58 protein-coding genes (2 of these 58 cut by a window edge) are annotated in these 54464 nt (G+C 63.8%); 28 read left to right on the forward strand and 30 right to left on the reverse strand.

Annotated elements, in window-relative coordinates:
- Positions 1-604, forward strand: a protein-coding gene (locus KMZ29_RS21075) for an IS630 family transposase (protein ID WP_369810016.1); it begins 336 nt to the left of the window's first position. Within the gene, positions 2-604 belong to an annotated coding region; the region does not span the whole gene.
- A 631-nt stretch (positions 605-1235) separates the two neighbouring features.
- On the opposite strand, the gene KMZ29_RS21080 is transcribed toward KMZ29_RS21075, so the two are convergent.
- From KMZ29_RS21080 to KMZ29_RS21110, 7 genes are all read right to left on the reverse strand, one after another.
- Positions 1236-1961, reverse strand: a complete 726-nt coding sequence (locus tag KMZ29_RS21080) for a hypothetical protein (protein WP_215621024.1) — start codon at positions 1959-1961, stop codon at positions 1236-1238.
- A 183-nt stretch (positions 1962-2144) separates the two neighbouring features.
- On the reverse strand, positions 2145-2912 hold the full coding sequence (locus tag KMZ29_RS21085; protein ID WP_215621025.1) for a TSUP family transporter: 768 nt from the start codon (positions 2910-2912) through the stop codon (positions 2145-2147).
- A 7-nt stretch (positions 2913-2919) separates the two neighbouring features.
- A complete protein-coding gene (locus KMZ29_RS21090; RefSeq protein ID WP_215621026.1) occupies positions 2920-4176 on the reverse strand; it encodes a CCA tRNA nucleotidyltransferase in 1257 nt (418 codons plus the stop codon).
- Positions 4173-4436, reverse strand: a complete 264-nt coding sequence (locus KMZ29_RS21095) for a DUF6111 family protein (RefSeq protein WP_215621027.1) — start codon at positions 4434-4436, stop codon at positions 4173-4175. The genes KMZ29_RS21090 and KMZ29_RS21095 overlap by 4 nt, the downstream gene beginning before the upstream one ends.
- Positions 4433-5092 (reverse strand): CoA pyrophosphatase, encoded by a 660-nt coding sequence (locus tag KMZ29_RS21100; protein ID WP_369810147.1) that lies wholly within the window; start codon positions 5090-5092, stop codon positions 4433-4435. The genes KMZ29_RS21095 and KMZ29_RS21100 overlap by 4 nt, the downstream gene beginning before the upstream one ends.
- Positions 5093-5100: 8 nt before the next feature.
- Positions 5101-5712: a DUF1285 domain-containing protein gene (locus KMZ29_RS21105; RefSeq protein ID WP_215621029.1), complete on the reverse strand. Its 612-nt coding sequence runs from the start codon at positions 5710-5712 to the stop codon at positions 5101-5103.
- A 91-nt stretch (positions 5713-5803) separates the two neighbouring features.
- Entirely contained in the window at positions 5804-5941 is a 138-nt protein-coding gene (locus KMZ29_RS21110; protein WP_215621030.1) for a hypothetical protein, read from the reverse strand.
- Positions 5942-6015: 74 nt separating this feature from the next.
- Here KMZ29_RS21110 and KMZ29_RS21115 point away from each other — a divergent pair, with 74 nt between their 5' ends.
- The 6 genes from KMZ29_RS21115 to KMZ29_RS21140 all read left to right on the forward strand — a co-directional run bounded on the left by KMZ29_RS21115 (position 6016) and on the right by KMZ29_RS21140 (position 16030).
- Complete coding sequence (locus KMZ29_RS21115) at positions 6016-7020, forward strand: AAA family ATPase (protein WP_215621031.1); 1005 nt, start codon at positions 6016-6018, stop codon at positions 7018-7020.
- Entirely contained in the window at positions 7020-7964 is a 945-nt protein-coding gene (locus KMZ29_RS21120; protein ID WP_215621032.1) for a DUF58 domain-containing protein, read from the forward strand. The genes KMZ29_RS21115 and KMZ29_RS21120 overlap by 1 nt, the downstream gene beginning before the upstream one ends.
- Positions 7964-10765 (forward strand): DUF4159 domain-containing protein, encoded by a 2802-nt coding sequence (locus KMZ29_RS21125; protein ID WP_215624356.1) that lies wholly within the window; start codon positions 7964-7966, stop codon positions 10763-10765. The genes KMZ29_RS21120 and KMZ29_RS21125 overlap by 1 nt, the downstream gene beginning before the upstream one ends.
- A 10-nt stretch (positions 10766-10775) precedes the next feature.
- Positions 10776-12839 carry a hypothetical protein gene (locus KMZ29_RS21130; protein WP_215621033.1) on the forward strand — a complete coding sequence of 688 codons (2064 nt, stop codon included), beginning with the start codon at positions 10776-10778 and terminating at the stop codon, positions 12837-12839.
- A 266-nt stretch (positions 12840-13105) separates the two neighbouring features.
- Positions 13106-13513, forward strand: a complete 408-nt coding sequence (locus KMZ29_RS21135) for a DUF2946 family protein (RefSeq protein WP_215621034.1) — start codon at positions 13106-13108, stop codon at positions 13511-13513.
- A 132-nt stretch (positions 13514-13645) separates the two neighbouring features.
- Complete coding sequence (locus tag KMZ29_RS21140; protein WP_215621035.1) at positions 13646-16030, forward strand: TonB-dependent receptor; 2385 nt, start codon at positions 13646-13648, stop codon at positions 16028-16030.
- A 166-nt stretch (positions 16031-16196) separates the two neighbouring features.
- Here the strand turns inward: KMZ29_RS21140 and KMZ29_RS21145 are convergent, their stop codons facing one another.
- The 3 genes from KMZ29_RS21145 to KMZ29_RS21155 form a co-directional block, all read right to left on the reverse strand.
- The gene (locus KMZ29_RS21145) at positions 16197-16709 is read right to left on the reverse strand and encodes a GNAT family N-acetyltransferase (RefSeq protein ID WP_215621036.1); all 513 of its coding nucleotides are present in this window, start codon (positions 16707-16709) and stop codon (positions 16197-16199) included.
- Positions 16710-16779: 70 nt separating this feature from the next.
- On the reverse strand, positions 16780-17715 hold the full coding sequence (locus KMZ29_RS21150) for a glycosyltransferase family 2 protein (protein ID WP_215621037.1): 936 nt from the start codon (positions 17713-17715) through the stop codon (positions 16780-16782).
- 62 nt (positions 17716-17777) lie between these two features.
- Positions 17778-18263, reverse strand: a complete 486-nt coding sequence (locus KMZ29_RS21155; RefSeq protein ID WP_215621038.1) for an NUDIX domain-containing protein — start codon at positions 18261-18263, stop codon at positions 17778-17780.
- A 149-nt stretch (positions 18264-18412) separates the two neighbouring features.
- On the opposite strand from KMZ29_RS21155, the gene KMZ29_RS21160 reads away from it, so the two are divergent.
- Positions 18413-19303, forward strand: a complete 891-nt coding sequence (locus tag KMZ29_RS21160; RefSeq protein WP_215621039.1) for a metallophosphoesterase family protein — start codon at positions 18413-18415, stop codon at positions 19301-19303.
- A gap of 85 nt (positions 19304-19388) precedes the next feature.
- Here the strand turns inward: KMZ29_RS21160 and KMZ29_RS21165 are convergent, their stop codons facing one another.
- From KMZ29_RS21165 to KMZ29_RS21175, 3 genes are all read right to left on the reverse strand, one after another.
- Positions 19389-19949, reverse strand: coding sequence for a hypothetical protein (locus KMZ29_RS21165; RefSeq protein ID WP_215621040.1), 561 nt, complete (start codon positions 19947-19949; stop codon positions 19389-19391).
- A gap of 238 nt (positions 19950-20187) precedes the next feature.
- Positions 20188-20397 carry a DUF4170 domain-containing protein gene (locus KMZ29_RS21170; RefSeq protein ID WP_215615167.1) on the reverse strand — a complete coding sequence of 70 codons (210 nt, stop codon included), beginning with the start codon at positions 20395-20397 and terminating at the stop codon, positions 20188-20190.
- Positions 20398-20418: 21 nt separating this feature from the next.
- Positions 20419-22056, reverse strand: a complete 1638-nt coding sequence (locus KMZ29_RS21175) for an isocitrate lyase (RefSeq protein ID WP_215621041.1) — start codon at positions 22054-22056, stop codon at positions 20419-20421.
- A gap of 210 nt (positions 22057-22266) precedes the next feature.
- Here KMZ29_RS21175 and KMZ29_RS21180 point away from each other — a divergent pair, with 210 nt between their 5' ends.
- From KMZ29_RS21180 to KMZ29_RS21195, 4 genes are all read left to right on the forward strand, one after another.
- Positions 22267-23712 carry a helix-turn-helix domain-containing protein gene (locus KMZ29_RS21180; protein WP_215621042.1) on the forward strand — a complete coding sequence of 482 codons (1446 nt, stop codon included), beginning with the start codon at positions 22267-22269 and terminating at the stop codon, positions 23710-23712.
- Positions 23713-24260: 548 nt separating this feature from the next.
- On the forward strand, positions 24261-24863 hold the full coding sequence (locus KMZ29_RS21185; RefSeq protein ID WP_215621043.1) for a sll1863 family stress response protein: 603 nt from the start codon (positions 24261-24263) through the stop codon (positions 24861-24863).
- Positions 24864-25055: 192 nt separating this feature from the next.
- Entirely contained in the window at positions 25056-25331 is a 276-nt protein-coding gene (locus tag KMZ29_RS21190) for a hypothetical protein (protein ID WP_215621044.1), read from the forward strand.
- 125 nt (positions 25332-25456) lie between these two features.
- On the forward strand, positions 25457-26464 hold the full coding sequence (locus KMZ29_RS21195; protein WP_215621045.1) for a dienelactone hydrolase family protein: 1008 nt from the start codon (positions 25457-25459) through the stop codon (positions 26462-26464).
- A gap of 20 nt (positions 26465-26484) precedes the next feature.
- On the opposite strand, the gene KMZ29_RS21200 is transcribed toward KMZ29_RS21195, so the two are convergent.
- Positions 26485-26721, reverse strand: a complete 237-nt coding sequence (locus tag KMZ29_RS21200; protein ID WP_215621046.1) for a type II toxin-antitoxin system Phd/YefM family antitoxin — start codon at positions 26719-26721, stop codon at positions 26485-26487.
- A 27-nt stretch (positions 26722-26748) separates the two neighbouring features.
- Complete coding sequence (locus tag KMZ29_RS21205; RefSeq protein ID WP_369810040.1) at positions 26749-27141, reverse strand: hypothetical protein; 393 nt, start codon at positions 27139-27141, stop codon at positions 26749-26751.
- Between the two features lie 359 nt (positions 27142-27500).
- Between KMZ29_RS21205 and KMZ29_RS21210 the strand changes: the two genes are divergently transcribed.
- Positions 27501-27947, forward strand: a complete 447-nt coding sequence (locus tag KMZ29_RS21210) for a hypothetical protein (protein ID WP_249779747.1) — start codon at positions 27501-27503, stop codon at positions 27945-27947.
- 82 nt (positions 27948-28029) lie between these two features.
- Here the strand turns inward: KMZ29_RS21210 and KMZ29_RS21215 are convergent, their stop codons facing one another.
- A complete protein-coding gene (locus KMZ29_RS21215) occupies positions 28030-28272 on the reverse strand; it encodes a hypothetical protein (RefSeq protein ID WP_215621048.1) in 243 nt (80 codons plus the stop codon).
- 268 nt (positions 28273-28540) lie between these two features.
- Here KMZ29_RS21215 and KMZ29_RS21220 point away from each other — a divergent pair, with 268 nt between their 5' ends.
- Both KMZ29_RS21220 and KMZ29_RS21225 read left to right on the forward strand, forming a co-directional pair.
- Positions 28541-28780 carry a hypothetical protein gene (locus tag KMZ29_RS21220; RefSeq protein WP_215621049.1) on the forward strand — a complete coding sequence of 80 codons (240 nt, stop codon included), beginning with the start codon at positions 28541-28543 and terminating at the stop codon, positions 28778-28780.
- 151 nt (positions 28781-28931) lie between these two features.
- The gene (locus KMZ29_RS21225) at positions 28932-29273 is read left to right on the forward strand and encodes a copper-binding protein (protein ID WP_249779748.1); all 342 of its coding nucleotides are present in this window, start codon (positions 28932-28934) and stop codon (positions 29271-29273) included.
- An 89-nt stretch (positions 29274-29362) separates the two neighbouring features.
- Here the strand turns inward: KMZ29_RS21225 and KMZ29_RS21230 are convergent, their stop codons facing one another.
- Positions 29363-29542, reverse strand: coding sequence for a hypothetical protein (locus tag KMZ29_RS21230; RefSeq protein ID WP_215621050.1), 180 nt, complete (start codon positions 29540-29542; stop codon positions 29363-29365).
- A gap of 185 nt (positions 29543-29727) precedes the next feature.
- Entirely contained in the window at positions 29728-29898 is a 171-nt protein-coding gene (locus KMZ29_RS21235) for a hypothetical protein (RefSeq protein ID WP_215621051.1), read from the reverse strand.
- A gap of 94 nt (positions 29899-29992) precedes the next feature.
- Here KMZ29_RS21235 and KMZ29_RS21240 point away from each other — a divergent pair, with 94 nt between their 5' ends.
- From KMZ29_RS21240 to KMZ29_RS21255, 4 genes are all read left to right on the forward strand, one after another.
- Entirely contained in the window at positions 29993-30880 is an 888-nt protein-coding gene (locus KMZ29_RS21240; RefSeq protein ID WP_215621052.1) for a response regulator transcription factor, read from the forward strand.
- Positions 30881-31075: 195 nt separating this feature from the next.
- Positions 31076-31321 carry a hypothetical protein gene (locus tag KMZ29_RS21245; protein ID WP_249779749.1) on the forward strand — a complete coding sequence of 82 codons (246 nt, stop codon included), beginning with the start codon at positions 31076-31078 and terminating at the stop codon, positions 31319-31321.
- Positions 31318-31977, forward strand: coding sequence for a hypothetical protein (locus KMZ29_RS21250; RefSeq protein ID WP_215621053.1), 660 nt, complete (start codon positions 31318-31320; stop codon positions 31975-31977). The genes KMZ29_RS21245 and KMZ29_RS21250 overlap by 4 nt, the downstream gene beginning before the upstream one ends.
- A 37-nt stretch (positions 31978-32014) precedes the next feature.
- Entirely contained in the window at positions 32015-32509 is a 495-nt protein-coding gene (locus KMZ29_RS21255) for a tetratricopeptide repeat protein (RefSeq protein WP_215621054.1), read from the forward strand.
- Between the two features lie 66 nt (positions 32510-32575).
- Here KMZ29_RS21255 and KMZ29_RS21260 read toward each other — a convergent pair whose 3' ends face one another.
- A complete protein-coding gene (locus tag KMZ29_RS21260) occupies positions 32576-32851 on the reverse strand; it encodes a hypothetical protein (protein WP_369810041.1) in 276 nt (91 codons plus the stop codon).
- A gap of 187 nt (positions 32852-33038) precedes the next feature.
- Between KMZ29_RS21260 and KMZ29_RS21265 the strand changes: the two genes are divergently transcribed.
- The gene (locus KMZ29_RS21265) at positions 33039-33215 is read left to right on the forward strand and encodes a hypothetical protein (protein ID WP_215621055.1); all 177 of its coding nucleotides are present in this window, start codon (positions 33039-33041) and stop codon (positions 33213-33215) included.
- A gap of 70 nt (positions 33216-33285) precedes the next feature.
- On the opposite strand, the gene KMZ29_RS21270 is transcribed toward KMZ29_RS21265, so the two are convergent.
- From KMZ29_RS21270 to KMZ29_RS21280, 3 genes are read right to left on the reverse strand one after another with little or no spacing between them, the layout of a single operon-like run.
- Positions 33286-35529 (reverse strand): xanthine dehydrogenase family protein molybdopterin-binding subunit, encoded by a 2244-nt coding sequence (locus tag KMZ29_RS21270; protein WP_215621056.1) that lies wholly within the window; start codon positions 35527-35529, stop codon positions 33286-33288.
- Positions 35526-36023, reverse strand: a complete 498-nt coding sequence (locus tag KMZ29_RS21275) for a (2Fe-2S)-binding protein (protein ID WP_215621057.1) — start codon at positions 36021-36023, stop codon at positions 35526-35528. The genes KMZ29_RS21270 and KMZ29_RS21275 overlap by 4 nt, the downstream gene beginning before the upstream one ends.
- Positions 36024-36027: 4 nt before the next feature.
- Positions 36028-36888 (reverse strand): FAD binding domain-containing protein, encoded by an 861-nt coding sequence (locus tag KMZ29_RS21280; protein ID WP_215624361.1) that lies wholly within the window; start codon positions 36886-36888, stop codon positions 36028-36030.
- Positions 36889-37134: 246 nt separating this feature from the next.
- On the opposite strand from KMZ29_RS21280, the gene KMZ29_RS21285 reads away from it, so the two are divergent.
- Positions 37135-37800, forward strand: coding sequence for an HAD family hydrolase (locus tag KMZ29_RS21285; RefSeq protein WP_215621058.1), 666 nt, complete (start codon positions 37135-37137; stop codon positions 37798-37800).
- Positions 37801-37926: 126 nt separating this feature from the next.
- Here the strand turns inward: KMZ29_RS21285 and KMZ29_RS21290 are convergent, their stop codons facing one another.
- From KMZ29_RS21290 to acsA, 5 genes are read right to left on the reverse strand one after another with little or no spacing between them, the layout of a single operon-like run.
- Entirely contained in the window at positions 37927-38187 is a 261-nt protein-coding gene (locus tag KMZ29_RS21290; RefSeq protein ID WP_215621059.1) for an acyl carrier protein, read from the reverse strand.
- Positions 38184-39383: a dihydrolipoamide acetyltransferase family protein gene (locus tag KMZ29_RS21295; protein ID WP_215621060.1), complete on the reverse strand. Its 1200-nt coding sequence runs from the start codon at positions 39381-39383 to the stop codon at positions 38184-38186. The genes KMZ29_RS21290 and KMZ29_RS21295 overlap by 4 nt, the downstream gene beginning before the upstream one ends.
- An 18-nt stretch (positions 39384-39401) precedes the next feature.
- Entirely contained in the window at positions 39402-40409 is a 1008-nt protein-coding gene (locus KMZ29_RS21300) for an alpha-ketoacid dehydrogenase subunit beta (RefSeq protein WP_249779750.1), read from the reverse strand.
- Between the two features lie 6 nt (positions 40410-40415).
- Positions 40416-41408 carry a pyruvate dehydrogenase (acetyl-transferring) E1 component subunit alpha gene (gene pdhA / locus KMZ29_RS21305; protein WP_215621061.1) on the reverse strand — a complete coding sequence of 331 codons (993 nt, stop codon included), beginning with the start codon at positions 41406-41408 and terminating at the stop codon, positions 40416-40418.
- The gene (gene acsA / locus KMZ29_RS21310) at positions 41405-43162 is read right to left on the reverse strand and encodes an acetate--CoA ligase (RefSeq protein WP_215621062.1); all 1758 of its coding nucleotides are present in this window, start codon (positions 43160-43162) and stop codon (positions 41405-41407) included. The genes pdhA and acsA overlap by 4 nt, the downstream gene beginning before the upstream one ends.
- Before the next feature lie 153 nt (positions 43163-43315).
- On the opposite strand from acsA, the gene KMZ29_RS21315 reads away from it, so the two are divergent.
- The 7 genes from KMZ29_RS21315 to KMZ29_RS21350 all read left to right on the forward strand — a co-directional run bounded on the left by KMZ29_RS21315 (position 43316) and on the right by KMZ29_RS21350 (position 51249).
- Positions 43316-43609 carry a hypothetical protein gene (locus KMZ29_RS21315; protein WP_215603221.1) on the forward strand — a complete coding sequence of 98 codons (294 nt, stop codon included), beginning with the start codon at positions 43316-43318 and terminating at the stop codon, positions 43607-43609.
- 186 nt (positions 43610-43795) lie between these two features.
- Positions 43796-44329: a hypothetical protein gene (locus tag KMZ29_RS21320; RefSeq protein WP_215621063.1), complete on the forward strand. Its 534-nt coding sequence runs from the start codon at positions 43796-43798 to the stop codon at positions 44327-44329.
- A gap of 138 nt (positions 44330-44467) precedes the next feature.
- Positions 44468-45031, forward strand: coding sequence for a hypothetical protein (locus KMZ29_RS21325; protein WP_215621064.1), 564 nt, complete (start codon positions 44468-44470; stop codon positions 45029-45031).
- Between the two features lie 166 nt (positions 45032-45197).
- The gene (locus tag KMZ29_RS21330) at positions 45198-46976 is read left to right on the forward strand and encodes a caspase family protein (protein ID WP_215621065.1); all 1779 of its coding nucleotides are present in this window, start codon (positions 45198-45200) and stop codon (positions 46974-46976) included.
- 887 nt (positions 46977-47863) lie between these two features.
- Positions 47864-49258, forward strand: a complete 1395-nt coding sequence (locus tag KMZ29_RS21340; protein WP_215621067.1) for a lytic murein transglycosylase — start codon at positions 47864-47866, stop codon at positions 49256-49258.
- Positions 49259-49360: 102 nt separating this feature from the next.
- Positions 49361-49864, forward strand: a complete 504-nt coding sequence (locus KMZ29_RS21345; RefSeq protein ID WP_215621068.1) for a DUF1993 domain-containing protein — start codon at positions 49361-49363, stop codon at positions 49862-49864.
- Positions 49865-50145: 281 nt separating this feature from the next.
- Positions 50146-51249 carry an alkene reductase gene (locus KMZ29_RS21350; protein WP_215621069.1) on the forward strand — a complete coding sequence of 368 codons (1104 nt, stop codon included), beginning with the start codon at positions 50146-50148 and terminating at the stop codon, positions 51247-51249.
- A gap of 257 nt (positions 51250-51506) precedes the next feature.
- On the opposite strand, the gene KMZ29_RS21355 is transcribed toward KMZ29_RS21350, so the two are convergent.
- The 3 genes from KMZ29_RS21355 to KMZ29_RS21365 form a co-directional block, all read right to left on the reverse strand.
- Positions 51507-53303 (reverse strand): ABC transporter substrate-binding protein, encoded by a 1797-nt coding sequence (locus tag KMZ29_RS21355; RefSeq protein WP_215621070.1) that lies wholly within the window; start codon positions 53301-53303, stop codon positions 51507-51509.
- A gap of 75 nt (positions 53304-53378) precedes the next feature.
- Positions 53379-53705, reverse strand: coding sequence for a DUF2160 domain-containing protein (locus KMZ29_RS21360; protein ID WP_215603227.1), 327 nt, complete (start codon positions 53703-53705; stop codon positions 53379-53381).
- Positions 53706-53720: 15 nt separating this feature from the next.
- A protein-coding gene (locus tag KMZ29_RS21365) for a carbohydrate ABC transporter permease (RefSeq protein ID WP_215624363.1) crosses the window boundary here: on the reverse strand, positions 53721-54464 show its 3' portion. The gene runs 63 nt beyond the window's last position; 744 of the gene's 807 nt are visible here — the last part of the coding sequence; its start codon lies off the right edge, out of view; its stop codon occupies positions 53721-53723.

The following is a 54464-nucleotide window of genomic DNA, read 5'->3' on the forward strand; positions in this document are numbered from 1 at the left end:
AAAAAAAAGCGTGGTGGCTGGCGAGCGCGATCGTCCCGACGTGGCGCGGCGGCGGTCCCAGTGGACAAAGTATCAAGGTCGCGTCGAAGCTGAGCGGCTGGTCTTCATCGACGAGACCTGGACCCGGACCGATATGGCTCCCTTGCGGGGATGGGCACTGCGCGGGCGCAGACTGCCCGCCAAGGTTCCCCACGGGCGCTGGAAGACCATGACCTTCCTGGCGGCCCTGCGCCATGACCGGATCGATGCGCCATGGTTCATCGAGGGACCGATCGATGGCGAGAGCTTTCGGACCTATGTCGAAAAGGCTCTCCTGCCGACCCTGCGGCCCGGCGACATCGTCGTCATGGACAATCTCGGCAGCCACAAAAGCAAGAGCGTGCGTCAGCTCATCCGTTCTGCCGGTGCCAAGCTGTTCTTTCTGCCCAAATACTCACCCGACCTGAACCCGATCGAACAGGTCTTTGCCAAGCTCAAACATCTGCTCCGAAAGGCCGCCGCGCGAACCGTCGATGCGGTTTGCGCCGTAATCGGTCAGTTGCTCAACGCCTTCACACCCCAAGAATGCGCCAACTACCTCAAAAATTCAGGCTATCGAACCTAATGCCATCACGCTTTAGTCCGACATCGCGTCACGTCCGGAAAGTGCCATACCGGTCGTCACTGGACCGGCGCGAGGTCTCTCGTGGCGACGTAGCCGAGCGGCTTGCCTTGGGATGCGACCAGCGCCCAGCCGTTCCAGCTCTCAAGCACGATGAGAGGCGTCTTCGCCGACAGGCTGCGGACAACTGTGGTGATCTTGGACTTGCAAGGCGCAGGGCACCCAGCCCCGCGCCGTTGTCGAGAAGGGGAAGGATTTGAAGGCCGCCCCCGCCCGCAAACGCAAGGAGGGAGCAGCCAAACGTAAGGCCTAATTACTTAGGCCGAACGTGTGCCCGTACATGCTGAAGCCGCTTGTAGCGGATCCGAGTGTACGAGCGTACCCAATGCTTTTTGCGCATGAGGAATCTCCATTTTAGTTAATGGAAGTTCCCGGTTGACAAACTAGAGCGCAGTGCGAATCTAAAGTTTGCGAGGGCACATACGATCCGCTGTCCACCCGGGCACCGGTTGTCTTGTGGTCCAAAGGCGGGGCAGATGACCCAATCATCTAGCCCCGTTTTTTTATCAACTTTCCTGGGGCGGACTACTTCCCGGAAAGCATCTGGTTAAGACCGTCATTCGCAACCTCCAATTCAACTGAAAATGTCCGCCGACGCGGGTGTGTTCTCCGATCGAACATCCTCCATCGTCGGCAATCCTTTGCCGCTAGATTTTCTATATTCCTCGAAACGGCTCAAAAGTTGATCGCCGGCCTTTGAAAGGCGGTACTTGTGAACCACGCCGACCAAAACCTCATCAACAACGCCATCATGGATATCGGATCGCAACTGATCCCTAACGCGACGCTCTGGAAGCCTAGTTCGCTTTGTGACGTCGGCTAGCGTCAAAGCACCTGCGGCGCGAAGCGATATAAGAATAAAATACCGCTGCGGCCCTACTCGCGCGCGCCGCTGTCCAACCGCATGCGCGCCGGGTTGCCCCGTCGAAACCGGCGGCGCGGCGACACGCACCGCGCGGAGGACCTCCGGCTGATTGGTCGATGTCTGCGGGACGGCGGTTGACGGTGGCGGCGGGGGCACAGATGGCAACAAAACCGGCGGAGGTCCCGGAGGTGGCGGCGGGACATTGCGCACGGCATCGGGAGGAAGGCTGTCCAAATAGGCCAGTTGCATCGTTTGGGCTTGAAGAATTGCCTTCCGCTTTTCTTCAATGCCGTCTTCATCGAGCGCGCATTGAGCAATCTCGCGCTGGGCATTGGCCTTGCGCTTATCGATCTTGGACTTTTCTTCGTCCAATTGAGCCAAAAGCCGCTCATTCAGGACTTTAATCGAGTCGATATATTGGGCGTGGTCGGCCATATAGTTCCCGGAGCAGTTACGGGAACTACAGCGTTTTTTGTCCCCCTTTGTTCGCAAGGTGTGACTGACTTATTAAGTCAGTCACACTTACCCATTTGCAATTGCGCCGAAGGCCGCCGGCCGGTCGCTGGCAAGTGGATGGCTAAGATTATATTCCTTGGCCCTTTGCCGCACGTAACCAGTCTACAAGATCTGCGACACCGCCGTCGAAATCATCACCAGCCCGCCCGCGATCACCGCAACGTCGAGGATCGCGGTGTGGATATGCACCGGCATGCGCTCGACGAAGGCCCGCGCCAGAAACGCTCCGGGGATCGCGATTGCCCCGATCAGCAGGGCAAGGGCCAGCACCTGCGCGGTGATGACGCCGGCCAGCCCGAACACGGAAATCTTGATGATGCTGGTCGCGACCGAGATCACCGCGTCGGTGGCGATCACGGCCGCGCCGTCGAGACCGGCCGCCATCAGCAGCGACAGCAGGATCACGCCGGAGCCCGAGGTGCCGCCGACCACGACGCCGTAACCCACCGAGCCTGCGGCGAGCCCGGTGTCGCCGATCCTGACGTCGCGGCGCCGCGCCAGGCGGCGCAGCGGCACGCTCGATATCAGCATCGCCCCGATCACCAGCGCCGCACCGGCATTGGTGAGAAGCGTGTAGCCCCAGGCGCCGAGCGCGGTGGTGAACGCGGCCGCCGAGATCACGATCAGCGCGCGGCGGCCGTCGACATGTCTGAGATAGGCGGCAAAGCGGCCGAGATTGGTGAGGATCGCCGAGATCGCGATGATCGGCACCACGGGCTCGGCGCCGATCAGCGGCACCAGAACCAGCGGCATCAGCGCGCCGGTGCCATAACCCGCAAGGCCGCCGACCACCGAGGCCAGCAACGCGACGCCGGCCACCAGCAGGAGCTGGGCCAGCGAGATATCGGCGAAGCCGGCAGGGATGCTCAAAGAAGGCTCACAGCCTGTTGTCGCGGGCGAAGCGGGCCACGGCCCGATCGGCAATGCCGTTCACAACGGCCTCATCCAGCGGGAAGTCCGCCGCCAGCCAGGCGTCTTCGGCCAGCGCCAGCACCTGCCCGAGCAGCGGGCCCTCGGTTATGCCGCGCGCGATGAAATCGGCCGCCTTCAACGGGAATTTCGGGGCGCTCCAGCGTTTCGGCAGGGTCGCAAGTTCCCGCCAATGCGCCGTATCGACGCGCCCTCCCGCCCGCGCCCATGCCAGCATCAGCCGGTCCCGGTAACGCTCCTCGCCGAGCCGGTAGAGCCGTCGCCGCGCGGTGGCCTCGTCCATGCCGGCGAGCCGCCACCAGCGGTGGCCCATGGAATCGAGCGCCCTGGTTTCGGCGTTGGAGAGACGCATGCGCAGCGCGACGCGCTTAGCGTCCTCGGTGACGGCGACCGCGAGCGCGCCGAGCCGGCGAATCGGGTCCGGCGCCAGTCCGAGCAGGCGCTCCACCGCGATCATCGCGGCGAACGGTCCGGTATAGGCGACGCCGCCGAAAATCGGCTGCAGCAGCCCGCCATCCGCCATCGCCTCGACCGCGCCGGCCGCGCCGCCGGCGACCATCAGCTTGAGCATTTCCATGCGCACGCGTTCGGCGGAAAGGGTCGCAAGGCCGGCGCGTGCGCCGATGCAGGCGAGGTATCCGGCGCGGTCGGGTTCGCCCGAGCCATAGGCGGCGTGAATGCGGAAGAACCTGAGGATGCGCAGATAGTCCTCGGCGATGCGCGCCGCGGGATCGCCGATGAAGCGCACCCGTCCGGCCGCGATATCGCTCAGGCCGCCGACATGGTCATGCACGACACCCGCAGCATCGACCGACAGGCCGTTGATGGTGAAGTCGCGCCGTTCCGCGTCGCGGACCCAGTCGCGGCCGAACGCGACCGTCGCCTTGCGCCCGAAGGTTTCGGTGTCCTCGCGCAAGGTGGTGATCTCGAACGGATGCGCATCGACCACCAGCGTCACCGTGCCGTGGTCGATGCCGGTCGGCACGCACTTGATGCCGGCCGCCTTGGCGCGGCGGATCACCTCGGTGGGCAAGGCGGTGGTCGCGATATCGATATCGGCGACCGGGATCTTCAGCAGCGCATTGCGGACCGCGCCACCGACCACGCGCGCCTCCTCGCCGCTGCCGTTGAGCAACGCAAGCACGCGGGCCGCCGGACCGGATCTGAGCCAGGGCGCGTTGTCGGGCACCCGCGCCTCGCTCATTTCTCGACTCCGGGAACCAGTTTGCCGTTTTCGATATGCGCCGGGATGTAGGTCGAATTCGGCGGCGCGCCGGAAAAATGCGCCAGCAGCACGAAACTGACCACCACCAGCAGCAGCGAGCCGATCATAAGCTTGGCGATGACATGCATCGGCCATGACGCCTGCACCAGCAGTCCGGAACGTGTCGCAATCAGGAACGCCGCATAGACCGCGAACGGGATCAGGAAAATGCCGATCTCCGTGAGAACCGGACGGATCATGTGAGGCAGATCCGCTCGTACAGCACCCGCAGGATTCCCGCGGTGGCGCCCCAGATGTAGCGCTCGGCGAACGGCATCGCGTAATAGGAACGCTCCATGCCGCGGAATTCCTTGCTGTGCACCTGGTGGTTGGCCGGGTCCATCAGGAACGCCAGCGGCACCTCGAAGGCATCGTCCACTTCCGACTTGTTGATGCTCAGCCTGAAGCCCGGCTTCACCCGCGCCACCATCGGCAGGATGCGAAACCCGAATCCGGTCGCGTAGAGGTCAAGATAGCCGATCGGCTCGACGAATTTGCGGCTCAGGCCGACCTCCTCCTCGGCCTCGCGCAAGGCAGCGTCGAGCGGCGAAGCGTCGGTCGCGTCGATCTTGCCGCCGGGGAACGCGATCTGGCCGGCGTGATCGTTGAGATGCGCCGCGCGCTGCGTCAGCAGCACCGTCGGCTGCGGATGGTCCACCACCGGGATCAATACCGCGGCCGGCCGCACCGGCTGTTCGCGCGCGATGATCTCCAGCATGCGATCGGTGCCCTGATCGCCGCTCTTCGGGATGATGTTGGGATCGACCAGGCCCGGCGGCACGTCGAAGCCCAGCCGCGCGCGGCTGCGATCGAAAAACTCCGCCGAGTTGATCGCGGCAGGATCGCTCTTCAGCATCGGCTCGTTCAAAGCGCGCCCCTCACCTCGTCCGCATCCGCCATCGCAAAGAATTCGCCGCCGGATTCGATTCCGAACATCGGACGACCATCGACCACCCGCTCCTCGCCCATGTCAACCAGATCGTAGTACAGCGCCCGCGTCACCTTGGCCCACAGATCGGCGCGGACATGCAGATAAGGCGTCAGCCCGCCGTCGGCGGCAGCCTCGAATCGCAAGCGGTGGGTGGAATCGCAAGCCACCCAGTCGTCGACATTGGTCCGGAAGCGCAACAGCCGGCCCCGGCCGTCGGTTTCCCTGGTCATCTCGACCGCGAGAAACGGCGCATCGTCGACGCGGATGCCGACCTTCTCGACCGGAGTCACGAGAAAGTGCTTGCCGTCCTCGCGCTTGAGGATGGTTGAAAACAGCCGGACCAGCGCCGGCCGCCCGATCGGCGTCCCCATGTAGAACCACGTACCATCGCCGGCGATTCGCATGTCGAGATCGCCGCAGAACGGCGGATTCCAAAGATGCACCGGGGGCAGTCCCTTTCCGGCAGGGCTGGTATTCGCAGCCTGCGTAGCCGCCGCGGTCAGTCCTTCGAGGTCCTGACGGGTGGTCTGCCCTTGCTTCGCCATTGTTTGCCCTGACTCTGACGCTCGATTTGGCACGATTGGTGCAAGTCCGGTGGTGTTCGTCCCGGACGAGTTCCGCCCGTCGATTCCCGGATCAGGTCGCCACATCGTGATGCCGTTCATACCCCGAAATGCCGATAAAGTGGGGATAGTTTAATTCAACGAATACATGGCCTTCGCATAAGTTTAGCATGGGGTTGGCGGCATGATCGCGCAAGCGGCGGCGTTTCATGCACGGCTTTCCACGCGACGCTTTCCACGTAAGGGCTGCTTTCCACGTAAGGGCTTGGGTCCAGGGAGAACCAGATGGCTGGCGCAGACGGTGTCGAAAAACTCGAGGACGTGATCGTGCGTTCGGCCGAACAGGTCGCCGGTCAGATCCGGGCAGCGAAGGATGCGATTTCCACCGTTATCTTCGGCCAGGACCGGGTGGTCGAAAACACCCTGGTGACGATCCTGTCCGGCGGGCACGCGCTGCTGATCGGCGTGCCCGGCCTCGCCAAGACCAAGCTGGTCGAAACCCTGGGGATCACGCTCGGGCTCGACGCCAAGCGCATCCAGTTCACGCCGGACCTGATGCCGTCGGATATTCTCGGCGCCGAGGTGCTGGACGAGAGCAGTTCCGGCAAGCGCTCGTTCCGCTTCATCGCAGGTCCGGTATTCGCGCAATTGTTGATGGCCGACGAAATCAACCGCGCCAGCCCGCGCACCCAGTCGGCGCTGCTGCAGGCCATGCAGGAACAGCACATCACGGTTGCGGGCGCGCGCCATGATCTGCCGAAACCGTTCCACGTGCTGGCGACGCAAAACCCGCTGGAACAGGAAGGCACCTATCCGCTGCCGGAAGCGCAGCTCGATCGCTTCCTGATGGAGATCGACGTCGACTACCCCGATCGCGACGCCGAGCGGCGCATCCTGTTCGAAACCACCGGCGCCGAGGAGACGCTGGCCAAGGCCGCCATGAACGCCGAGATCCTCATCGCCGCGCAACGGCTGGTGCGGCGGCTGCCGGTCGGCGATTCCGTCGTCGAAGCGATCCTGTCGCTGGTGCGCTCCGCGCGTCCGGGAGACGAAGGCGGCGAGGCCGGCAAGCTGATCGCCTGGGGACCGGGTCCGCGCGCCAGCCAGTCGCTGATGCTCGCGGTCCGCGCCCGTGCATTGCTCGACGGACGCCTGGCGCCCTCGATCGACGACGTGCTCGATCTGGCGGAACCCGTTCTCAAGCACCGCATGGCGCTGACCTTCTCCGCCCGCGCCGAAGGTCGCACCATTCCCGACGTGATCAGGCAACTGAAGACCCGGATCGGTTGATGGCCACGGAAATCGAGCACCGAGGTGGAGAGATCACAGCAATCCGACGTGCCGATGGCGAAAGCCGAACGCTCGCCGCATCGCTGCCGCGCCTCGTGCTTGAAGCCCGCCGCATCGCCGCCAATGTGATCCACGGCCTGCATGGACGGCGGCGCGCCGGCGCCGGCGAGAGTTTCTGGCAATACCGCCGCTTCGTTTCCGGCGAGCCGTCGCAGAACGTCGACTGGCGGCGCTCGGCGCGCGACGACCATCTCTATGTCCGCGAACAGGAATGGGAGGCCGCACATACGGTGTGGCTGTGGCCGGACCGTTCGCCGTCGATGGCCTTCGCCTCCAGACAGGCGCGCGACAGCAAGCTGGAACGCGGGCTGATCGTGAGCTTCGCGCTCGCCGAGCTATTGGTCGCGGGCGGCGAACGCGTCGGCATTCCCGGCCTGATGAATCCGACCGCGAGCCGCAGCGTGATCGACAAGATGGCGCAGGCGATGCTGCATGACGATACCGCGCGGCCCAGCCTGCCGCCGTCGTTCGTGCCCTCGGCGCTGGCCGAAATCGTGGTGCTGTCGGATTTCTGGTCGCCGATGTCCGAGATCAGAACCATCCTTGCCGGACTGTCGGCATCCGGCGCGCATGGCACGCTGGTGCAGATCGTCGACCCGGCTGAAGAAAGTTTCCCCTATTCCGGCCGCATCGAATTCGTCGAGCCGGAAGGCGGCGGCGTCATCACCGCGGGCCGCGCCGAACGATGGGCCAGCGATTACGTGGCCCGGGTGGCGCTGCATCGCGACGAGATTCGCGCCGAGACCAACAAGCTCGACTGGTTGTTCTCGACCCATACCACCAGCCGCTCGGCCGCCGAACTGCTGCTGTTCCTGCATTCCGGCATGATGGTGAGCAAGGGCAGCGCGCGCGGCTCCACCGTCAAAGTGGGGCGGCGGGCATGATCGCCGGGCTCCCCCTCTCGTTCGCCGAACCGTTCCTGCTGCTGGGCCTGCTGAGCCTGCCCGCGCTGTGGTGGCTGTTGCGGGTGATGCCGCCGAGGCCGCGGCGCATCGAGTTTCCGCCGACACGGCTGCTGTTCGACATCGCACCGAAGGAAGAAACCCCCTCGCGCACCCCATGGTGGCTGACCGCCTTGCGGCTCGCCGCCGCGGCGCTGGTTATCCTGGCCGCCGCAGGGCCGATCTGGAATCCGCAAACCGGGACCGCCGGCTCCAGCGCGCCGCTGGTAATCCTGCTCGACGACGGCTGGAGCGCGGCTTCGAGCTGGGACAGCAGGGTCAAGGCCGCCGACGAACTGATCGCGAATGCCGACAACGACCGGCGCGGCGTCGCACTGGTGCCGCTGTCGGAGCCTGCCCGCGACATCACATTGATGCCGGGCGGCACGGCGCGGGTGGCGTTGCGCCAGCTGGCGCCCAAACCCTATTCGATCGAGCGGGTGGAAACCCTGCCCGCCATCGAGCGTTTCCTGAAAGCCACCGGCGACAGCGAAATCGCCTGGCTGTCCGACGGTGTCGATACCGGACGCGGACCGGAATTTCTCGAAGGCCTCGGCAAGGCGATCGGGGACCGTGCGCTGACCATTTACGACAGCGGCACCTCACCCCCGCTCGCCTTGGTCGCGGCCGAGAATGCCGCGGCGAAGATGACGGTGAAGGTGCTGCGCGCCGGCGGCGGCGGCATTGCCGCGGGCGTCGTGCGCGCGATCGACCAGAAGGGTTCGCCGATCGGCGAGGCGCGTTTCGGCTTCGCGCCGCAGGATCGCGAGACCGAAGCGTCGTTCGATCTGCCGGTCGAGTTGCGCAACGACATCGCGCGGCTCGAAATATCGGGCGAGCGGTCGGCCGGCGCGGTGCAACTGCTCGACAAGCGTTGGCGCCGCCGCGCCATCGGCGTCGTCACCGGATCGACCAGCGATACCGCGCAGCCGCTGCTCGCCTCGATGTTCTATCTCACCCGCGCGCTGGCGCCGTTCGCCGACGTGCGGCTGGGCGATCGCGGCGCGCCGCAACAGGCGATCACGCAGTTCCTCGACCAGAAGCTGCCGATGATCGTGATGGCGGATGTCGGCACGCTGTCGCCTGAAATTCGCGAGCGCCTCAACGCGTGGGTCGAACAGGGCGGCGTGCTGGTGCGTTTCGCCGGGCCTCGTCTGGCGCAGGCCGACGACGATCTGGTGCCGGTCAAACTGCGCCGCGGCGGACGCAGCCTCGGCGGCAGCCTCACCTGGGAAAAGCCGCAGCATCTGGCGTCGTTTCCGGCCGACGGACCGTTCGCGGGCCTCGTGGTGCCGAAGGACGTCACCGTCAGCCGCCAGGTGCTGGCCGAACCGGATGCGGCGCTGGCGACCAGGAGCTGGGCCTCGCTGGAGGACGGCACGCCGCTGGTGACCGGCGAACATCGCGGCAAGGGCGTCGTCAGCCTGTTTCATGTCAGCGCCGACATGCGCTGGTCCGACCTGCCGATGTCCGGCAGCTTCGTCGAAATGCTGCGGCGGATCGTCGATGTGTCCGGCTACACCTCTACGCCCGGCGCGGGCGAAGCCAAGGTGGAAACGGTGGCGCCGCTGCGCACGCTCGACGGCTTCGGCGCGTTCGGGCCGCCGCCGTCGACGGCGAAGCCGCTGCCCGCCGACTTCCGCGACCGCGCCACGCCGGAACATCCGCCAGGCTTCTATGGTCCGGCCGATGGTCCGCTGGCGGTGAACGCGCTGGCCGCGGCCGACCGCATCGCGCCGCTCGATACCTCCTCGCTGCGCGCGCGGCACGCCAGCTACACCAATGCCGAGCCGCGCGATCTCAGGGGAATTCTGCTGGCGTCCGCGCTGGCGTTGTTCCTGATCGATGCCGTGATCGTCGCATTGCTCGGCGCCGGCATCGCTGCGCTGCTGCGGCGGCGCGCAGTGACGGCCGCACTGGCCTTCGCCTTCGCCCTGTCGACGATGGTGGCGACGCCGTGGCCGGCGCAAGCCGACAATAACGACGATTTCGCCATCAAGGCGGTTTCGCAAACCCGGCTGGCGTATGTCGTCACCGGCAATGCCGACGTGGATTCCATCGTCAAAGCGGGCATGGCCGGGCTGACGCTGTTTCTGGCGCAGCGCACGGCGCTCGAGGCCGGGGACCCCGTCGGGGTGGATCCGGCGCGCGACGAACTGGCGTTCTTCCCGTTGATCTACTGGCCGGTGATGCCCGGCGCGCCAAAGCCGCCGCAGGATGCCATCAACCGCATCGACGCCTACATGAAGCAGGGCGGCACCGTGATATTCGACACCCGCGACGCCATCGAGGCGCCGCCGGGGCCCAACGGCGCGTCGCAGACGCCGGGAATGCTGGCGCTGCGCAGCATCCTCTCCTCGCTCGACGTTCCCGAGCTCGAGCCGGTGCCGCGCGAGCACGTGCTGACCAAGACCTTCTATCTGCTGCGCGACTTTCCCGGCCGGTTCAGCTCGGGGCAGACCTGGGTCGAGACCTTGCCGCGCGACGAGGACGACGAGGCCGCCTCGAGGCCGGCCCGCGGCGGCGACGGCGTCTCGCCGATCATCATCACCTCGAACGATCTGGCCGGCGCATGGGCCCTGCGCCCGGACGGCCAGCCGATGCTGCCGCTGACGCCGGGCGAACCGCGGCAGCGCGAATTCGCCTTCCGCGCCGGCGTCAACATCGTGATGTACACGCTGACCGGCAACTACAAGGCCGACCAGGTGCATGCGCCGGCGCTGATCGAACGGCTCGGGCAGTAGGGGCGAGAGCATGCAATACAGCATCGCATTCACGCCCCTCGTTCCCAGTTACGTGCTGTGGTTCGCGCTGGCCGCCATCGCCGTGATCGCGGTGCTGCTGTTGCTCGGCCGCGCCCGGGGGGCGGCGGTGCGCGTGACCGCGCTGGCGCTGGTCTTGCTGGCGCTGGCCAACCCGTCATTCACCCGCGAGGACCGCGAGCCGCTGTCGTCGGTCGCCGCCGTCGTGATCGACAAGAGCCCGAGCCAGAATTTCGGCGAGCGCACCCGCGAAACCGAAAAGGCGCGCGAGGCGCTGGTCGACAGCCTGAAGAAGATCCGGGGACTCGAGGTGCGCGTCGTCGAAGCCGGCCAGGCCGACGGCGAAACCGACGGCACGCGGCTGTTCGGCGCGCTGGCCTCGGCGCTGTCGGACGTTCCGGTCGATCGCGTCGCCGGCGCCTTCCTGATCACCGACGGACGGGTGCACGACATCCCCGCCAATGCCGCGGCGGTCGGATTCCAGGCTCCCGTGCATGGGCTGATCACCGGGCGCAAGGACGAACGCGACCGGCGCATCGCGATCTCGGCCGCGCCGCGCTTCGGCATCGTCGGACAGGCCCAGACCATCACCTACCGGCTGGACGATCAGGGCGTCAGCGGCGACCGCGCCAGGGTCGTGGTGCGCCGCGACGGCGAAGTCATCAACGAACGCACCGTGCTGAGCGGCCAGACCGTTAATGTCGAGATCGACATCAAGCATGCCGGCCCCAACATCGTCGAGATCGAGGCTTCCCCGCTCGCCAACGAACTGACGCTGGTCAACAACCGCGCCGTGGTGGCAATCGACGGCGTGCGCGACAAATTGCGGGTGCTCCTGGTCTCCGGCGAGCCGCATTCCGGCGAGCGCACCTGGCGCAACCTGTTGAAGTCCGACGCCAGCGTCGATCTCGTGCATTTCACGATTCTGCGCCCGCCGGAGAAGCAGGACGGCACACCGATCAACGAACTCAGCCTGATCGCGTTTCCGACCCGCGAACTGTTCCAGCAGAAGATCAACGAATTCCAGCTGATCATCTTCGACCGCTACGCCCGCCAGGGCGTGCTGCCGATCGCCTATTTCGACAATATCGCGCGCTATGTGCGCGCCGGCGGCGCGGTGCTGGTGTCGGCGGGCCCGGACTACGCCTCGACCACGAGCATCTGGCGCACGCCGCTGGATTCGGTGCTCCCGGCCGAACCGGTCGGCGTCACCGAGAAACCGTATTACGCGCATTTGAGCGACGCCGGCAAACGCCATCCGGTGACGCGCGGGCTGGAGGGCTCGGGCGCCGAGCCGCCGCGCTGGAGCCGGTTCTTCCGCACCGTCGAGACCCGCAACGCCATCAGCCCGCCCGTCATGACCGGTGCCGACGGCAAGCCGCTCTTGCTGCTGTCGCGGTTCGGCGAAGGCCGCGTCGCGCTGCTGTTGTCGGACCATATCTGGCTGTGGGCGCGCGGCTATGAGGGCGGCGGGCCGCACCTCGATCTGCTGCGGCGAACCTCGCACTGGCTGATGAAGCAGCCTGACCTCGACGAAGAAGCGTTGCGGCTTCAAATCAGCGGCAAGGATCTGGTGGTGCTGCGCCAGACCATGGCCGACAGCGTGACGCCGGTGACCGTGACTTCGCCCTCAGGCGCAACGCGCGAGTTGACGCTGAGTGTCGGCGAACCCGGCACCTGGCGCTCGACCATCCCCGCCAACGAGCTCGGCCTCTGGCAGGCCACCGACGGCACGCTGAAAGCGCTGATCAATGTCGGTCCGACCAACCCCAAGGAGTTTTCGGAAGTCACGTCCACCACCGACATGCTGAAGCCGCTGGCGCAGGCCACCGGCGGCGACGCGCGGCGCGTGGTCGACGGCGCCAGCATCGACCTGCCGCGCATCGTGCCGGTGCGCGCATCCGGCATCTTCCGCGGCGACGGCTGGATGGGCGTGAAGATGCGCGACGCCAGCGTCGTCAAGGGCGTCGGCGTGCTGCCTGTCTTCGCCGGCCTGATCGGCCTGTTGCTGCTGCTCGGCGCGTTCGCCGCTACCTGGCTGCGCGAGGGACGCTGAGCACAGAGCCTTTTCGGTTCTGATTAAATCAGAACCGAGGCTCCAGTTTTTTGTCTTGACGCGTTTTCTTTACGCGAGCCGGTATCCACTTCGCTCGAAAACGCTTTGGCCACTCGCAGGCGTTGCGTGAATCACACAGGCTTGGCGAATTCGCTCCATCCGCCGATTGCCTACGGTTGACACCCCGCCGTCACCCCTGATGTTATATTATAACATTGGGGCGGACCGAGATGTCTTGGTCCCCCCGATGCAAGGCGTCTGTCGGCATGAAGTGGTTCCGCTCGAACATCAAACACGGCTCGCGGCTGGCGCTGCTGGCGCTGGCGCTGCAGTTCGTGCTGCCGTTCGGGCATTTCCATGAGGCCGCGGCGCAGACGGCGCCGACAATTCAGTCGGTCGCGACGCAGTCCGACATTACTTCCGCCCTCGTCGCACCAGATGCAGCCGACAGCACTGCACAGCCTGCATCCCATCCGGAGCCCGACCGACAATCCGGCGATGCCTGCGCGGTCTGCGCCGTCATCGCGCTGGCGCGCACGGCCCTGTTTGCGACGCCGCCGATCCTGCTGCTGCCGCAAGCGGTCGATTTTCTCCACCTGACCACCGACGCCGAGTTCATCCATCTGAACTCCGCCCGGCTTGCCTTCCAGCCTCGCGCTCCCCCCGCCTCCTGACGATTGCTTGATGCCGTCCCGAGGATCGCCGCGTCATGCGCGGCGCCCCGGGACAAATCGAAATCGGTCCGTCGCCCATCGACGGTAAGGCTGCCTCCGAATTCCGGTCGCAGCCTGTCAGGATCGGGACAAATGACAATCCAAAGAAGACGAGCACTCTACATCAATGGAGCAAGCTGGCTGCTATTATGCGCGATGGGTAACGGCGCGACAGCTCAGGACGCGACTCCGGCGCCACCGTCCACGCAGCTGCCGGAAATCACCGTGACCGCGCCGAGCCCGATTCAGCGGCGCAAGCCGGTGGTCGCCTCGCGAACGCCCGTACGCGGCGCACGCGCGGTTCCCGCCCCTGATCGCGAGCCGGCGCCACAGCCGGCTGCTGTCGCAGCCGCACCCCAGCAGGGCGTGCTGCCTGTCGTCACCGATCAATTCGCAACGGTCACCGTGGTGCCGAACGAGGAAATCCGCAGGGCGGGCGGCGCCACGCTCGGCGATCTCCTGTTCTCCAAGCCCGGCATTACCGGCTCGAGCTTCGCGCCCGGCGCTTCAAGCCGGCCGATCATCAGGGGTCTCGACAACAATCGCGTCGGCATCGTCGAAAACGGTGTCGGCGGCGGCGGCGTCTCCGACCTCGGCGAAGATCATTTCGTGCCGATCGATCCCCTGGCGACCAGCCAGGTCGAAGTGGTGCGCGGCCCCGCGGCGTTGCGTTACGGCTCGACCTCGATCGGCGGCGTGGTCAGCGCGGCGAACAACCGGATTCCGGAAGCGCTGCCCTCCTGCGCGGCGGCCCCTTTCCAGAGCTATGGCCTGCCGGTCAAGGCGCCACTGGCGACTGTGTCGTCGCCGGGCTGCGTGACGGTCGAGACGCGAACCGCCGTCAGTTCGGTCGATCGTGGCGTCGAAGGCGGCATTCTGCTCGATGCCGGCGGCGGCAATTTCGCTGTTCATGCCGACGCCTATGGCCGCAAGGCCGGCGACTACAACATCCCGGGCTATCCGTATCTGTTCGACCAGACCCGGCCGGTCAACGGCCGTCAGCCCAATTCGTCGACGCAGGCCGACGGCGCGTCGATCGGCGGCTCCTATATCTTCCACGGCGGCTTCATCGGCGCCGCGATCACGCAGAACGACGCGCTGTATCGCATCCCCGGCATCGACGGTGCGGACCACCAGACCCGCATCGACGCGCGTCAGACCAAGTTTTCAGCCAAGGGCGAATACCGGCCGGATGCGGCGGCGATCGAGGCCGTCAGGTTCTGGGCCGGCGCCACCGACTACAAGCACAACGAGATCGGGCTTGCCGACCCGCTCGATCCGGTAACGCTCGGCATCCGGCAGACCTTCACCAGCAAGGATCAGGAAGGCCGCGCCGAACTGCAGATGATGCCGTTCGACGCCCGCTTTGCGACAGTCACGACGGCATTCGGCTTGCAGGCCGGACATCAGGATCTGACCGCCTCAAGTCCGGACGACCCGGGCAGCCCGTTCAACGGATTGTACGATCCCAACAAGAACAACCGGGTCGCCGGCTACGTCTTCAACGAGCTGAAATTCAGCGAGACCACCAAGGCACAGATTGCCGGGCGCATCGAGCGCGTCGATCTCTCTGGAACAACGCCGGCATTCGTGCCCGACGTATTCGACGTCAACGTCGACCCTGCCAGTATTGGTCCTGCCACGCCGCGCAATCTGCATTTCACGCCGAAAAGCGCGAGCGTAGGCTTGATCCAGAATCTGCCGTGGGACCTGGTTGCCAGCATCACCGGTCAATACGTCGAACGCGCGCCCAAACCGGCCGAGCTGTTCTCGCGCGGCGCACATGATGCGACCGCCACTTTCGATATCGGCAATCCCAATCTCGGCATCGAAACGGCAAAATCGATCGAGGTCGGGCTGCGGCGGGCGACTGGACCGTTGCGATTCGAACTCACCGGCTACTACACGAAGTTCAACGGCTTCATATACCGCCGACTGACCGGCAATACCTGCGACGAGGCGGCTTGCGTGGATATCGCCGATCCGAACCAGCTCGAGCTGAACCAGGCGAGATACTCACAGCGCGACGCCACCTTCCGCGGCGGCGAATTCCAGAGCCAGCTCGACGTCGGACCGCTGCATGGCGGCATCTGGGGCATTGAGAACCAGTTCGATGTCGTTCGCGCCACCTTCGCCGACGGCAGCAACGTTCCCCGCATTCCGCCGCTGCGCGTCGGCGGCGGCGTGTTCTGGCGCGACGCCAACTGGCTGATGCGCGTCAACCTGCTGCACGCCTTCGCGCAGAACGATATCGCCGCGATCGGCGAGACGCCGACCGCGGGCTATAATCTGTTGAAGGCGGAGGTCAGCTACAAGACCAAACTCGATGCGAGCTGGTTCGGCGCGCGCGAGATGACGGTCGGTCTCGTCGGCAACAATCTGTTGAACGAGAATATCCGCAACTCGGTCTCCTACACCAAGGACGAGGTGCTGTTACCGGGCATCGGCGTGCGGGCGTTTGCGAATTTGAAGTTCTAGAGCCTTTTCCGTTCCGATTGAATCGGAACGGGGCTCTATCTTTTTGTTTTGACGCGTTTTCTTCACGCGAACCGGTATCCATTTCGCTTGAAAACGCTCTAACGAGCATGACACCCGCTCCCCGCTTGCGTCGCAAGCGGGGAGAGGTGAAGGCGTGCCGTCGGTGCTACTTCGCCATGCTCCAGTCCGGACGGACCGCTCCGGACACATCGGTGAACGCGCCTTCAACCAGTTCGGCGACCAGCAGGCGGTTGTAATCCACCGGACCCGGCATGGTCGCCCGTCCCTTCGGAACCGGCTTGAAGCCGACGCGGCTGTAATAGGCTTCGTCGCCGACCAGGAGCACGAGGCGATGGCCCTTGGCCTTGGCGTCCTTCAGCGCGCGATCCAATAGCGCGCGGCCGACGCCGCGGCTGCGAAACGGCGGTTCGACCGTCAACGGCCCCAGCAGCAAAGCCGGCGTGTCGCCGATGCAGATCGGCAATTGCCGCACCGAGCCGACCAGTAGCGTGCCGATCCGGGCCGTGAACGACAGGTCGAGCAGGTGATCGACGTGCTCGCGCAGCCGGTAGGCGCTCAACACGAAGCGGCCGGGCCCGAACGTGCGCTGGTGCAGGCGCTCGATCGGCAGCGCGTCGCTGGCAGTCTCGGCCAATATTGTCAGTGAGAGGTCGCTCATGTTGAGGCGCGGGATAGCATCTGGCGGACGCCCGGTCCATCGTCCCGCCCGCGTTAAATTGTTGGCCGTTTCAGTTCTTTTTCAGGGGAGCTTGAGACAAATAGGCCAGGAGCTTCATCTCGCGGCGTCCCCGCGTCACGGTATCGAGCACCAGTCCCGACGACAGCGACAGCATCGCCACAATCATCAGCCCCATCGACAGCACCGCGGTCGGCAGGCGCGGAACGATGCCTTGCTCGAGATAGGTGACGACGACGGGGATCGCGAGGCCGATCGAAACCAGCGTCAGAAAAACGCCGATCGCGGAAAAGAACCGCAGCGGCTTTTCCGAGCGATACAGCTTCAGGATCGTGCCGAGAATCCGGAAACCGTCGCGCCAGGTGTTGAGCTTGCTGAACGAGCCCTCCGGACGGGCGTAATAGGGCGTCTCAACCTCGGCGACCGGCAGCGCCAGCTCGAGCGCGTGCACGCTGAGCTCGGTCTCGATCTCGAAGCCGTCCGACAGCACCGGAAAGGATTTGACGAAGCGCCGCGAGAACACGCGATAGCCGGAGAGAATATCCTTGAAGGCCTGACCGAATACCGACGACAGGAAGCTGGTCAGCATCCAGTTGCCGGTGCGATGGCCGGGCCGATAGGCCGCCACCGCCTGATCGACGCGAAAGCCCACCACCATGTCGAGATGGTCCGACAGCAGCAGTTCGATCATGCGCGGGGCGCTGGCGGCATCATAGGTCGCGTCGCCATCGACCAGCACGTAGATGTCGGCGTCGACATCGGCGAACATCCGCCGCACCACGTGGCCCTTGCCCTGACGGCGCTCGCTGCGCACCTCGGCGCCCGCCTCGCGCGCCACCGCGATGGTGCGATCCGACGAATTATTGTCGTAGACGAAGATCTTGGCCGTCGGCAGCGCCTTGCGAAAATCGGCGACGACGGTCGCGACCGCGGCTTCCTCGTTGAAGCACGGCACCAGAACCGCAATCCGCATCGTGGGTGGTATCATCGCTGGACGATCAGCCGAATCAGGTTAGTCATGACATTCAAGCTTCTACCGGTTGCCGCTCGCTAGCGCCACGTGGCGATCGGCTCCGTTCCCTCAAGCACTTCCGCTATCCGCAGGCGGGTGCCCCGGGTCGTCTCCTCCGGCAATGCGGCGGCGTCGAAGAAACCGCTGGCGACGATCTCGTGGTTGGGCTCGGGCAGGCGGTCCTGCCTGAAATGTCGGACCACGTAGACGGCAACGTGATCCCGCGGGGAAATGTGGTTGTTGAAGAACAGGCCGTGCAGCGCCGGATCACCGGTCAGCTCGATCCGCCCCTCCTCCGCCAGCTCGCGGCGCAGCGCGTCGCGGACGGTTTCGCCGGTTTCGACGCCTCCGCCCGGCAGATGCCAGCCCGAGACGTAGCTGTGGTGGACCAGAAACACCCTGTCGTCGCCGTCCAGCACCACGGCGCGGACCCCGAGCGTCATGCCGCGGGCGAACCGCCAATAGAGATGGAAAACCCGCCGCAGCGCCGGCTCGAACCTCCTTCGCAACTTCTGCAGTGTCATCGCCGCCGAACTCTCGAATATCGGGATATCGCGTTTGATCCTTGCGCCGCTGCGGCCGGCTTGCCAATACTTTCCATGATTTCACAGGATACCACGGGATGATCGCGCAGCGGCCCGCTCGCACAGGCCACGGAAGCGGACGCTAGGCGATGGCGGCATTTACGCTCGCCCATCTGTCCGATCCGCATCTGCCGCCGATGCCCGTGCCGCGGCTGCGCGATCTCGCGGGCAAACGCGTGTTCGGCTATCTCAACTGGCGGCGCAACCGGCAAGACGTGCATCGGCGCGACGTGCTCGACGCGCTGGTCTCGGACCTGCAGGCGCAGTCGCCGGACCAGATCGCGGTGACCGGCGATCTCGTCAATATCGCGCTGGAAGCGGAGTTTGCGCCGGCCCGCGCCTGGCTGGAAAGCGTCGGCACGCCGGATCGCGTCACCGTCATCCCCGGCAATCACGACACCTATGTTCGCGCCACCCAACATCGCTTTGCCGAAGCCTGGGGAAGTTATCTCCGCAGCGACGGGGCCCCCGATGGCAGCGTCACGTTTCCGTCGCTGCGCCGGCGTGGTCCGCTGGCGCTGATCAGCACGTCCACGGCGGTCCCGACGCCGCCCTTGATGGCGACCGGACGGCTCGGCCGCGACCAGCTCGAGGCGCTGGAGCGCATGCTGGCGGGGCTCTCGGCCGAACAGGCGTTCCGGGTGCTGCTGATCCATCACCCCTTGCGCTCGGATTCCCATATCAAGCGGCTGACCGATTCCGCTGATCTGCTCGCGCTCTTGAAGCGGCACAGCGTGGAGCTGATCCTGCACGGGCATGACCACGTGCATTCGACGATCTGGATCGACGGGCCACAGGGGCAAATTCCCGTCGTCGGCGTGCCGTCGGCATCCGCGGTGGCGCATGGCCGCTATCCGGCCGCCGCCTATAATCTGTTTTCGATCGCGCGCGACGGTGGAGCATGGCGATGCGAGCAGACCGTGCGCGGCATCGACGAAAATCAGCGGGTCCGCGAGATCAGGCAGATCCGGCTGATCTAACTCGTCATTGCGAGGAGCGACAGCGACGAAGCAATCCACTTCTCGAAACAGATGGATTGCTTCGCTTTCGCTCGCAATGACGGTTTCACAAATTGCGCAAGGCCGCAAACAGCGCCAATCCAAACAGCGCGATCGCGCCGGCGAGGAAGCCGAGCACGAAGGTCCAGAAGCCGATGCGGCGCGGCTTTTCGACGACTACCGGCGCCGGCGCCGGCGTCGCGACCAGCGCGTGTTCGCGCTCGATCATGCGGCGGGCAATGTAATCGGTCACGGCGTCGACAATGGCGGCGACGTCGTGGGATTCGGCGAGCACGATGCGGCCGAATCTCGTATCCTGCACGAAGCGGTAGATGCGCTTGTCGCGCCCCATCACGACATGGGCGACCACGTCGATCCACAGCCGCGGCGTATCGCCCTGGCTGATGCCGCGGTCGAACAGGTCGACCTGCGCCGGGACCTGCGCGAACAGCGGCTCCAGCGCGTCGTTGAGAATTTCGAGCCGGGCCACTTCGGCGTCGCGGAGATCGACCACGACCCCGGTACGGTCGGCGGCCTCGATCCGCGCCTGCCGCAAGGCATCGCGCAGACGAAGTGGACGGTTATTGCTGACGGCAGCATTACTCCCGGTACTTTGCGCGTCTGACATCCGCTTGATCGCCTTTGTCCTGAGGTTCCCAGGCGTTAACCTATCAGCAACCACGTTTTCCGCAAAGGTTGTTTGTTCCCAAAGGGTTATCCATTCGGTGAGACCCAGGCGACGGCGCGGGGCCTCCTTCTCCCTCTGCGCGCAAGCGGGGCGAGGTCTCAAGACAGAACGGCCCCACCCGGAAAGCCGGATGGGGCCGCTATCGTCCTTGGACGTCTTCTTCTTAAGCCGTGAGGCCTCAGGCCGAGACGCGGGCGGGCTCTTCCACGATCGAGAAGCGCACGCCGGCCTTGTGGCGGTTCTCTTCCGAGACCTCCCGCCAGCAGTCCTCGGCTTCCTTGCGGGTCTTGAACGGACCTTTGACCTGGGCCGAGCCTTCCACGAGCTTGTGGAAGTTCATCGAGCCGAACTCGCCGCCAATCACCCAGAAATTGCTGCCTTTGGTCATGATAGTCTCCTGGTGTTACCGTTAGCCGAACTGGTTCATCGTGTTGTGGGCCCCACCCGCCTTCAGAGCGGCTTCACCGGCGAAATATTCCTTGTGATCGTCGCCGATATCGGAGCCGGCCATGTTCTGATGCTTGGCGCAGGCGATACCCTGACGAATCTCCTGGCGCTGAACATTCTTCACATAGCCCAGCATGCCCTGCTCGCCGAAATACTCCTTCGCGAGATTATCAGTCGACAGAGCTGCCGTATGATAGGTCGGCAACGTGATCAGATGGTGGAAGATGCCAGCACGCTTTGCTGAATCGGCCTGGAAGGTGCGGATGCGCTCGTCGGCTTCAATGGCCAGCGGCGTATCGTCGTATTCCGGCTTCATCAGGTCGGCCCGATTGTACTTGCTGACATCCTTGCCGGCTTCCTTCATCGCGTCGTAGACCTGCCAACGGAAATTGAGCGTCCAGTTGAACGAGGGCGAGTTGTTGTAGGCCAGCTTCGCGTTCGGAATGACCTCGCGAATGCGGTCGACCATCTTGGCGATCTGCTCGATATGCGGCTTCTCGGTTTCGATCCACAGCAGGTCAGCGCCGTTCTGCAGCGAGGTGATGCAGTCGAGCACGCAACGATCTTCGCCGGTGCCGGCGCGGAACTGATAGAGGTTGCTGGCAAGCCGCTTCGGACGCATCATCTTGCCGTTGCGGTTGATGATGACATCGCCATTCCTGGCATTGGCGGCTGTCACTTCCTCGCAATCCAGGAAGCTGTTGTACTGATCGCCGAGGTCGCCGGGCTTGTGGCTCACGGCGATTTGCTGCGTGAGACCGGCACCCAGCGAGTCGGTGCGGGTCACGACGATGCCGTCTTCGACGCCCAGTTCGAGGAAGGCATGGCGGCAGGCCCGGATCTTCGCCAGGAACACCTCGTGCGGCACGGTCACCTTGCCGTCCTGGTGGCCGCACTGCTTTTCGTCGGAGACCTGATTTTCGATCTGCAGAGCGCACGCACCTGCTTCAATCATCTTCTTTGCGAGCAGATAGGTCGCCTCCGCATTGCCAAAACCGGCGTCGATGTCGGCGATGACGGGCACGACATGCGTCTGGAAATTGTCGACCTTTTCGATCAACGCCTTTTCCTTCGCCTGGTCGCCTGCCTTGCGGGCGGCGTCGAGCGCGCGGAAGATATCGTTGAGCTCACGGGAGTCCGCCTGACGGAGGAAGGTGTAGAGCTCTTCGATCAGCGCCGGCACCGAGGTCTTCTCGTGCATCGACTGATCGGGAAGCGGTCCGAACTCGGAGCGAAGTGCTGCGATCATCCAGCCGGACAGATACAGATAGCGACGATCGGTCTTGCCGAAATGCTTCTTGATCGAAATCAGCTTCTGCTGCGCGATGAAGCCATGCCAGCAACCGAGCGACTGGGTGTACTTGGTGGGATCGGCGTCATAGGCAGCCATATCGCTGCGCATCAGCGCCGCGGTGTACCGGGCGACGTCCAGGCCGGTCTTGAAGCGGTTCTGCAGACGCATGCGCGCCACGGCTTCGGCGGTGACGCCGTTCCAGGTCGGCTGGGTCTTGAGGAGCGCCTCGGCAGCTCCAACCTCGCTCAGATAGGAAGCCGGTCCCTGGATGGCCTGGTCAATGATCCCACGTGGCTGGTAGTTCATGTGCGTGATCCTTTCGGTGGCGAACCTGTCTTCGCCAGTCTTTCAATCGACATTCGTGACAGTGCATTGCGAAACGTGGCCAGAGCTAAACGCCAAACTTCCTAATTCGTATAGATAGCTTGTCATCTAATGGTGATGTGATGTAACATACGAACATGTCATAGATGTCATTTTGTCATTTTTGTCACAAAATGAGTCAGGAAGGCTGCCATGGCCAGTGATTCCGGAAAGAAACTGTTCGTCGGCCCCCGCTTCAGGCGCATCCGCCAGCAACTCGGCCTGTCGCAGACCCAGATCGCCGAGGGGTTGGGCATTTCCCCGAGCTATATCAACCTGATAGAGCGAAACCAGCGCCCGGTGACGGCGCAGATCCTGCTCCGGCTGGCGGAGACCTATGACCTCGATCTGCGCGATCTCGCCACCGCCGACGAGGACCGCTTCTTCGCCGAACTGAACGAGATCTTCTCCGATCCCTTGTTCCGGCAGATCGACCTGCCGAAGCAGGAATTGCGCGATCTCGCCGAATTGTGCCCGGGCGTCACACATTCATTACAGCGCCTCTACGCCGCCTATACCGAGGCTCGCCGCGGCGAGACCCTGGTCGCGGCGCAAATGGCCGACCGCGACGAGGGCGCGCGCTTCGAGGCCAATCCGATCGAGCGCGTACGCGACCTGATCGAGGCCAACCGCAATTATTTTCCCGAACTCGAAACCGCCGCGGAAAACCTGCGCGACGAGCTGAGCGCAGCGACCGAGGAATTGTTTTCCGCCCTCGCCACGCGCTTGCGTGAAAAGCATTCCGTGGTCACCCGTATCATGCCGGTCGACGTCATGCGCGAGACGCTGCGGCGGTTCGACCGGCATCGCAGGCAACTCCTGATCTCCGAACTGGTCGACGGCCCCGGCCGCGCGTTCCAGCTCGCGTTCCAGATCGGCCTTTCCGAATGCGGCGGCATTTTCGATGCCATCGTCGGCCGCGCCGGCCCGCTCGACGACACGCCGCGCCGGCTCTACCGGATTACGCTGGCAAATTATTTCGCCGCCGCCGCGATGATGCCCTACCAGGCATTCCACGGCGCGGCGGAATCGTTGAGCTACGACGTCAACGTGCTGGCGCAGCGCTTCAACGCCGGTTTCGAGCAGGTCTGTCATCGCCTGACCACGCTGCAGCGGCCCAATGCGCGCGGCGTGCCGTTCTTCATGCTGCGCGTCGACAATGCCGGCAACGTCTCCAAGCGGTTTTCTTCCGGCACCTTCCCGTTCTCGAAATTCGGCGGCACCTGTCCGCTGTGGAACGTGCACTCGACCTTCGACACACCGGACCGGCTGCTCAAGCAGGTGATCGAACTGCCCGACGGCAACAGGTATTTCTCGATCGCGCAGATGGTGCGCCGCCCGGTGGCGCCGCACCCGCAGCCGCAGCCTCGTTTCGCGATCGGCCTCGGCTGCGAAATCCGCCATGCCTCGCGCCTGGTCTACGCCACCGGCATGGATCTGGAAAAAGCCGAGGGCACTCCGATCGGCGTCAACTGCCGGCTCTGCGAACGCGAAAACTGCAGCCAGCGCGCCGAGCCGCCGATCACCCGCACACTGATCCTGGACGAGAACACGCGGCGGGTGAGTTCGTTTGCGTTCTCCAATGCAAGGGAGTTGTAGAGGGCAAGCACTCGAAACCGCAACTCGTCGTCCCTGCGAACGCACTATTGCATGCACACATCTCAAAAACCGAATCTAAAACAGGGACTTAGATGACCCCCTGTTTTGGACCGATCTCGGGCTGGGTTGCGCGGGGATCATTGAAAAGACTCGCACTTTTCTCGGATGCGGCGAGCCGACCAAAAGATGTGTGCATGCAATAGTGCGAACGCAGGGACCCATACGCCGTGCCGCCTGTTTTGAAACGACGCTGTCGGACGGCTTGCACAATCGTTGGCGGCTGTAGTTATGGGTCCCTGCGTTCGCACGGACGACGTAGAGTTTGTCGCGCGAGTTACCAATTCAATTCTCAATCTGCAGACACACCTTCGCACCCCGGCGGCGCGAAGCGCCCGGGCTGTGCAAGGAGTTTCGCCCCAAGTGAAGGCGTGGGGAACCGGGCGGATCCGGGCTGCGCCGGCTGCCGTTGATCCACGTCAAGAAGAACGACATTCGGCGGACTAGTCTCTGCGACGGGCGGGCGTCCGGAAAGTTCATGGAGACGAGTAATGAGCACGCAAGGCAATGTTCACTTCTTCACCAACTGGGCCAAGGAGCGGCTCGATGAAATGGACGCCACGCTGACGTCGCTGCAGGGCAAGGCCGCCGAGGTGCAGGCCGATGCGCGCGACCGGGCCGGCAAGGTTCTGGCCGAGTTAGCCAAGAGTCGTGATGCCTTCCGCGAAGCCGTGAAGAAACAGGCAGGCGCCAGCGAAGCGGCCTGGGCCAGCGCCAAGACCAGGATGGAAGCGGACTGGAGCGCCTTCGAGGCGGAGGTGCAGAAATATGTCGAGAATTACGGCGAGCAGTTCGAGCTGCGGCAGGCGACATTCAAGCAACAGGCCGAGGCCCAAGTGAAATCGTGGCGCGAGGCGGCCGACAAGCTTGCCGCCGCCGCCGGCGAATTCGCCGCCGAACGCCGCGGCGAAATCGAGGCCAATGTGAAGCGCATGCAGAGCGATGCGGCTGCGGCGGAGGAAAAGCTCCGGAAGCTGAACGAGGCGGGAAGCCAGTCATGGTCGGCCCTCACCGCCGCCCTGACGGAAACGCGCAACGTGTTCGATCGCGCCAACCAGGCGGCACAGGAGGCGTTCAAGCGAGCCGTCAGCTGATCCGGAGTTGACGCGATTGCAGCGAGGCCACGAACCGGGTTCGATTTTGAGCAATAAAAATTGAAGTCGATTAGAGATGCGCGGTCTCGGGCGCTCTGGAATTTACCACGATCGACGACGGCAGATTGCCAAGCCGAACGTTTCACGCTACCGCGAACTACCTGCCCGAGCTTGCGAGCGAGGAGCAAGACAATGAAATCGCTTTTTATCAGATCATTGCTGCTGGCCGCCCTGACCTTTACCGGCGCGACCGCATGTTTCGCGCGCTGGCCGGAATATTCCGGATACTGGGTCGTCGGCAATTACGCGACCAGGAAATGCGAGATCGTGACCTCCAACCCGGTCATCGATGGCGTCGTCATCTGGTTCTCGAGCGGCCCCTATAAATCGCTCGACGACGCCAAGCTCGCCCGCACCACCATTCGCGAGTGCCCGCCGGAGCCCGCCGCTTCACCGGCATCCAACTGACCCGGACCGGCCGCGCCGACGCGATTTCCGATTGCCTTGCAGAACGGCATTGACCTTTGCCGCCGGATTGCATTCGGTAGCGTAACGCCGGCGGCATCACGAACCGGCGCCGCAAGGGAGTTGTCATGACCACTGTAGATGAGCGCACCGGTCCGCCGCGATTCCGCGACCAGACGGTTGCTTTCGGCGAACTCGGCGCCGGCAGGAACATCGAGATCCCATCCGCGTCGCCGGTCAATTATCATCAGGTCATCAGCAAGCCTGCAGAGATGCCGCGGATCACGATCGACGGCAAATTGTTCATGCCCGCCTCCGGTCAGCGCGCCAGCGCAGGAAAACTGCCGCTGGTCATGATCGTGCCGGGCAGCCTCGGCGTCGCGCCGTCACATGTCGCGCACGCCGAGACGCTCACTTGCGCGGGATTCGCCACTTTCGTTCTCGACAATTTCGGCGCGCGCGGCGTCACCTCCACGGTCGCCAACCAGACGCAGTTCTCGTTCGCCGCCAGCGCCTATGACGTGCTCGCGGCGTGGAAGGTGCTTGCCGCCCTGCCCGGGATCGATGCATCGCGGATCGGCGCGCAGGGACACAGCCGCGGCGGATCGGCGGTGCTGACCGCGGCGACCCGCCGCTTCGCAGACGCCGTGATCGGGCCAGGCCCGGGACTGCAAGGCGTGCTCGCCGCCTATCCCTGGAGCGGACACCAGTTCCGCGATCCCGGCGTCGGCGCCACCGCCGTTCGGGTGCTGATGGGAGATGCGGATGAGTGGTGCTCGCCGATGCAGGTCCAGGCCCATTGCCAGGCGATCCGTCTTGCGGGCGGCGATGTCACGATGCGGCTGGTGGCGGGGGCGCATCACAGCTTCGATCGCGGCACCGCGATCACCGATGTCGCCGACGCCTCGGTTTCACCGGCGGCTCCGACCGCCTACATCGCCGACGACGGCGCGCTGATCCATCCGACCCGCGACGCGCCCGATCCCGCACTCACCGATCGCGACCTGATGGTCCATGCGCTGAAGGCCGGCTACGGACGAAAGGGCGCCAAGATCGGCAGCCGCGACGGCGAAGCCGAATTGTTCCGGGCGGACATGCTGGCGTTCTGGGAGCGCGTGCTGGGCAAGCCCGCCTGATCACGCGCGCGAGGTCAGCTTTACCTTGCGGGCACGCGTGAAGAGACGATCGCCCGAACCCTTTCGTCGGACAACTCGGCCGTCGCAAAGCTGCGGCGGCGCTGCTTGAAGCGGCGGAATTCTTCGTACTCGTCCGGCGCAACGAAATAGCCGGCGATCGATCCGTGAATCGATACCGCCACGGCCTCGCGTTGGACGAGCATTCGGTAGCGGCCGAAATTCCGGGTGAACTCCGAAGCCGGGATGGTGTCAGCCATGTCGATGTATCCTCTTTTTCGGCCAACTCATTGCCTTAGTATCGGATGGTCATTCAGCACATCTTCCCTGATTGATGCGGACTGAATTGCGCGAAGGAGTATCCGTGCTGTCCTCAAATTGTTGGCCTTCACGCACAAGTTCACGATCTGGCGCACGGCGGAATCACGCATCAGGTCATCGGAAATCTTGAATGCGATTTCCATTGCGGCCTTGGCGGCGCGTTCGTAACGTTCGGCCTCGTATGTATTCTTCGTATTGTCCGCGCGGTCAGCGAAGCCACCAACTTTTTCAGCACTATCGGCAGCGGCAGCGCAGATGTCGCGTATCCTGTGCACCGCTTCAATATCGCCGATCGGCCACTGGATGTCTGCATCCCAGATTTCTATGCGCTTGCCCTTGTTGAACCACCACATCGCCATGCCCTGGAATATCTTCAAGCATAGATGGCGGCGACCAATAATCAATCCGCCGGAGCACCCACTGCTCCCCGGCGCTATTGCCCCGCTACGTCCCGCAAGGCGGGACGCCTCACAGTCTTGACCGGCACCAGTCACCATACGGTAGCCGCATACTCAGCGATTGGCAGGAGCGCGGCATCATCGAAAGCAGGCCCAAGGCATTCCCTCGTCACCCATGGCCGGCTCCTTGATTTCGTCCCGAACATTGCGCCAGCGCAAACTCCCGCTTGCGGACGCTCCCTATCTTCCGGTCAGGAAAACCGTTCACGGCCCGCAATGGGTCCGGGAGGATACGCGGCATGTTCACCACCAGATTGTTGATGTCGGGATTGATTGCATTCGGCCTGGCATCGGCCCCGACCGGCGTTGTTGCGGCCGAGCCGCACGCCCACGCCGCAACCGAGAAAATCAGGCTCGACAACGGCAAGAAATGGCCGACCGACGCGGCCTTACGGCGGGGGATGAGCGAGATCCGCACGGCCATGGCGGACGCGCTCGCCCCCATTCATCGCAACAAATTCTCTTCCGAAGACTTCGAGCAGTTGGCCGGACGCGTGCAAGGGCAGATCGATTATGTCACCGCGAACTGCAAGCTGCCCGAGGCGGCCGACCACCAGCTTCACGTCGTTCTGGAACAGATCCTCGACGGCATCGCGATCATGAAGGCGGACAAAGGGCGCGACCAGGGTGCGGTCAAGATCGTGCAGGCGCTCGACCAGTATGGCGCGCACTTCAACCACGCCGGCTGGAAGAAGCTGACGCACTAGGCCACATCAAGCTCGTAGGGCGCGGATCGCGCTGCGCTAGTCCGCCTTACGCCCTACGGCAGAGGTTCGAGAGCGGGCAACATCACTTTTGATCGGCGATGCTCTTGATGATGATGCTCGACAGCCTGACGACGAGGCCTCGAAGCCGGGCGTTCTCCTCGAGTAATGCGAGAACGTCGTTGGCTTTTCCCGCACGCGGTTTATCGGCTCCGTGCCGGACGTTCTCTTCCAGCAACGGCCGAAGATCGTCCATATAGTCGTCACCCAGATGCGGGTTTTTATCGGTGCAATCTCGGTCGCGGTGTGACGGGTACACGATTTCCATGACTGAACTCCAAAAACAAAATCCGTCCTACCCGCGAACACCCTGAATTGAGTCGGGGGCGAATTTGCGACGAAAATGGACCCAAATGGGGGACCGCATTTCGGGAAGCCTGCTGCTGGCCTTTGATGCGCTGCAAAGCGGACCCGGAAACCCTCGATTAACCGTTCGAGTCCACCACTTGCGCTACCTCCGGATGTAGCCAAGTATCGCGTAAAGCGATCGCTGAACCGCCGCGGCGGCGGCGGCTTTCTCAAGAGGTGGAGGTTCGATGAATTATCAAGCGTTCACGAACGACAGCCTTACCATGATGTACGAGGGCGTCCGGGGCGCTCTCGCCTCGGATGATGAACTTGGCGGTTTCGGCGAGGAACGCAGGTTTCGCGTCAGGGAGACCCCGGAATGGAAAGTACACGCCGCGGATCTCGAGTCTGAAATGCTAAGGCGCGGAATGATGTTCGAGGTCATTGATTGGTCAGAAGATCAGGCGACGCTCCCCTTCGGGGAATGAAGCGCTTCGGTATCCCGCGCTGCAGGAAGCGCTCGACCGCCCAAAGGCATCGCCCTGCCCGCCGACGCGCTGGAGAAGATTCTCGATTTCACTGGCCATTCGCCGCCGGCCATGAAGGTTGCCAACGCCCGGCGCGGGAACAAATCCGCTCATGGCGGCTTATCTCAGACGTGCCAACCTTCCGGAGGCTTCCATGAAAATTGCGAAGATCGCCTTGGCGAGTTCCGCGGTGCTCGCTTTGATCGGTTCGGCGACTTTGGCCCAGCAGGTAACGACGGGAACGGGAATGATCACGGTCCTCGACCGGATCCACGGGACCGTCGCGATTCGACAGACGCCAAGCGGCACCGTCGGAGCCAGTACTGGCGGCGTTGCCACCGAGTTCAAGCTCAAGGGCGTCTCGCTGGATGCCTTGCACGCCGGCGACAGGGTCACATTTTCCGCAACCGAAACCGGCGGGATCAAGACCATCACGAAAATCGAGAAACAGTAAGCCGGCATAGCGCACAGGCCGGGGCCAGCCCACCGGGTCCCGCGCAAGGCGCTGCCCGATGAAAGACTCCGGCGCAGCCTACCCCTTCATCATGGGGGAGCGGCGTTAGGTGGAGTCTTGCTTTCCTCCAATTCGTCAATGGATCCGTTTGACAAGCGCTTTGCCCAGCTATCTGCCTGTGTCAGCCAGAAATGCTCGTTTTCATCCGCCATCTTCGCGCGCTGGCGGCAGAACGCTTCGAACGCCCGACAACGTGTGATCGCATCCATCTCAAGCACTCCGCTGCAAAAAGCCCGACGCCGGCCCTTGGGGCGGAGGGCTGGCGTCGGTTCGAACCCGGTCTTGGAGGGGGCACACGACCGGGACCGTCGAACTCCTGTGTCGATACCGCGAGTTCGTATCGAAGAACCCGTCAGGGCGTAACCGTATCGACACAGCGTCCGCACAAATAGCTTCACGTCTTCCGCAGCTTGGCCACTTCATCAGCCAGCAGCTTAAGGATCGCCGGACGATGCGCCTCGTCCTTGCTCTCGAGCAACTTTCGATACAGGGCGATATTCTGCTCGATGACAAACTTGTCCAGATCCGACGGGCCCGCTTGAACACGCTTCCGAACTGATTCCACTCGTCCGCCCGCTCTTGATCTGCGTCAATGGTTGGAGGCCGAATTTCATGTCTTCTGAAAATAAATCAATAGCCCAAAGCGACTATCCGTTTTCATGCAATCCGATTTTCAGAACGTGCCGAACGTCGTGCGGATGACATCGCAAAAGCAGGCACCAGGGGCCTTTGTGAAAAGCAAGATTGCCACGTTTGAGAGATTGAAATCGCTTCCTGCGAGCGTCTCAATTCTTGACGCTTCCGGAACGATTGTGGCGGTCAATGACACATGGAAGCAATTCGGCCAACAAAACGGATTGCGCATTCCCAATTCCGGCATTGGCTCGAACTACCTGCAACATTGCCCATCCGACTTACCCCGCTCACGTCGGTTCCTGGGTGAGCTGAAAGCATTGCTCGCGGGTCAGCTTGATCTTTTGACGTATATTTATCCGTGTCACTCGCCGACACGGGCACGATGGTTCTCCCTCATCGGGTTACCGCTCTCGCTCAACAAGCCTGCCGGCGTGGCCCTGGTGCACGTCAACCTCACAGAGATGCTTCCGCTTCCGGGCGGCACGCGACGGGCGCAAGCCAAGGAGGACCGGAAGGGGCGAATTCGCCCGGGCGCCAATATTGACGCGATCGGCGGCGCCCTGGAGCGCTCCGTGCTGGAAACGCTCTCATCACAACTGAATACAATGTTCGTCGACGATACCGCCTCGCGCGAGAAGGATGCGGCGCAAGAGAAAGACGACGAGATGACCCTCGTTCGCACCCGATTGAGCAAACGGCAGATGCAGGTCCTGCGTCTGCTGGGCGAAGGCAAGACCAACAAGGAGATGGCGAAGGCGCTGCTGCTTTCACCCAACACCATCAAGCTGCACGTATCGGCGATCCTGCAAGCCTTGAATCTCAGGAGCCGCACCCAGGCAGCTCTTCTTTCGTCAAAGCTGTTGCAAGATCCCGGCACTGAGATCAGAGCGCGAGCGGTATCTGGAGATTAGACCGTTCCGGTTTCTCGAAACCGGATTCACGCTGAACACTGAGAGATGAACTAGTCGCTTCGGGCTATTGCCGGGCTTGCCGAACTCCAGCATGTCCTTGCTGGACCTTCTCTCCAGGAAACTGGAGGGGAGGGAGGCGCGCGCGTCATGTGCCACAGCCATCGCTATTCTGCGCATTAGATTGGAACGAATCCAGTGCCCCGGAAAATCAGCATCCGCCGCGATACGTGGTACGTCGCCTTTCGCCATCCAAACGGACTGCCGGAAGCGTATGCGCGAGCATCACGCACCTTCGCGACCGAGCTCGAGGCAAAACAATTCGCTGCGGAGCGGCTGGTCGATGGTTGTGACGACGTCACTGCTGGAACACTCAATCCCCATCAACCAAAACGAATCATCGGCTCCTCGCAACTGCCGCGCTGGCTCGGAATTGACAAATGACGCCTGGAGCTCTTTTGACATTCCGCCCGACGGCAACCATTTTCGACAGCGCCGAGACTGTCGGATTCCTGCGTCGATTCTCGGAAGTGATCGCTGTCGGTCAAAACGCCGTTCGTCTGGATAACGCCGCTGCGCTGATCGAATCGTTGATCGATCGCTTGGCGCAGACGGAGCAATTGCTCCTGGAAGAAAAGAATGAAAGCGCGACGAATATCGAATCGCACAAAGCGGCCGAGACCGCCGGCGGTCAATTGAAATCCCGGGTAATCACGCTCGAAGCCGAGCTGGCTGAGAACATGCGGCAATCGGCGATCGACCGGTCGTCCTTCCTTGAGGAAGTGCGATGCTTGTCAGCTCTCGTCGGAAGATCGGAAGCAGCTTTGTCGGAAGCCACCGCCGAGCTTGCGCATTTGCGATCCAGTCTTGCGGCGATCGGGGAGTCGCTCGTTCTCGTTCCGATCGCGTCGCTGCGGGCGGCGCGCGCGCAATTTGAATCCCTGGCCGTCGGATTTGCAGAAAACGGCGACCTGATCTCGCAGGCAATGTGCGGGGTCGGCGGATGCCTGATCGATCGAGCCCTCACAGATGGAATGCCGGCATCGACGCGCGCCTCTTCTGACTATCCAAACCTCCCGGAATTCATCACCGATAGATGAGACGACCGCGGCCGCCATTTTATGATCGTCGAAAGCCATGACTCGCGCATTCAGGAAAATCTTCGCAATCATAATTCTGTCGTGGAGCTTTTCCGCGATCGCGGATGCGGGGCCGTTCGAAGATGCTGGCGCTGCGTATGATGGCGGTGACTACGCGACGGCGCTGCGTCTCTATCGTCAGATGGCCGACCAGGGAAACGGCAACGCTCAGTTCAGTCTCGGCACCATTTACGAGAAAGGCCGGGGCGTAGCGCAGGATGACGCTGAGGCAGCAAAGTGGTACCGCCTCGCTGCGGACCAGGGCCATCCGACAGCCCAGTTCAATCTCGGGATCATGTACGACAACGGTCGCGGCGTGGCGCAGAACAAGGTTCTCGCACATGCATGGTTCAGCCTGTCGGTTGCACAGGGCAACCAGGAGGCGGCAAGAACTCGCGACATACTCGCCAGGCGCATGACCCCAACGCAGTTGGCCCAAGCGCAGAAGCTCGCGCGCGAGTGGAAGCCCGAGCAGCAACCCCATCGTCGTTGAAGGCGAACCACGCCTCGTCAATCCACCCCTTGGGTCAGGCTTGTCACTCTCGTTGACGAGGTACCATCACCTCGCCAGCGCCTGCCACCGTTCCGCCGCCGCGATCGCCGGCGCCCACAGTTGATCGGCGGGCTGGCCGCGATGCAGCGCCTTGCCGATTTCGCAGATCGCGAGGAACGCGCCCGATCGCGCCTCCTCGAATTCCAGCGGCGCTTCGCCGCCGCCCTGCACCAGCCCGACCAGTCCATTCAGGATCGGCAGCGCGATCTGCGCCGGCTCGCCCTCGGCGGCCTTCAGGGCTTCGATGACTTTGGCGGCTTTCTCGGAATCGGTCATGTTCATCAGCCTGCCCCCCGCAGCATCACCATTTGCACATGCTTCCGGTTCGCACGGCGATCCACGTCATATCCCGCCGGGTCAAAAAAATCGACGCTGTCTTTTTTTCTGCAAATTTCTGCCGCTATCGGCAGACTAAATCCGCGGCGTTGTTGGTGCCCGAGAATTTGTATCTCGTATTTCGGGGGAAGAAATGAAGACGGACCGCGTTCGCTTGCGTGAAGACTCCCTGTCGCCGGAAGACGCGACGGGACCGGATCTCGAGGCCTTGAAGATAGCCAAGGCCAAACAGGACATATCCCACCAGGAATTGGACAAGTGGATCGCGGCCGCGATCGCCGAACTGAGCGATCGTGAACGCGCCGCCTGACAAATCGCGTCCGCTGGCCCGCGCATGATCCTCGATCGGTGAACGCCGGAACGGCCGGCGTCCGGCCGCCTCACCCCTTACCTTCAAGCACCTGCAACACCTTCGGCGGCGACATCGGCAAACTGTAAAAGCGTTTGCCGAGCGCGTTGTGGATGGCGTTGGCGACTGCGGCCATCACCGGGACCAGCGGCACTTCGCCAACGCCCTTGACGCCTTGCGGATGCTTCGGGTTCGGCACTTCGACCATCACTGTATCCAGCATCGGAAGATCCGAGCAGACCGGCATGCGGTAGTCGAGGAAGCCGGGGTTATCGACCTTGCCATCCCTGTTGTAGATGTACTCTTCGTTGAGCGCCCAGCCGATGCCCTGGGCGACGCCGCCCTGCATCTGGCCCTCGACATAGCTCGGATGGATGGCGCGGCCGACGTCCTGCACCGCAGTGTAGCGGATCACGCGCACGATGCCGAGTTCGACATCGACCTCGACATCGCAGATGTGGGTGCCGAAGCCGCCTTCGGCGCCCTCGGTGTTGAGCTGCACGCCGGCGCCGATCGGCCCGCCCATCTGCGGCGCCTTTTCCGCAAGCTGGGCCAGCGTCAGCGGCTCGAACTGGCCGGCGTTGGGGCTCGCCGGATGTGCCGCGCCGTTTTCCCATTTCACCGCTTCCGGATCGATCTCCCAGATCTTTGCGGCGCGCTCGCGCAAGGTAGCGATGATCTTTTCGGTCGACTGCGTCACCACCATCGCGGAGGCAAACAACACGCGGCTGCCGCCGGTGAGGTTGGAGAAGCCGACGGTGGCGGTGTCGCCGATCAAGACCGAGACGCGGCGGTAGTCGATGCCGAGCAGTTCGGCGCAGATGTTGGCGATCGCCGCCCGCGAGCCGCCGATATCGGGATGGCCCGTGGTGACCACGACGTTGCCGTCCTCGGTGATGTTGACTTGCGCGCTGGATTCACCGCCGGCGTTGAACCAGAAACCGGAAGCTACGCCGCGGCCCTGATACTTGCCGAGCGGTGCGGTGTAGTGCGGATGCGCCTTCGCCGCCTGCAGCGTCTCGACATAGCCGATGCGCGGGAATACCGGGCCGTGCGCGGCCTTGGTGCCCTGCCTGGCGGCGTTCTTCAGCCGCAGCTCCAGGGGATCCATCTTCAGCGCCTCGGCGAGCTCGTCGAGCACGCACTCCACCGCGTACGCCCCGATCGGCGCGCCGGGCGCGCGATAGGCGGCCACCTTGGAGCGGTTGGAGACGACGTCGAAGCCGACCGACAGCACGTTCGGGATGTCGTAGGGCGAGAAGCTGCAGCCGACCGCGCCGCGGATCGGCGAGCCCGGCAGCCCGCCGGCCTGCAGATAGAAGGTGCCTTGCGCCGCGACGATGGTGCCGTCCTTTTTGGCGCCGATCTTCACCGTGCTCTTGGAGCCCGACGTCGGCCCGGTCGACCGCATCACTTCCTCGCGGGTCATCACCATCTTCACCGGCCGGCCGGATTTTTTCGCCAGCAAGGTCGCGAGCGGCTCGAGATAGACGATGGTCTTGCCGCCGAAGCCGCCGCCGATTTCGGCGGGAATGGCACGGATGTCGCTCTGGGGAATGCCGGACAGATGCGCGGTCATCGCGCGCACCATGAACTGGCCCTGGCTCGAGCTCCAGATCGTGGTCTTGTTGTCGGCGGCGACGCTGACGAGGCAGGCGTGCGGCTCGATATAGCCCTGATGCACCGGGCGGGTGGCGAAGCTGCGCTCGACCACCACTTCGGCCTGCTTGAAGCCTTCGGCGATCTCGCCCTTCTTGATTTCCATTCGGCCGGCGATGTTGGAGGGCTTGCCCTCGAACTTGATGAAGTCATGCAGGATCGGCGCGTCGGGCAGAATCGCGTCGTCAATCTCGATTGACCACGGAAGCACTTCGTAATCCACCTCGATCAACTCGCAGGCCCTGGCCGCGATCGCCTCGGAGGTGGCGGCGACCGCCGCCACGGGGTGGCCGGGGAACAGCGCCTTCTCGCGCGCCATCACGTTACGGCACATCCAGCGCATGTCCTGGATGCCGAGCATCACGGACTTGTCGACCGGGAAGTCGACGATGTCGCGCGCGGTGACCACCGCCTTGACGCCGGGCAGCGCCTCGGCCTTCGCGGTATTGATGCCGCGGATGCGCGCATGCGGATGCGGGCTGCGCAGGATCTTGCCCCAGATCATGCCGGGCATGGTGGTGTCGGCGGCATAGCCGGCGCGCCCCGTCACCTTGTCGACGCCGTCAGGCCTGATGGTGCGCTGGCCGATCCACTTGTTGTTGGCGATGACGTTCATTGCCGGGACTCCCTAGTTCCTTGCTCCCGCGTTTCCGCGGCTGTTTCCAGCACCGCGCGCACGATCTTGTCGTAACCGGTGCACCGGCACAGATTGCCGGCGAGCCAGAACCGCACCTCCTCCTCGCTCGGCCGCGGATTCTGCCGCAGCAGCGCGTCGGAAGCGACCAGCATGCCCGGGGTGCAGATGCCGCATTGCAGCGCCGCCACTTCCAGGAATTTCTGCTGCAGCGGATGCAGTTTGTCGCCGTGGGCCATGCCCTCGATGGTACGGATCTCGCGGCCTTCGGATTCAACGGCGAGCATCAGGCAGGAACAGACCAGGCGGTCGTCCAGTGTGATCGAGCAGGCGCCGCAATCGCCGGACGCGCAGCCCTCCTTGGAGCCGGTCAGCGCGAGCGGCCCGCGCAAGGCGTCGAGCATGGTGTCGCTGGGCTCGCAGAGGAACTCCATCGGCTCGCCGTTGATGGTGGTGGAAACGTGCAGCTTGGCCATGGTCTCACTTTCCTCCGGCGCGCTTGGCGGCGATCGCAACCGTGCGCTTCAACAGCACGCCGGCGACTTTGGTTCGGTAGGCAATGGTGCCGCGCTTGTCGTCGATCGGACGGCAGGCGGCGGAACAGGCGGCGGCCGCGGCATTCAGCGCCGCGTCATCGAGCTTGCTGCCGATCAGGGCCTTGGCGGCGGCCTCGACCAGAAGCACGGTCGGCGCCACCGCGCCGAGCCCGACCCGCGCGGCGGTGCAGACGCCGTCCTTCAAGGTGAGACTGACGCCGACGCCGACCACCGCAATGTCCATCTCGGTGCGCGGGATCATGCGCAAATAGGCGTCGGAAGAACCCGGCGGCCGCTGTGGCAGCGTGAAGCTGACCAGGATTTCGCCGGGCAGAAGATTGGTGCGGCCGGGGCCGGCCGGCACTTTCTCGACCGGCAGTTCGCGGCGGCCGTTCGGGCCCTGCAGCGTGACGACGGCGCCGGCTGCGACCATCGCCGGCACGCTGTCGCCGGCCGGTGAGCCGTTGCAGAGATTGCCGCCCGCCGAGGCCCGGCCCTGGACCTGGGTGGAACCGATCAGGTTGACGGCCTCCAGCACGCCGGGCCAGACCTTGCCGAAGCGCGGATGTTCGCCCAGCACCGCGCCGGCCACGGCGGCGCCGATGCGGAAACCGCCGCCGGCGGTCTCTTCGATGGCCGTCATTTCGGCGATTTTCTTGATGTCGACGATCACACCCGGCTTCACGGCACCGGATCGCATCTGTACCAAGAGATCGGTGCCGCCGGCCAGGATGCGCGCGGCGCTTCCGGCCGCGGCAAATGCCTTGATCGCCTCGTCGAGCGTGCCAGGCGCCAAATATCGGATATCGGTCATGGTTGTTTGCCGTCCCCCCTGTCTGCTCGCGCCCTGTGATTATTGGTTCACCTTCCGGCCGGCAGGAGCGGAAGCCTACACGGGCAAATCCGATTGGAACAGCCTCCGCGGACCGGTGAAAGCGGCGGGCTCCTATGCGTCGCGCGCGCTTGCGGGCCTTTATGACAAGTGAATGGCGGACTACGCTGAGCCATCCGCGCCTTGCGGGCTTTCAGGCGCATCAGAAAAGGACGTGTCGTGCAGCTTCCGCGTCAGCCTCGGGCGGTCATCTTCGATATGGATGGCCTGCTGATCGACACGATCCCGGTTTATGCGGCGGCGATGGTTCAGGCGGGGCTGGACGTCGAACATCCGGTATCGCGACAATATGTACTGTCGCTCGCAGGTCTGCTTGGCTCAGAGCTGGAAGCGCGCCTGATCGCGGACCTGGGCACAGGCTTCCCGGTCGCAGCCTACTTCTCCACGATGTCGGCCCGTCTTGCGCCGATGCTCGCAGCCGGCATCCCGTTGAAGGCCGGAGCCATCGAGTTGCTCGAGGCTTTGTCCCGGCAGGGAACGCCCTTGGCGGTTGCAACCTCAATGAAGCGGTCAGAGGCAATGCATCATTTAGAGGCAAACGGCATCAGCCATTACTTCCGCCATGTGGCCGGACGGGATGAGGTGGCGCGCGGAAAGCCGCACCCGGACCTCCATCTGGAAGCCGCCTCCCGCCTTGCCGTCGCGCCGCGCGACTGCGTCGTTCTTGAGGACTCCTTCAACGGCGTCAGGGCTGCCCATGCCGCCGGAGCCATGACAATCATGGTCCCCGACGCCCTGGCCCCGAGCGATGATATCCGCAGCTTGTGCGCCGGCGTGAGCTCTAGCCTGCACGAGGTAAGGGACATACTCTGCGCGAGCAGGTAGCCCGCATGAGCATCGCGGACCGCCACAGGCTTCCACCCAACCGGCTGCAACGCCGCGATAAAATTGCTTGGGCCAGATGTCGCAGATGATGCCGCCGTGCAACGGATAGCAGCCGGAACCCATCACCTATTGTTTCTTGATCGACCCGAGACGCGCCGCGAGATAGGCGACTGCCCCGTCGAGCGTGATGAGCTTCGGATAGTCGAGTTCGGGGATGTCGACGCCGAGGCGATGATGGATGGCGGTGACGAAATTCAGGAAATCCATGGAATCGATGTCGAGAGCCTCGCGCAAGTCCGCGGCAGGGTCGATCGCCGCCAGATCGACTTCGGGTGCGATGTTGTTGAGCTCTTCCTTCACCACTTTGCGAATCTCGAGGTCATTCATAGCTTGTCGGGCTCCTGCAGCAGCCTGCCGATCTCGGCCAAAAACAGCGCGCCGGCGTGTCCGTCGCTGACCCGGTGATCGGCAGACAGCGTGATGCTGACCACCGAACGCGGTCCGATGGCGCCGTCGACAACCCAGGGCCGCGTCACCACCCTGCCGAACCCGGCAATCGCCACCTGCGGCGGATAGATGATGCCGTAAAGTGTTTCGACACCGCGTTCCCCCAGAGACGTCACCGTAATCGTCGGATCGGAAATCTCCGAACTGCGAATCCGGCCGGACCGGGTACGCTGAACGAGGTCGCGCATGCGCGCCATCAGCTCGTCGAGCGGGATATGGTCGGCGTCATGCAGCGCCGGCGCCGCCAGCCCGCCGCCGCGAATGGCGATGGCAACGCCGACATGCACCGCGCGCGACGGCTCGAATTTGCCGTCGCGGTAAAAGCCGTTGAAGGCGGGAAAGCGGCGCGCGGCCAGCGCCACCGATCTGATCATCAGCGCGCCGATCAGCAGGCGGCCGTCGGGCGGCCGCGCAGCATTGATACTGGCCAGCCATTGCTCGCTGGCGGTGACGTCGACCTGATGCTCGAGATAATAATGCGGGATTTCCCGCTTCGATCGCGCCATGGCGGCGGCGATGGCCGTTCGCATGGCGTCGAGATCGAGCCCGGGTGCGCGCTTCTTTTCCGCTCGAGCGACGGGTGCGCCGAGACGGCGCTCGACGTCGGCATAGACGATCGCCCCCGCCGGACCGCTTCCGGTCACCGTCGCGAGATCGATCGCGTGCGCCTCGGCGAGCCGCCGCGCGGCGGGTGACACCCGCGCGCGCGCCGCAGCGGCTGGTGCGGCAAGCGGTGGCAGTGGCGCCGGCGGCGGTGATGGCGCAACCGGCGCCGGCATCGAAGGCGGAGCGGCGACCGGGACGGCCGGAGCCGACGGCGGCGGAGCGGCGGCTGCCGTGCCGGCCATTGCCTCGAGTTCGGTTTGAATTCGCGCCAACGGCGTCCCGACCGGCACTTCGGTGTTGAGACCGACCAGAATCTGCTCGATCCTGCCGGTCTCGAAGATTTCGATCTCGATCGCGCCTTTCTGGGTTTCGACCACGGCAACGATATCGCCGCGTTTGACCCGATCGCCCGGCTTGACCAGCCACTCCACCAGCTTGCCCGCTTCCATGTCGGCGCCGAGGGAGGGCATGCGGAACTCGGCCACGGCCTATACTCGCCCAAGCGCGGCTTTGGCGGCCGCGACGATGCCGGGCACCTGCGGGATCGCTGCGTTCTCGAGGTGCCGGGCGTAGGGTATCGGCACCTCCGCGCTGCACACGCGGCCGATGGGGGCGTCCAGTTCCCAGAATGCCTGCTCGACGATACGCATGCCGATTTCCGCCGACAGGCTGCCGCTGCGCCAGCCTTCGTCGATGATGACGGCCCGGCGCGTCCTGGCGACCGAGGTCATGATGGTTGCGTCGTCGAGCGGCCTCAGGCTGCGCAGATCGATCACTTCGGCATCGATGTTCTCGCCGGCCAGCACCGCCGCGGCTTCGAGCGTCTTCCACAGCGAGCCGCCATAGGTGATGAGCGAGATGTCGCGCCCGGGGCGGCGAACAGCGGCCCTGGCGATATCAACCGGACCCGCGTCCGCCGTCAGCCTGCCGGCCATGCCGTAGAGCATGACGTTTTCGAAGATCAGCACCGGATCGGGATCCTGCAAGGCAGTCCACAACATGCCGCGCGCATCTTCCACGGTCGCCGGCGCCAGCACCTTGATGCCGGGAATATGCGCATACCAGCCTTCGAGGCTGTGCGAATGCTGGGCCGCCAGCTGGCGGCCGGCGCCGGTCGCCATGCGAATGACGAGCGGCACGCCGAACTGGTTTCCCGACATGTGCCGCACCGTGGCCGCGGTATTGAGGATCTGATCAAGCGCAAGCAGGCTGAAATTCACCGTCATCAGCTCGACGATCGGCCGCATGCCGGCCATCGCCGCACCGATGCCGGCACCGGTAAACCCGGATTCCGACAGCGGCGTATCGCGGATCCGTTCCGCGCCGAATTCCGCCAACAGTCCCTTGCTCACCCCGTAGCAGCCGCCGTAACGGCCGACATCCTCGCCCATCAGGAATACGCGGTCATCCCGGTGCAATGCATCGCGGATCGCTTCGCGCATCGCATCGCGGTAGGTGATTTCAGTCGTTGCGGGCTGTGTCATTTGCGGCGGCATGACATCTCACCCTTCGGCTTCTGCATAGGTGAAGCGGGTGAGCTGCTCGACCGGCTCCCATGTTCCTGCCTCGCCGAATGCGACCGCCTCGGCAATCTCGGCCGCCACCTCGGCCTCGATGCGCGCCAGATCTTCGGGATGAACCATATGATTGGCTTCCAGCCATCCCTGAAAGCGCACGATCGGCTCCTTGTGCCGCCAGGCCTCGACCTCGGCCTTGTCGCGATAAAGCTGCGCGTCGAACATCGAATGCGCGCGCAGCCGATAGGTCCGGCATTCAAGGAAATAGGGCTTGCGGCTCTCGCGCACCGCATGCACCGCCCGGCGAGCGGCAGCCTCGACGGCGATCACGTCCATGCCGTCGACCGCCTCGGAAGCGATCCGGTAGCATCCCGCCTTACGCTGGATTTCAGTTTCGGATTCCGAGAGAGCGAGCGCGGTTCCCATGGCGTAAAGGTTGTTTTCGCACACGAACAGCACCGGCAGCTCCCATAGCGCGGCGAGATTCAGGCTTTCGTGAAACTCGCCTTCGGCCACCGCGCCCTCCCCGAAGAAGCAGGCGGTGACGATATCGTCACCGCGCATGCGGTCGGCGAGCGCCAATCCGATCGACATCGGCAGGCCGCCGCCCACGATGGCGTTGCCGCCGTAGAAGTTGGTGGCGCGATCGAACAGGTGCATGGAGCCGCCGCGTCCGCGGCTGCAGCCTTCCTGCTTGCCGTACATCTCCGCCAGCACCGTCGTCATCGGCACGCCGCGCACCAATGCGTGCCCATGCTCGCGGTAGGTCGCCACGACCCTGTCGCGTTTCTCCAGCACCGGGATGGCGCCGACGGCAACCGCTTCCTCGCCGTCGTAGAGGTGCAGGAACCCCCTGATCTTTTCCCGGGTGTAGAGTTCGGCGCACTTGTCCTCGAAGCGACGAATACGGATCATCTCTTTCAATAGACCCAACATGTGCTCGCGCGACAGATGCGGCTTGTCGGTTGGTGCGGTCATCGCTCCTCGCTTTCGAGCGTCGAGATGTCGCCCTCCGGCAGGCCCAGCTCACGGGCCTTGAGCAGGCGGCGCATGATCTTGCCGCTGCGCGTCTTCGGCAGGTTCTGCCGAAAGGCGATGTCCTTCGGCGCAACAGCCGGACCGAGACACTGACGCGCATGGCCAAGCAATTCCTTGCGCAGCGCCTCGCTGGACTCGAAGCCGTTCTTGAGCGCGACGTAGGCCTTGACCATTTCGCCGGCGGTCGGGTCGGGAATGCCGATCACGCCGGCCTCGGCCACCGCCGGATGCTCCATCAGCGCGCTTTCCACCTCGAACGGGCCGATCAGATGGCCGGCGCTCTTGATCACGTCGTCCGCCCGGCCGACAAACCAATAGTACCCCTCATCGTCGCGCATCGCGAGGTCGCCGGTCAGATACCAGCCGCCCACGAAGCACTTCCGGTAGCGTTCCTCCTCGTTGAGATAGCCGCGCATCATCGACGGCCAGCCCGGGCGCAGCGCGAGTTCGCCCATCGCCATCGGCTTCGTGATTTCGCGCAACCCTCCGCCTTCAAGGCGCTCGACGATGCCGGCCGTAACCCCCGGCAGCGGACGCCCCATCGAACCCGGCTTCACGTCCATCGAGCGATAGTTGGAGATCATGATGCCGCCGGTCTCCGTCTGCCACCAGTTGTCGTGGAACGGCTTGCCGAAGGCCGCCGCGCTCCACGCCACGGCCTCCGGATTGAGCGGCTCGCCGACACTGGCCATCAGCCGCAGTCTGGACAGATCAAACCGCCTGGTAATTTCGGTTCCTACCTTCATCAGCATGCGGATCGCCGTCGGCGCCGTGTACCAGACGGTGACGTTCTGCTGCTGCAGGATGCGATACCAGCGTTCCGCGTCGAATTCGGCCTGGTCGACGATCATGGTCGCGCCATTGGTGAGCGGCGAGATGATGCCATAGGACGTCCCGGTCACCCATCCCGGGTCGGCCGTGCACCAGAAGATGTCATCCGAACGCAGATCGAGCGCCAGCCGTCCGGTGATGTGATGGGCGACGACGGCTTCATGGACATGCACGACGCCCTTTGGCCGGCCGGTCGTCCCGCTGGTGAAATGAAGCAAGGCCATGTCTTCGGGCCCCGTCCATATCGTCTCGAACGAATCCGAAGCTTGCGCCAGCGCGGCGGACAGGTCGATCGTATCAGCGGGAAGACTGCCCGAACATTCCGTCAGGAAGACATGCTCGAGGCTAGCAAGTTCCTTTCGCCAGGGTTCTATCTTGCGCCGGTAAAATGCCTCGGAGGTGACAAGCACTTTGGCATTGCCGATGGTCATGCGGGCCTTGATGGGATCCGGCCCGAACGCCGAGAACAAGGGCGAGAACACGCTGGCATTCTTCAGTGTACCGAGGGCGGCGATGTAGAGTTCCGGCACGCGGCCGAGCAGCGAGAATACCCGATCGCCTTTTGCGACCCCGCGCTCCGCCAGGATATTGGCAAACCGGTTGGTCTGCGCGCGCAGCGCCTGGTAGCTGAAATCGCAAACCTGATCGTCGCGCCCGATCCAGCGCAGCGCCAGCCTGTCGCCCCGGCCCGCCAGCACGTGCCGGTCAACCGCCTCGAACGCGATATTGATCCCGCCATTGGGCAGACCCTCGAGCAGCGCTCGCGCCTGCGCCCAGGCAAAGCGCCCGGCGTATTCCTGATAATCCTCAAGGTTGGCGCCGACACGATCTTCGGGCCGCTTCCTGATACGCTCCCATTCCATGGCAGGCTTTCAAGTAATTGGAATTAAAAGGCTACATGGCGAGAATCGAGCAACCTTGACGTGGGTCAAGCCCGCAATGGTCCCCGCGCAAATCGATGCCTGGCAGAACCGGCGAATCACTTATGTTCGGGGACCCACCTCGGGAGACTCCACATGGTTGCAGACAGTAACAGTCAGATCGCCTGGCATCGGGCCCAGATCAGGAAACAGCGCGAGGCCCTGAAACATCTGGAAACCGCCCGGTTTACCGTCGGCGAGATCGCTCGCTCGAAGGCCGCCGACCGGACCCAGGAGACGGTGGCCGAGCTGAAGCGCAAGATCAGGGAATCCGAGGCAATCGTCGCGGCCCATGAGCGGCAGACCCGCCGCCCGATGACGACGGACCATCAGACGCTGGCCAGTGCGCAATGGAGCAACTGGAACGCCCGCGGGTCGTCGAACAGCTGAGCGCCGGGGCACGCGGCGTAGCAGCGTGTGCGCCATTGCCGTCGGGCGCTTGCTGCGATGCGCGCATGATCGGCAGCCTCAATGACCTGCCCAATTGCCCGGCCCGGTGAACAAGCCGCTTGGCACGAGCGAACAGTTTTCGTAGTTTTGAAACCATTTGGAAAGATCGCCAGGGATTTGAAAACCATGCGCGTTCATCTGGTTTTGGCCTGTGCCTTCGGCATTCTCTCGACCGGCCCCTTATCCGCCAGCAGCGCGCCGCAGGCCGCTCTGAACAAGACCGTCACCCTCCACTGGGCAATTGCCGGCAGCGGCAAGAGCGCCGACGGCGCGCCGGTGAATTTCAACAATACCGTGGCGCTGACGATCTACGTCAGTAGCGCCGGCCGCGTGTTTCTGAAGAAGCGGGTCACATCGATAAGAGGCCGGGCATCACGGGAGACCAGCAAGGCCCCGGGAGAATCCGGCGCCTATCCGGGGAGTGTACGTTTCGAAGGCAGCAAGATGGTTGGAGTGCAAACCTGGGCCAGCGGCGCCGTCCAGTTTACGGCCACGTTCGACCCTGGCTTCTCCAGTTGCTCGCTTTCTGTGATCGACGCGAAGGGTGCGGGCGGCAAGATCATGCGGAAGGGGCCGGACGGGCAGATGAAAGTGATCGACTCGGTCAGCACCAGCTCGCCGACATGTTCGGTCCAAACCGGCAACGCATTCGCTCACTGACGGCCGCTACCGCCTGGAATCGTAGATCTGGCCTGCTTCGTTCCGCTGCAATGCGGGAGACCCAAGCTCTTGTTATTTTCTGGAAGCCGGGCATCAATTACGTATTGCCTTGATCGAAGCTTTGAGGGGGACGCCCCCGTGAATGTATTTATTTTGAGACGGATCGCGCCGAGCGCCTGTGCCATTGCCATTGCCATTGCCGCGCTCATTGGAGTTCAAACCGGTCCGGCTGCCGCCGATGCGCCGCGTCAGCTCTATAATAGAACCATTCAAGCCAGCTGGTCGGTCTCGGTTGCCCGGACCGGTCCGGACGGGCAGAAAAGCAATTCGGGATCTGTCGTGTATCATACAATCTACGTCAGTTCCTCCGGACGTCTGTTCGAGCGCGGTTCGCGGGCGACAAAAAAGGGCAAGAAACAAACCGACAACGCGCCGGGTAGTACGATTAACGCGGGTGGCGAGGCGACAGGCCTGCGTTTTGAAGGTAACCGGCTTGTAGGCAGCACTGCCTTCGCGCAGGGCGCAAGGCGCTTCATCGTATCCTTTGATCCGGGCTTTTCGAGTTGCTCGGTCGCGGTGACGTTCGGCCGTGAGGGCGGAGGTTTGAAGCGGCGGGGAGTCGACGGTGTGCTGTATACGATCGATTCGATGACGGCCTCCGGCGAGAGCTGCTCGATACGTGAAGGCAATCCATTTGGCTAGGGCGGGGATCGCTTCCGTTTGACAGCTCTCTGGGGCCGGCCCGCCGGATCATTCAGTCCAAACCGGCCGACGCAGCTGGCGACCTGAGGTCCGGCAACGGCCCGATGCCCCGGTTGCGAGCGTCAGGTCGCTTTGCTAAAATGCAACATTGCTCAAGAGGCACACCGTGCGGTCGACGTTCCTTTTGTTTGTTGGGCTCCTGTCGCTTGTTTCCTGCTCCTCGGCGTGGGCGGAGAAACGCGTTGCGCTCGTTGTCGGCATCTCGAAATATCAATCGGTGCCTCGCCTGATCAATCCAGCGCGGGATGCCGAAGCGATGTCGGCGCTGTTCAAGAAGGCGGGCTTCGACGTCGTCGAGAGCGGCCGCGATCTCGGCATTTCCGACCTGCGCAGGTCCATTCGCCAATTCTCCGACACTTCGCGCGATGTCGATATTTCCGTGGTCTATTACGCCGGTCACGGCATCGAGGTTGACGGCACCAACTACCTGGTGCCCGCCGACGCCAGGCTGGCGAGCGATTTCGACGTCGAAGACGAAACCATCTCGCTTGACCGCGTCCTGAAGGCGCTTGATGGCGCCAAACGCCTGAAGCTGATCATTCTCGACGCCTGTCGCGATAACCCGTTCACCAAGACCATGAAACGGACCGTGAGCACCCGCTCCATCGGGCGCGGACTTGCCAAGATCGAACCCTCAATGTCCGACACCCTGGTTGCCTACGCCGCCAAGGCGGGCGCGGTGGCGAACGACGGAGACGGACAGAACAGCCCGTTCGCTTCGGCGCTGGTCAAATACATCGCCGAACCCGGGCTCGATCTTCGGCTGGCGTTTGGCCGCGTCCGCGACGACGTCTTGAAGAGCACCGGGTATCGCCAGGAGCCCTTCGTTTACGGTTCATTGGGCGGCGAGACGGTCGCCCTGGTGCCGCAGGCATCGAAGCCGGCCGATCCCGAAGCCAGTGCCCGGACCGATTATGAACTGGCAGCCCAGATCGGCACCCGCGAGGCCTGGGATTCATTTCTGGCCGCCCATCGCAGCGGATTGTATGCCGACCTCGCGCGTGCCCAGACCAGCAAGCTGATCGCAGCGGAACAGATGCGCGCCAAAGCCGACGACGCGCGCCGCGAGGCCGAAGGGCAGGCGGCGAAAAAAGCCGCGGAATTCCGCAGCCAGCTGGAGGAGCAAACCGCGCGTCAAACTTCCGAGGCAAAGCAGAAGATTTCGGAACAGGCCAAGAAGGAGCTGGAAGAAGCGCGGCGCCAGGTTGCGGAACAGGCAAAGAAGCAATTGGAGGACGCCAAACACCAGGTCGAGATCGCCCGGCAGGAGGCGGAAACCGCGCGGCGTCAGGTCGAGGAAGCCAAGCGTCAGGCCGTTGCGGATGCGCAGAAGCAGGTCGAGCAGGCCAAACGCGAGGCGGCACTGGAGCGCGACAAGATCGCCGCGCTGTCACCGCCCGCAAGCGCGCCCGGAAATGCCGCCTTGCCGGCCGTTCCGCAAATGGATCAGGCCGATATCGCGCGGCTGCTGCAGGCCCATCTCAAGCGTGTCGGATGCAATCCGGGCAACGTCGATGGAAACTGGGACGCTGCTTCGAAAGGCGCGCTCGAGTCGTTCAACAAGAATGCGCAGACCAAGCTGAACGTCCAGCTGGCCAGTCTGGATGCGCTCGATTCCGTCCGCGGCAAGACCGAGCGCGTATGTCCGCTGGTTTGCAAGAAAGGCCAGCGGGCCGATGGTGACCGCTGCATTCAGACCGGCTGCGAGAGCGGCTATTTTCTGAACTCGAGTGGCGCGTGCGAGAAGAAGCCCGAGCCGGCGGCCAAGCCGCAGACGGCGACGCGCCGCGAGCCGGTCGCCCGCGAGCCTGCGCCGCGACGGGCCGGCTCGGTGGGAGGTGGCGGCAAGTGCTTCACGTTTGGCGGCAAGACCTACTGCGAATGAACCAGCCGGCTGTTGCGAACAGTCCGGTTCGCCATGGGTTTTCAGGATAGGCGGCGGCTCATCTGACTGCGAAGACGTTGTCGGCTCTCACGGAACATGATTGTCCCGACACGTCGGTCGAGATGATATTGTACATGCGGCCATCCATCGCGCGGTGGCGGATTTTGGAGCCGCCTTCCTTGCCGAAGCGAACCTGAGCCCCACAACCCGTTCCCCCATAGTGAGACAGGCTGGATTATCGAGTATGAGCAGCGTCAAAAACGTGCAAGAAGCAGATCCATTGACGGGAGCCGTCGGCTTCTTTCATCAACCCAATTGTCATCGCCGGACGACACTTTGCGAAGCAAAGAATACATTTTGATCGGCTTCAACGGACTCGCTGGTTGGCGAATTCAGTGCCGGTCCGTCAATTCCCGAACAAGCTGGAGGCAGGCAATGAAATTCAACCCGAAGATTTGTATCTGCTTGATCGCGCTCACAGGGGTTACAAGCAGCCTGCCCTCGCCCGTTCATGCGCAAACCGCCGGGGCATGCCTCTACGAGAGCAAGAGCTATTCCGAAGGCGCCTCGATCTGCTTGCGGTCCTCTCTGATGTTGAGTTGCCGCACAGAGGGGGCGCGAATGATCTGGACCATTGTTACGGACCAGGACATCAATCGCTTGTGTTCGGCACCGGCCGTTTCAAGATTTCATCGAAGTGTGGTCAGAACCGCTTCAAGGAGAGCGTCGCCTCCTGCGCGGCCAGCCGACGCCGCCGCGAAATGCTTCCAGTTCAACGGTCGAACCTATTGTGAATAATGCGCGCGACTGCTGCGGGCGCGACGATGTCTGCTTCTGACCCAACCAAGAAGGCACCTTCTGTGACTCTGCATCCAATCGGGCACCGCATGCGAAAATTTTCGACGGCACGATTTCTCCCCGGCGCCGCCGTGCTGGCGCTGCTGTGCGGAGCGCAGCAGGCATCGGCCCAGCCGGCACCAACGACAGCCCGGCCGGCCGCGGCGCCCGCCAAACCCGCCGCTGCCAGACCCGCTTCGCCTGCCGCCGCACCAGCCCAGACCGCAGCCCCACGCGGCGGCGCGGCCTGCCACAACGGCATGAGTTTCGACCGCTTCCTTGCCGATCTCAAACAACAGGCGGTCGCGGCCGGCGTGTCGCAGCGGGCGCTGGCGGAAGCCTCCCCCGGTCTCGTCTACGATCAGGGCATCGTCAACCGCGACCGCGGCCAGCGCGTGTTTGGGCAGGTGTTCACCGAATTCGCCGCGCGCATGGCCGCCGTCTACCGGATGCAGCAGGGCCAGGCCAAAATCAAAACCCATGCCGCCGCCTTTGCGCGCGCCGAGAAGGAATATGGCGTGCCGCCGGCGGTGATCGCCGCGTTCTGGGGACTGGAAAGCGATTTCGGCGCCAATATGGGCAATCTGCCGACGCTACGCTCGCTGGTGTCGCTGGCCTACGACTGCCGCCGCTCGCAGATGTTCCAGGACGAGACCATCGCTGCATTGAAGATCATCGACCGCGGCGATCTTTCGCCCGCCGAGATGGTGGGATCATGGGCCGGCGAACTCGGCCAGACGCAATTTCTGCCGACGCATTATTTCAATTACGCGGTCGACTACGACGGCGACGGCCATCGCAATCTCTTGCGCAGCCCGGCCGACGTGATCGGCTCGACCGCGAACTACATCGCCAACGGGTTGAAATGGCGGCGCGGCGAACCCTGGCTGCAGGAAGTGCGGGTGCCGCAAAATTTACCTTCAGGTTTTTCCTGGGATCAGGCCGATCTCACGATCAAGCATCCGCGCTCGAAATGGGCGCAGTACGGCGTCACCTATCCCGACGGCAAGGCGCTGCCGAATGACAATCTGCCGGCGTCGCTGCTGTTGCCGATGGGCCGGAGCGGGCCGGCGTTTCTGGCCTATCCGAATTTCGCCGCCTACACCGAGTGGAACAACTCGCTGATCTATTCGACCACCGCGGGCTATCTCGCCACCCGCATCGCAGGCGCCGCGCCGATGCAGCGTCCCTCGGCGCCGGTGGCACAACTGCCGTTCAACGAGCTGCGCGAGCTGCAGCAGCTATTGGTGCGCGCCGGCTACAATGTCGGCAAGGTCGACGGCATCATGGGCCAGCAGAGCCGCAGCGCGGTGAAGGCGATGCAGATCAAATACGGCCTGCCCGCCGATTCCTGGCCGACCGCCGAACTCCTGGCGCGGATGCGCGGCCAGCCCGCCGCCCCGCGCGCGCAACCGGCTTTGCCCGGACCGTCAGCGGTTCGCTAAGGTGTGATCGCTTCAAGAGTTGCATTTCGCCTGCCGAGGCCCCACCTCGAGCAGCGCAACCCTGCATCTCGACCAAATTCCACAGCAAGAAAAGAGACCCATATGTCTTTCCACGACGCTTCCGTTGCCGCGTACCTGCAGATGCTCAACAGCCTCACCGGCATCCTCGCCAAGGCCGAGGCGCACTGCAAGGCGAAGAACATCCAGCCCGACGTGCTGCTCGGCGCCCGGCTCTATCCGGACATGCTGCCGTTCACCCGCCAGGTGCAACTGGTCTGCGACTTCGCCGCCAAAGGCTGCGCGCGCCTGACCCACAGCGAAGTGCCGACTATCCCCGACACCGAAAAGAGCTTCGACGAGTTGAAGGCGCGGCTGGCCAGGACCATCGACTATGTGAAATGGTTCAAGCTGGCGCAATTCGAAGGCGCCGATAGCCGCGACGTCACCTTTCCCGCCGGCCCCGACAAGACCATGACCCTGAAGGGCCAGCAGTTCCTCAGCCATTACTCGCTGCCGAACTTCTACTTCCATGCCGCCACCGCCCACGACATTCTCCGGCACAACGGCGTCGAAATCGGCAAGCGCGATTTTCTCGGGGTGAGTTGAGAAATCCGTCATGCCCGGGCTTGTCCCGGGCATCCACGCCTTTGGCGCCGCTCGGAAAATAGGACGTGGATGGCCGGGACAAGCCCGGCCATGACGAGAACCAAAAGCCGGCATCAACAGAACATCGAGAGAGGAAGCCGCCGATGTCCGCCACCACCCACGCCCCGAAGCGGATCGATCCGCCGCGCGGCTAGTCTGCGTTTGCCGAATGGCTCGGGCATTGCGCTATCGGCGGTAATGCCCAACTCTCTCGCATCCTCACCTCACCTGAAAGCAACGACATGAGCACGCCAACCAAACTGTTCGAGCCTTACAAGCTCGGTCCGATCACGTTGCCGAACCGCCTCGTGATGGCGCCCCTGACCCGCAACCGCGCGGTCCCTCCCGGCATGGTGCCGAGCCCGCTGGCGGTCGAATATTACGGGCAGCGCGCGTCCGCGGGCTTGCTGGTCACCGAGGCCAGCCAGGTCTCGCAGCAGGGCCAAGGCTATCAGGACACGCCCGGCATCTATTCGAAAGAGCAGATCGCGGGCTGGCGCAAGGTCACCGACCGCGTGCATGAGCGAGGCGGGCGCATCTTCATCCAGCTCTGGCATGTCGGCCGGATCTCGCACACCTCGCTGCAGCCGAATGGCGGCGCGCCGGTCGCGCCCTCTGCGATCCGCGCCAAGGGCAAGACTTTTGTCAACGGCACCTTCACCGACATCTCCGAGCCGCGCGCGCTGGCACTGGAGGAAATCCCCGGCATCATCGAGAGCTTCAAACGCGGCGCCGCGAACGCGATCGAGGCCGGATTCGACGGCGTCGAAATCCACGGCGCCAACGGCTACCTGCTCGACCAATTTGCAAAAGACGGCACCAACAAGCGCACCGACGCCTATGGCGGATCAATCGAGAACCGCGCCAGGCTGATGCTGGAGATATCGAAGGTAGTAGCCGCGGAAGCCGGCCCCGAGCGCACCGGCATCCGCATTTCACCGGTCACGCCGGCCAATGACGTTTCCGACTCCAATCCGCAGCCGCTGTTCGATCACATCGTCGACCGGCTCAACGCGCTGAAGCTCGTCTACATCCACGTCATCGAAGGCGCCACCGGCGGCCCGCGTGACAATGCACCGTTCGATTACGCGTCCTTGCGCAAGCGCTTCAAGCAAGCCTATGTCGCCAACAACGGCTACGATTTCGAGCTCGCGACCAAGGTGCTCGCGGCCGATGCGGCCGACCTGATCGCGTTCGGAAAGCCGTTCATCTCCAACCCCGATCTGGTCGAGCGACTGAAGAAGGGCGCACCGCTGAACGCGTTCGACAAGGCGACGTTCTACGGCGGCGGGGCGAAGGGATACACGGATTACCCGACGCTGGAGGCGCTCGACGCGGCGCAGTAGGGGCGAACGCCCGCCACGTCGTCATTGCGAGCGAAGCGAAGCAATCCATTTCACCGCGGGAAAGCTGGATTGCTTCGTCGCTGCGCTCCTCGCAATGACGGAAAAAAGGCCGGGATCGCTCCCGGCCTTTCGTTTTTCTCTCCTCGTCATGCCCCGCGAAGGCGGGGCATCCAGTAAACGCAGCCGCACCGGCGATAGAGCCGAGAAGCCGCGGCGTACTGGATCGTCCGGTCAAGCCGGACGATGACGCCAAGTCCTCAGTTCAGCGAGGCGCGCTTGGGCGGAGTGGCCGGCCACGACTTGATCAGCGCGTCGTAGTCGACGGTCTCGCCCTTCGGCTTCTCGTTCGCCAGCTTGCGCTGGGGCGCGATGGTCTTGTCCTTTTCGGCCTTCGCGAACCAGAATTCGGCGGTCTCCTTTTTGTTCAGCTTCGGCCCGCAGGCGCCCTGCACGCCGGACTTCTCGAGACGCTCCAGCACCGAGTCCTGCGCTGCTGCCAGCGAGTCCATCGCCGCCTGCGGCGACTTCGCACCGGACGACGCGTCGCCGATGTTCTGCCACCACAATTGCGCCAGCTTCGGATAATCCGGCACGTTGTTGCCGGTCGGGGTCCACTGCACGCGTGCCGGCGAGCGGTAGAACTCGATCAGCCCGCCGAGTTTCGGCGCGCGCTCGGTGAACGACTTGTGCCAGATGTCGGACTCACGGGTGAAGGTGAGACCGACATGGCTCTTCTTCAAGGAAACCGTCTTGGAGTTGATGAACTGCAGATAGAGCCAGGCCGCCTTGCGGCGATCGGCCGGGGTTGACTTCAGCAGCGTCGCGGAGCCGGCGTCCTGATAGCCGAGCTTCATGCCTTCCTTCCAGTAGGAGCCGTGCGGCGACGGGGCCATGCGCCATTTCGGCGTGCCATCGGCGTTCACGACCGGAATACCCGGCTTCACCATGTCGGCGGTGAAGGCGGTGTACCAGAAGATCTGCTGCGCGATCGCACCTTGCGCCGGCACCGGGCCTGCTTCGGAGAAGGTCATGCCTTGCGCTTGCGGCGGGGCATATTTCTTCATCCAGTCGAGGTACTTGGTGATCGAATAGACCGCCGCCGGACCGTTGGTGTCGCCGCCGCGCTCGACGGACGAGCCGACCGGACGGCAGCCTTCCATGCGGATGCCCCATTCATCGACCGGAAGACCGTTCGGGATGCCCTTGTCGCCGTTGCCGGCCATCGACAGCCAGGCGTCGGTGAACCGCCATCCCAGCGAGGGATCCTTCTTGCCGTAGTCCATGTGGCCATAGACCCTGACGCCGTTGATCTCCTTGATGTCGTTGGTGAAGAACTCGGCGATATCCTCATAGGCCGACCAGTTCACGGGAACGCCGAGGTCGTAGCCATACTTGGCCTTGAACTTGGCCTTGTATTCCGGATTGGAGAACCAGTCGTAGCGGAACCAATAGAGGTTCGCGAACTGCTGGTCAGGCAGTTGATAGAGCTTGCCGTCCGGACCCGTTGTGAACGACTTGCCGATGAAGTCGTTGACGTCGAGCATCGGATCGGTGACGTCCTTGCCTTCGCCCGCCATGTAGTCGGACAGAATGACTGTCTGGTTGTAGCGAGAGTGCGTGCCGATCAGATCGGAGTCGTTGATCCAGCCGTCATAGACATTCTTGCCGGACTGCATCTGGGTCTGCAGCTTCTCGACGACGTCACCTTCCTGGATCAGGTCGTGCTTGACCTTGATGCCAGTGATCTCGGTGAAGGCCTTCGCCAGCGTCTTGGATTCGTATTCATGCGTCGTGATCGTTTCCGACACGATGTTGATGTCCAGGCCCTTGAACGGCTGCGCCGCCTTTTCGAACCACTGCAGTTCCTTCAGCTGATCGGCCTTGGACAGGGTCGAGGGCTGGAATTCGCTGTCGATCCACTTCTGCGCGGTTGCATCATCGGCGAATGCCGGCGCGGCGATGGTTACGGACGCCGCAATCAGCGCCGCAGCGCTGGTCATGGTCAGAAAGCCGTTCTTGGTCAAGTCACCCTTCCTTCTCCTCAAGTGTCGCATGTTGGTTCCTCCGGTTGCAGCGATGAACACTTTTCAGGCCCGGGTTGATCCCGGATCTGCTCTTTTTTCGCCTCTTCAGACGGTGCGAAAGATCGCAACGGCCGAAACAAGCGAGATCACGGTAGCGAGCCACAGGCTCGGAACTTCAATGCCTTCCCTGACCGGAATGGTCAGTAGCGTGTCGGTGCCGACGAGCCCGATCCACAAGAGGTGAATGACGGCCGCCACAATCAGTGAAATGAACAGCCGGTCGCCACGCGTGGTCGGAATGCGCAGGATCCCGATGCGCTCGGCCTCGGGATAGGCGACCGCGAGCCAGGTCATGACCGCGAGCGTCGTGGCCAGCAGCACGAAGAAGATCGCGGTCGGCAGCGTCCAGGCCATCCATGCGATGTGTTCCATTTGCCGCGGGCTCCCTCACACCCTGCCGAGCGCGAAGCCGCGCGCGATGTAGTTGCGGACGAACCAGATCACCAGCGCGCCGGGGATGATGGTGAGCACGCCGGCAGCGGCGAGCAGGCCCCAGTCGACCCCGGCGGCGGACACCGTACGCGTCATGGTCGCGGCGATCGGCTTGGCGTTGACCGAGGTCAGCGTGCGCGCCAGCAACAGTTCCACCCAGGAGAACATGAAGCAGAAGAACGCCGCGACGCCGATGCCGCTGGCGATCAGCGGCACCAGGATCTTGAGGAAGAAGCGCGGGAACGAATAGCCGTCGAGGAACGCGGTCTCGTCGATCTCGCGCGGCACGCTGGAGACGAAGCCTTCGAGAATCCATACCGCCAGCGGCACGTTGAACAGGCAATGCGCCAGCGCTACCGCCCAGGGCGTATCGAACAGGTTGAGCGCGGAATAGAGATTGAAGAACGGCAGCGCGAACACCGCCGGCGGCGCCATCCGGTTCGACAGCAGCCAGAAGAACAGGTGCTTGTCGCCGAGAAAGCGGTAGCGCGAGAACGCGTAAGCCGCCGGCAGCGCGAACGAGATCGAGAGTACGGTGTTGATCAGCACATATTTCAACGAATTGAGGTAGCCGGAATACCAGCTCTCGTCGGTGAAGATGCGCATGTAATTGGCGATGGTCGGGTGATGCGGCCACAGCGTCATGGTGGTCACGATCTCGTTGTTGGTCTTGAAACTCATGTTGACCAGCCAGTAGAT

It is taken from the genome of Bradyrhizobium sediminis (assembly GCF_018736085.1).
Lineage (GTDB): Bacteria > Pseudomonadota > Alphaproteobacteria > Rhizobiales > Xanthobacteraceae > Bradyrhizobium > Bradyrhizobium sediminis.

What these genes read in the sequence shown, in the direction of transcription:
- KMZ29_RS21260 (WP_369810041.1), bottom strand. Translation starts at nt 32,851, where the DNA reads ATGAACATGACCGATTCCGAGAAAGCCGCCAAAGTCATCGAAGCCCTG.
- KMZ29_RS21105 (WP_215621029.1), bottom strand. Translation starts at nt 5,712, where the DNA reads ATGGCGAAGCAAGGGCAGACCACCCGTCAGGACCTCGAAGGACTGACC.
- KMZ29_RS21120 (WP_215621032.1), top strand. Translation starts at nt 7,020, where the DNA reads ATGGCCACGGAAATCGAGCACCGAGGTGGAGAGATCACAGCAATCCGA.
- KMZ29_RS21095 (WP_215621027.1), bottom strand. Translation starts at nt 4,436, where the DNA reads ATGATCCGTCCGGTTCTCACGGAGATCGGCATTTTCCTGATCCCGTTC.
- KMZ29_RS21150 (WP_215621037.1), bottom strand. Translation starts at nt 17,715, where the DNA reads ATGATACCACCCACGATGCGGATTGCGGTTCTGGTGCCGTGCTTCAAC.
- KMZ29_RS21215 (WP_215621048.1), bottom strand. Translation starts at nt 28,272, where the DNA reads ATGGAAATCGTGTACCCGTCACACCGCGACCGAGATTGCACCGATAAA.
- acsA (WP_215621062.1), bottom strand. Translation starts at nt 43,162, where the DNA reads ATGGAATGGGAGCGTATCAGGAAGCGGCCCGAAGATCGTGTCGGCGCC.
- KMZ29_RS21240 (WP_215621052.1), top strand. Translation starts at nt 29,993, where the DNA reads ATGCAATCCGATTTTCAGAACGTGCCGAACGTCGTGCGGATGACATCG.
- KMZ29_RS21345 (WP_215621068.1), top strand. Translation starts at nt 49,361, where the DNA reads ATGTCTTTCCACGACGCTTCCGTTGCCGCGTACCTGCAGATGCTCAAC.
- KMZ29_RS21200 (WP_215621046.1), bottom strand. Translation starts at nt 26,721, where the DNA reads ATGGCTGACACCATCCCGGCTTCGGAGTTCACCCGGAATTTCGGCCGC.
- KMZ29_RS21315 (WP_215603221.1), top strand. Translation starts at nt 43,316, where the DNA reads ATGGTTGCAGACAGTAACAGTCAGATCGCCTGGCATCGGGCCCAGATC.
- KMZ29_RS21210 (WP_249779747.1), top strand. Translation starts at nt 27,501, where the DNA reads ATGTCGGGATTGATTGCATTCGGCCTGGCATCGGCCCCGACCGGCGTT.
- KMZ29_RS21100 (WP_369810147.1), bottom strand. Translation starts at nt 5,092, where the DNA reads ATGCTGAAGAGCGATCCTGCCGCGATCAACTCGGCGGAGTTTTTCGAT.
- KMZ29_RS21275 (WP_215621057.1), bottom strand. Translation starts at nt 36,023, where the DNA reads ATGGCCAAGCTGCACGTTTCCACCACCATCAACGGCGAGCCGATGGAG.
- KMZ29_RS21250 (WP_215621053.1), top strand. Translation starts at nt 31,318, where the DNA reads ATGACGCCTGGAGCTCTTTTGACATTCCGCCCGACGGCAACCATTTTC.
- KMZ29_RS21130 (WP_215621033.1), top strand. Translation starts at nt 10,776, where the DNA reads ATGCAATACAGCATCGCATTCACGCCCCTCGTTCCCAGTTACGTGCTG.
- KMZ29_RS21350 (WP_215621069.1), top strand. Translation starts at nt 50,146, where the DNA reads ATGAGCACGCCAACCAAACTGTTCGAGCCTTACAAGCTCGGTCCGATC.
- KMZ29_RS21225 (WP_249779748.1), top strand. Translation starts at nt 28,932, where the DNA reads ATGGCGGCTTATCTCAGACGTGCCAACCTTCCGGAGGCTTCCATGAAA.
- KMZ29_RS21255 (WP_215621054.1), top strand. Translation starts at nt 32,015, where the DNA reads ATGACTCGCGCATTCAGGAAAATCTTCGCAATCATAATTCTGTCGTGG.
- KMZ29_RS21300 (WP_249779750.1), bottom strand. Translation starts at nt 40,409, where the DNA reads ATGCCGCCGCAAATGACACAGCCCGCAACGACTGAAATCACCTACCGC.
- KMZ29_RS21340 (WP_215621067.1), top strand. Translation starts at nt 47,864, where the DNA reads ATGCGAAAATTTTCGACGGCACGATTTCTCCCCGGCGCCGCCGTGCTG.
- KMZ29_RS21320 (WP_215621063.1), top strand. Translation starts at nt 43,796, where the DNA reads ATGCGCGTTCATCTGGTTTTGGCCTGTGCCTTCGGCATTCTCTCGACC.
- KMZ29_RS21360 (WP_215603227.1), bottom strand. Translation starts at nt 53,705, where the DNA reads ATGGAACACATCGCATGGATGGCCTGGACGCTGCCGACCGCGATCTTC.
- KMZ29_RS21220 (WP_215621049.1), top strand. Translation starts at nt 28,541, where the DNA reads ATGAATTATCAAGCGTTCACGAACGACAGCCTTACCATGATGTACGAG.
- KMZ29_RS21175 (WP_215621041.1), bottom strand. Translation starts at nt 22,056, where the DNA reads ATGAACTACCAGCCACGTGGGATCATTGACCAGGCCATCCAGGGACCG.
- KMZ29_RS21090 (WP_215621026.1), bottom strand. Translation starts at nt 4,176, where the DNA reads ATGAGCGAGGCGCGGGTGCCCGACAACGCGCCCTGGCTCAGATCCGGT.
- KMZ29_RS21140 (WP_215621035.1), top strand. Translation starts at nt 13,646, where the DNA reads ATGACAATCCAAAGAAGACGAGCACTCTACATCAATGGAGCAAGCTGG.
- KMZ29_RS21290 (WP_215621059.1), bottom strand. Translation starts at nt 38,187, where the DNA reads ATGAATGACCTCGAGATTCGCAAAGTGGTGAAGGAAGAGCTCAACAAC.
- KMZ29_RS21165 (WP_215621040.1), bottom strand. Translation starts at nt 19,949, where the DNA reads ATGTCAGACGCGCAAAGTACCGGGAGTAATGCTGCCGTCAGCAATAAC.
- KMZ29_RS21270 (WP_215621056.1), bottom strand. Translation starts at nt 35,529, where the DNA reads ATGAACGTCATCGCCAACAACAAGTGGATCGGCCAGCGCACCATCAGG.
- KMZ29_RS21155 (WP_215621038.1), bottom strand. Translation starts at nt 18,263, where the DNA reads ATGACACTGCAGAAGTTGCGAAGGAGGTTCGAGCCGGCGCTGCGGCGG.
- KMZ29_RS21185 (WP_215621043.1), top strand. Translation starts at nt 24,261, where the DNA reads ATGAGCACGCAAGGCAATGTTCACTTCTTCACCAACTGGGCCAAGGAG.
- KMZ29_RS21135 (WP_215621034.1), top strand. Translation starts at nt 13,106, where the DNA reads ATGAAGTGGTTCCGCTCGAACATCAAACACGGCTCGCGGCTGGCGCTG.
- KMZ29_RS21230 (WP_215621050.1), bottom strand. Translation starts at nt 29,542, where the DNA reads ATGGATGCGATCACACGTTGTCGGGCGTTCGAAGCGTTCTGCCGCCAG.
- pdhA (WP_215621061.1), bottom strand. Translation starts at nt 41,408, where the DNA reads ATGACCGCACCAACCGACAAGCCGCATCTGTCGCGCGAGCACATGTTG.
- KMZ29_RS21265 (WP_215621055.1), top strand. Translation starts at nt 33,039, where the DNA reads ATGAAGACGGACCGCGTTCGCTTGCGTGAAGACTCCCTGTCGCCGGAA.
- KMZ29_RS21190 (WP_215621044.1), top strand. Translation starts at nt 25,056, where the DNA reads ATGAAATCGCTTTTTATCAGATCATTGCTGCTGGCCGCCCTGACCTTT.
- KMZ29_RS21160 (WP_215621039.1), top strand. Translation starts at nt 18,413, where the DNA reads ATGGCGGCATTTACGCTCGCCCATCTGTCCGATCCGCATCTGCCGCCG.
- KMZ29_RS21195 (WP_215621045.1), top strand. Translation starts at nt 25,457, where the DNA reads ATGACCACTGTAGATGAGCGCACCGGTCCGCCGCGATTCCGCGACCAG.
- KMZ29_RS21115 (WP_215621031.1), top strand. Translation starts at nt 6,016, where the DNA reads ATGGCTGGCGCAGACGGTGTCGAAAAACTCGAGGACGTGATCGTGCGT.
- KMZ29_RS21080 (WP_215621024.1), bottom strand. Translation starts at nt 1,961, where the DNA reads ATGGCCGACCACGCCCAATATATCGACTCGATTAAAGTCCTGAATGAG.
- KMZ29_RS21170 (WP_215615167.1), bottom strand. Translation starts at nt 20,397, where the DNA reads ATGACCAAAGGCAGCAATTTCTGGGTGATTGGCGGCGAGTTCGGCTCG.
- KMZ29_RS21205 (WP_369810040.1), bottom strand. Translation starts at nt 27,141, where the DNA reads ATGGCGATGTGGTGGTTCAACAAGGGCAAGCGCATAGAAATCTGGGAT.
- KMZ29_RS21355 (WP_215621070.1), bottom strand. Translation starts at nt 53,303, where the DNA reads ATGCGACACTTGAGGAGAAGGAAGGGTGACTTGACCAAGAACGGCTTT.
- KMZ29_RS21295 (WP_215621060.1), bottom strand. Translation starts at nt 39,383, where the DNA reads ATGCCCTCCCTCGGCGCCGACATGGAAGCGGGCAAGCTGGTGGAGTGG.
- KMZ29_RS21145 (WP_215621036.1), bottom strand. Translation starts at nt 16,709, where the DNA reads ATGAGCGACCTCTCACTGACAATATTGGCCGAGACTGCCAGCGACGCG.
- KMZ29_RS21180 (WP_215621042.1), top strand. Translation starts at nt 22,267, where the DNA reads ATGGCCAGTGATTCCGGAAAGAAACTGTTCGTCGGCCCCCGCTTCAGG.
- KMZ29_RS21110 (WP_215621030.1), bottom strand. Translation starts at nt 5,941, where the DNA reads ATGAAACGCCGCCGCTTGCGCGATCATGCCGCCAACCCCATGCTAAAC.